This is a genomic window from Streptomyces sp. NPDC007025 (genome assembly GCF_042869455.1).
In the GTDB taxonomy this organism is placed as follows: domain Bacteria; phylum Actinomycetota; class Actinomycetes; order Streptomycetales; family Streptomycetaceae; genus Streptomyces.
In genome coordinates this window covers 1-55,542 of the sequence record NZ_JBIAFT010000023.1, presented here as the reverse complement: position 1 = coordinate 55,542, position 55,542 = coordinate 1, and the positions used below count along the sequence as shown (strand labels likewise).

General features: G+C 69.9%; 47 protein-coding genes and 1 pseudogene. 18 read left to right on the top strand and 30 right to left on the bottom strand.

The features are described from left to right. Positions 1–439: 439 nt before the first annotated feature. Positions 440–1,456: a helicase HerA domain-containing protein gene (locus ACFYMO_RS31520; protein ID WP_388550881.1), complete on the bottom strand. Its 1,017-nt coding sequence runs from the start codon at positions 1,454–1,456 to the stop codon at positions 440–442. Between the two features lie 608 nt (positions 1,457–2,064). Between ACFYMO_RS31520 and ACFYMO_RS31515 the strand changes: the two genes are divergently transcribed. Continuing rightward, positions 2,065–2,241 carry a hypothetical protein gene (locus ACFYMO_RS31515; protein ID WP_388550878.1) on the top strand — a complete coding sequence of 59 codons (177 nt, stop codon included), beginning with the start codon at positions 2,065–2,067 and terminating at the stop codon, positions 2,239–2,241. Between the two features lie 637 nt (positions 2,242–2,878). Here the strand turns inward: ACFYMO_RS31515 and ACFYMO_RS31510 are convergent. The 4 genes from ACFYMO_RS31510 to ACFYMO_RS31495 form a co-directional block, all read right to left on the bottom strand. Further along, positions 2,879–3,958 (bottom strand): AAA family ATPase, encoded by a 1,080-nt coding sequence (locus tag ACFYMO_RS31510; RefSeq protein ID WP_388550875.1) that lies wholly within the window; start codon positions 3,956–3,958, stop codon positions 2,879–2,881. Then, the gene (locus ACFYMO_RS31505; protein WP_388550872.1) at positions 3,955–4,254 is read right to left on the bottom strand and encodes a hypothetical protein; all 300 of its coding nucleotides are present in this window, start codon (positions 4,252–4,254) and stop codon (positions 3,955–3,957) included. Before ACFYMO_RS31505 ends, ACFYMO_RS31510 begins: the two co-directional genes overlap by 4 nt. A gap of 250 nt (positions 4,255–4,504) precedes the next feature. Next, on the bottom strand, positions 4,505–5,125 hold the full coding sequence (locus tag ACFYMO_RS31500; RefSeq protein WP_388550869.1) for a hypothetical protein: 621 nt from the start codon (positions 5,123–5,125) through the stop codon (positions 4,505–4,507). Next, entirely contained in the window at positions 5,122–6,147 is a 1,026-nt protein-coding gene (locus ACFYMO_RS31495) for a peptidoglycan DD-metalloendopeptidase family protein (protein WP_388550867.1), read from the bottom strand. Before ACFYMO_RS31495 ends, ACFYMO_RS31500 begins: the two co-directional genes overlap by 4 nt. A 380-nt stretch (positions 6,148–6,527) precedes the next feature. Between ACFYMO_RS31495 and ACFYMO_RS31490 the strand changes: the two genes are divergently transcribed. The 9 genes from ACFYMO_RS31490 (at position 6,528) to ACFYMO_RS31450 (ending at position 17,236) form a co-directional block, all read left to right on the top strand. Next, positions 6,528–7,412 carry a hypothetical protein gene (locus tag ACFYMO_RS31490; RefSeq protein ID WP_388550865.1) on the top strand — a complete coding sequence of 295 codons (885 nt, stop codon included), beginning with the start codon at positions 6,528–6,530 and terminating at the stop codon, positions 7,410–7,412. Beyond that, positions 7,409–7,717, top strand: a complete 309-nt coding sequence (locus tag ACFYMO_RS31485) for a hypothetical protein (RefSeq protein WP_051272056.1) — start codon at positions 7,409–7,411, stop codon at positions 7,715–7,717. Before ACFYMO_RS31490 ends, ACFYMO_RS31485 begins: the two co-directional genes overlap by 4 nt. Positions 7,718–7,723: 6 nt before the next feature. After that, positions 7,724–8,482 carry a hypothetical protein gene (locus ACFYMO_RS31480; protein ID WP_388550862.1) on the top strand — a complete coding sequence of 253 codons (759 nt, stop codon included), beginning with the start codon at positions 7,724–7,726 and terminating at the stop codon, positions 8,480–8,482. Then, a complete protein-coding gene (locus ACFYMO_RS31475; protein WP_388550859.1) occupies positions 8,475–10,367 on the top strand; it encodes a hypothetical protein in 1,893 nt (630 codons plus the stop codon). The genes ACFYMO_RS31480 and ACFYMO_RS31475 overlap by 8 nt, the downstream gene beginning before the upstream one ends. A gap of 3 nt (positions 10,368–10,370) precedes the next feature. After that, positions 10,371–11,900 (top strand): SCO6880 family protein, encoded by a 1,530-nt coding sequence (locus ACFYMO_RS31470; protein ID WP_388550856.1) that lies wholly within the window; start codon positions 10,371–10,373, stop codon positions 11,898–11,900. Between the two features lie 161 nt (positions 11,901–12,061). Continuing rightward, on the top strand, positions 12,062–13,450 hold the full coding sequence (locus ACFYMO_RS31465) for a type VI secretion protein (RefSeq protein WP_388550887.1): 1,389 nt from the start codon (positions 12,062–12,064) through the stop codon (positions 13,448–13,450). Further along, the gene (locus ACFYMO_RS31460) at positions 13,450–15,186 is read left to right on the top strand and encodes a type IV secretory system conjugative DNA transfer family protein (protein WP_388550853.1); all 1,737 of its coding nucleotides are present in this window, start codon (positions 13,450–13,452) and stop codon (positions 15,184–15,186) included. The genes ACFYMO_RS31465 and ACFYMO_RS31460 overlap by 1 nt, the downstream gene beginning before the upstream one ends. Continuing rightward, positions 15,179–15,706 (top strand): hypothetical protein, encoded by a 528-nt coding sequence (locus ACFYMO_RS31455; RefSeq protein WP_388550850.1) that lies wholly within the window; start codon positions 15,179–15,181, stop codon positions 15,704–15,706. Before ACFYMO_RS31460 ends, ACFYMO_RS31455 begins: the two co-directional genes overlap by 8 nt. A gap of 33 nt (positions 15,707–15,739) precedes the next feature. Then, positions 15,740–17,236: a hypothetical protein gene (locus ACFYMO_RS31450; RefSeq protein WP_388550847.1), complete on the top strand. Its 1,497-nt coding sequence runs from the start codon at positions 15,740–15,742 to the stop codon at positions 17,234–17,236. Between the two features lie 69 nt (positions 17,237–17,305). On the opposite strand, the gene ACFYMO_RS31445 is transcribed toward ACFYMO_RS31450, so the two are convergent. From ACFYMO_RS31445 to mobF, 3 genes are all read right to left on the bottom strand, one after another. Further along, on the bottom strand, positions 17,306–18,682 hold the full coding sequence (locus ACFYMO_RS31445) for a zeta toxin family protein (RefSeq protein ID WP_388550844.1): 1,377 nt from the start codon (positions 18,680–18,682) through the stop codon (positions 17,306–17,308). Between the two features lie 267 nt (positions 18,683–18,949). Further along, on the bottom strand, positions 18,950–19,501 hold the full coding sequence (locus tag ACFYMO_RS31440; RefSeq protein WP_388550841.1) for a hypothetical protein: 552 nt from the start codon (positions 19,499–19,501) through the stop codon (positions 18,950–18,952). Positions 19,502–20,127: 626 nt separating this feature from the next. Then, positions 20,128–25,191 (bottom strand): MobF family relaxase, encoded by a 5,064-nt coding sequence (gene mobF / locus ACFYMO_RS31435; RefSeq protein WP_388550838.1) that lies wholly within the window; start codon positions 25,189–25,191, stop codon positions 20,128–20,130. A gap of 246 nt (positions 25,192–25,437) precedes the next feature. Here mobF and ACFYMO_RS31430 point away from each other — a divergent pair, with 246 nt between their 5' ends. Next, positions 25,438–25,932 carry a hypothetical protein gene (locus ACFYMO_RS31430; RefSeq protein ID WP_388550835.1) on the top strand — a complete coding sequence of 165 codons (495 nt, stop codon included), beginning with the start codon at positions 25,438–25,440 and terminating at the stop codon, positions 25,930–25,932. Between the two features lie 106 nt (positions 25,933–26,038). On the opposite strand, the gene ACFYMO_RS31425 is transcribed toward ACFYMO_RS31430, so the two are convergent. The 14 genes from ACFYMO_RS31425 to ACFYMO_RS31360 form a co-directional block, all read right to left on the bottom strand. Further along, on the bottom strand, positions 26,039–26,176 hold the full coding sequence (locus tag ACFYMO_RS31425; protein WP_158687932.1) for a hypothetical protein: 138 nt from the start codon (positions 26,174–26,176) through the stop codon (positions 26,039–26,041). Between the two features lie 605 nt (positions 26,177–26,781). Continuing rightward, entirely contained in the window at positions 26,782–26,913 is a 132-nt protein-coding gene (locus tag ACFYMO_RS31420) for a hypothetical protein (RefSeq protein ID WP_388550832.1), read from the bottom strand. Positions 26,914–27,960: 1,047 nt separating this feature from the next. Continuing rightward, positions 27,961–29,265 (bottom strand): MFS transporter, encoded by a 1,305-nt coding sequence (locus tag ACFYMO_RS31415; RefSeq protein WP_388550829.1) that lies wholly within the window; start codon positions 29,263–29,265, stop codon positions 27,961–27,963. A 1,006-nt stretch (positions 29,266–30,271) separates the two neighbouring features. Beyond that, positions 30,272–30,658, bottom strand: coding sequence for a hypothetical protein (locus ACFYMO_RS31410; RefSeq protein ID WP_027761610.1), 387 nt, complete (start codon positions 30,656–30,658; stop codon positions 30,272–30,274). A gap of 559 nt (positions 30,659–31,217) precedes the next feature. Next, entirely contained in the window at positions 31,218–31,481 is a 264-nt protein-coding gene (locus tag ACFYMO_RS31405) for a hypothetical protein (RefSeq protein WP_388550826.1), read from the bottom strand. Between the two features lie 423 nt (positions 31,482–31,904). Then, positions 31,905–32,033 (bottom strand): hypothetical protein, encoded by a 129-nt coding sequence (locus ACFYMO_RS31400; protein WP_388550824.1) that lies wholly within the window; start codon positions 32,031–32,033, stop codon positions 31,905–31,907. Positions 32,034–33,244: 1,211 nt separating this feature from the next. Further along, positions 33,245–33,469 carry a hypothetical protein gene (locus ACFYMO_RS31395; protein WP_388550821.1) on the bottom strand — a complete coding sequence of 75 codons (225 nt, stop codon included), beginning with the start codon at positions 33,467–33,469 and terminating at the stop codon, positions 33,245–33,247. A gap of 91 nt (positions 33,470–33,560) precedes the next feature. Next, positions 33,561–33,953, bottom strand: coding sequence for a hypothetical protein (locus ACFYMO_RS31390; protein WP_388550818.1), 393 nt, complete (start codon positions 33,951–33,953; stop codon positions 33,561–33,563). A gap of 288 nt (positions 33,954–34,241) precedes the next feature. Beyond that, on the bottom strand, positions 34,242–35,114 hold the full coding sequence (locus tag ACFYMO_RS31385; RefSeq protein WP_388550815.1) for a GNAT family N-acetyltransferase: 873 nt from the start codon (positions 35,112–35,114) through the stop codon (positions 34,242–34,244). Between the two features lie 121 nt (positions 35,115–35,235). Then, the gene (locus ACFYMO_RS31380; protein ID WP_388550812.1) at positions 35,236–36,564 is read right to left on the bottom strand and encodes an asparagine synthase-related protein; all 1,329 of its coding nucleotides are present in this window, start codon (positions 36,562–36,564) and stop codon (positions 35,236–35,238) included. Next, a complete protein-coding gene (locus ACFYMO_RS31375) occupies positions 36,561–36,701 on the bottom strand; it encodes a hypothetical protein (RefSeq protein WP_388550810.1) in 141 nt (46 codons plus the stop codon). The genes ACFYMO_RS31380 and ACFYMO_RS31375 overlap by 4 nt, the downstream gene beginning before the upstream one ends. A 1,221-nt stretch (positions 36,702–37,922) precedes the next feature. Continuing rightward, on the bottom strand, positions 37,923–38,744 hold the full coding sequence (locus ACFYMO_RS31370) for a hypothetical protein (protein WP_388550808.1): 822 nt from the start codon (positions 38,742–38,744) through the stop codon (positions 37,923–37,925). A 111-nt stretch (positions 38,745–38,855) separates the two neighbouring features. After that, positions 38,856–39,674, bottom strand: coding sequence for a relaxase/mobilization nuclease domain-containing protein (locus tag ACFYMO_RS31365; protein ID WP_388550805.1), 819 nt, complete (start codon positions 39,672–39,674; stop codon positions 38,856–38,858). Continuing rightward, positions 39,671–40,057, bottom strand: a complete 387-nt coding sequence (locus tag ACFYMO_RS31360; RefSeq protein WP_388550802.1) for a hypothetical protein — start codon at positions 40,055–40,057, stop codon at positions 39,671–39,673. Before ACFYMO_RS31360 ends, ACFYMO_RS31365 begins: the two co-directional genes overlap by 4 nt. 2,445 nt (positions 40,058–42,502) lie before the next feature. Between ACFYMO_RS31360 and ACFYMO_RS31355 the strand changes: the two genes are divergently transcribed. Beyond that, positions 42,503–43,048 carry a winged helix-turn-helix domain-containing protein gene (locus ACFYMO_RS31355; protein ID WP_027761617.1) on the top strand — a complete coding sequence of 182 codons (546 nt, stop codon included), beginning with the start codon at positions 42,503–42,505 and terminating at the stop codon, positions 43,046–43,048. Next, positions 43,045–43,434: a winged helix-turn-helix domain-containing protein gene (locus tag ACFYMO_RS31350; protein ID WP_027761618.1), complete on the top strand. Its 390-nt coding sequence runs from the start codon at positions 43,045–43,047 to the stop codon at positions 43,432–43,434. The genes ACFYMO_RS31355 and ACFYMO_RS31350 overlap by 4 nt, the downstream gene beginning before the upstream one ends. A 114-nt stretch (positions 43,435–43,548) precedes the next feature. Here the strand turns inward: ACFYMO_RS31350 and ACFYMO_RS31345 are convergent, their stop codons facing one another. Beyond that, a complete protein-coding gene (locus ACFYMO_RS31345) occupies positions 43,549–45,093 on the bottom strand; it encodes a DUF2637 domain-containing protein (protein ID WP_388550798.1) in 1,545 nt (514 codons plus the stop codon). A 357-nt stretch (positions 45,094–45,450) separates the two neighbouring features. Here ACFYMO_RS31345 and ACFYMO_RS31340 point away from each other — a divergent pair, with 357 nt between their 5' ends. Further along, positions 45,451–46,695 (top strand): ParA family protein, encoded by a 1,245-nt coding sequence (locus ACFYMO_RS31340; RefSeq protein ID WP_388550795.1) that lies wholly within the window; start codon positions 45,451–45,453, stop codon positions 46,693–46,695. Then, positions 46,692–47,789, top strand: coding sequence for a ParB/RepB/Spo0J family partition protein (locus ACFYMO_RS31335; RefSeq protein ID WP_388550792.1), 1,098 nt, complete (start codon positions 46,692–46,694; stop codon positions 47,787–47,789). Before ACFYMO_RS31340 ends, ACFYMO_RS31335 begins: the two co-directional genes overlap by 4 nt. A gap of 118 nt (positions 47,790–47,907) precedes the next feature. Here ACFYMO_RS31335 and ACFYMO_RS31330 read toward each other — a convergent pair whose 3' ends face one another. From ACFYMO_RS31330 to ACFYMO_RS31315, 4 genes are all read right to left on the bottom strand, one after another. Next, complete coding sequence (locus ACFYMO_RS31330) at positions 47,908–48,066, bottom strand: hypothetical protein (protein ID WP_388550789.1); 159 nt, start codon at positions 48,064–48,066, stop codon at positions 47,908–47,910. A 484-nt stretch (positions 48,067–48,550) separates the two neighbouring features. Further along, complete coding sequence (locus tag ACFYMO_RS31325; RefSeq protein ID WP_027761621.1) at positions 48,551–48,751, bottom strand: hypothetical protein; 201 nt, start codon at positions 48,749–48,751, stop codon at positions 48,551–48,553. Beyond that, positions 48,748–49,482 carry a Pycsar system effector family protein gene (locus tag ACFYMO_RS31320; protein ID WP_388550884.1) on the bottom strand — a complete coding sequence of 245 codons (735 nt, stop codon included), beginning with the start codon at positions 49,480–49,482 and terminating at the stop codon, positions 48,748–48,750. The genes ACFYMO_RS31325 and ACFYMO_RS31320 overlap by 4 nt, the downstream gene beginning before the upstream one ends. Before the next feature lie 9 nt (positions 49,483–49,491). Then, positions 49,492–50,175, bottom strand: coding sequence for an NADPH-dependent F420 reductase (locus ACFYMO_RS31315; protein ID WP_388550786.1), 684 nt, complete (start codon positions 50,173–50,175; stop codon positions 49,492–49,494). Positions 50,176–50,248: 73 nt separating this feature from the next. Here ACFYMO_RS31315 and ACFYMO_RS31310 point away from each other — a divergent pair, with 73 nt between their 5' ends. Beyond that, positions 50,249–50,629 (top strand): winged helix-turn-helix transcriptional regulator, encoded by a 381-nt coding sequence (locus tag ACFYMO_RS31310; RefSeq protein ID WP_388550783.1) that lies wholly within the window; start codon positions 50,249–50,251, stop codon positions 50,627–50,629. Between the two features lie 64 nt (positions 50,630–50,693). Then, positions 50,694–51,017 (top strand): annotated as a pseudogene (locus ACFYMO_RS31305) (ISAzo13 family transposase); the annotation flags it as partial. A gap of 72 nt (positions 51,018–51,089) precedes the next feature. On the opposite strand, the gene ACFYMO_RS31300 reads toward ACFYMO_RS31305, so the two are convergent. From ACFYMO_RS31300 to ACFYMO_RS31290, 3 genes are all read right to left on the bottom strand, one after another. Beyond that, the gene (locus ACFYMO_RS31300) at positions 51,090–51,731 is read right to left on the bottom strand and encodes a nitroreductase family protein (RefSeq protein WP_388550780.1); all 642 of its coding nucleotides are present in this window, start codon (positions 51,729–51,731) and stop codon (positions 51,090–51,092) included. Between the two features lie 443 nt (positions 51,732–52,174). Beyond that, positions 52,175–53,098, bottom strand: coding sequence for a ParB/RepB/Spo0J family partition protein (locus ACFYMO_RS31295; RefSeq protein WP_388550777.1), 924 nt, complete (start codon positions 53,096–53,098; stop codon positions 52,175–52,177). Further along, positions 53,095–54,288, bottom strand: a complete 1,194-nt coding sequence (locus ACFYMO_RS31290) for a ParA family protein (protein ID WP_388550774.1) — start codon at positions 54,286–54,288, stop codon at positions 53,095–53,097. Before ACFYMO_RS31290 ends, ACFYMO_RS31295 begins: the two co-directional genes overlap by 4 nt. 673 nt (positions 54,289–54,961) lie before the next feature. Here ACFYMO_RS31290 and ACFYMO_RS31285 point away from each other — a divergent pair. Then, the gene (locus tag ACFYMO_RS31285; RefSeq protein WP_388550772.1) at positions 54,962–55,444 is read left to right on the top strand and encodes a hypothetical protein; all 483 of its coding nucleotides are present in this window, start codon (positions 54,962–54,964) and stop codon (positions 55,442–55,444) included. Positions 55,445–55,542: the final 98 nt, after the last annotated feature.

Genomic DNA, 55,542 nt, shown 5'->3' with positions numbered 1-55,542 from the left:
AGGGTCCCCAGGGGGCACGTAGAGGCGTTGCCGGACGGCACCGAGGTCAAGCTCGGAGTGTTCCTGTCCAACACCAAGACCCGCCGGGCCAAACTGACCACCGACAAACTCACCACACTCGCCGAACTGGGATTGGAATGGGCCAAGGCGTAACGGCTACCACCCAGCGAGGCGGACAGGCGTCCGTCGGCTTCGCGGAGGACGACCTCGGCGGCGTTAGGGACACCTCCACTGCCGGGCATTCGATGCCCGGCAGTGGGCCGGGGACGGCCTCTGGTCCGTCCGGATGAGCACGGGGACGCGACGGCGGACTCCGGGCACGCGGGCCTCTAGGGTCTGTCCGGCAGAGCACTGAGAGAGCTCTTGCCGACGGCGCGGGCTGACTATCCTCGCGTGGTGAACAGTCATGTGTTCGAGTTGATGTGGGGTGGCGTCGCTCTCATGGGCGGGGGGCTCTTGGCCGCCAATATTCGAGGGGCCGCCGACCGGTTCCAGGCCCGCCGGCCAGCCCGGACGCCCACGGGTGGGAGATCCGCTTGGTGTCCAGGACGAACACGAGGCTGCCGTGGTGGAGCATCTGGCAGGCGATGCAGCGCAGCGTCACCGACTTGCCGCCGCCCGTGCTGGCGTTGACGAGGATGTGCGGGGATTCGGCGTCCAGGTCGACCGAGACCTCGCGGCCGCCGGCGCCGACGCCGATGACGGGGGCGGACTCCGGGGCCTTGTCGACCAGGGCGTGCACGGTGGGGTCGGTGACGACGGCCCTGCTCGGCGGGCGGCGGGTCTTCTTCACCGTCACGTACGTCTTCGAGCCGGACAGGTGCCAGGAGAAGGTGACGCCCTCCAGGGCGAGCTTGGTGGCGATGATGTCGGCGACCAGGTCCTTGGAGAAGTTCAGCCGCCGGGGCACATCCACGCGTATCCGGGCGTCGTCGTCGTTGAAGTTGCGGGGGATGTGGAGGTAGCGGCGCGGGTCGGTCTGCTCGGGCAGCTGCAGCGGCAGAGCGAGCGCGTCGTGCAGGGGCAGTATCCACTCACGCTGGAACGCGCGGCGCTTGCGGGTGACCGCGAGGTAGGCGGCAGTGCCGGCGGCCGCGGTGGAGGCGGCGGCGATCCCCATCTGCTCCAGCAAGGCGAGCGCCGGATCCGGGTCGGCCCGTATCTGCTGGGCGGTGGCGAGGGTGGCGTCCTGGTGGACCCACCCGGCCTGGTAGCCGCCCGTCCCGGCGGCGGCCAGCGCGCTGATACGGAAGGTCAGGCGCTTCCACCCGGCGCGGTAGGAGGACCGGGAGACGCGGCCTTCGACCTTCGGCAGGACCCTGGTGCCGGTGCGCCAGAACGTCGCGTCGGTCCGCTTGACCCCGTCCAGCGGACGGCCGGCCAGGAACCGGCCGATCCCGAACGCCACCGTCTCCGCGGTCTCTTCCACCTGCTTGTCGAACCTCGTCTGCACCATCGGCCGTGCCCTTTCGGTATGCGTCCAGGCACCTCACACCCGGAAGCGGACACGAACCGTTCTAAGCCGGATCACCTGTGGACAAGCTCCGGCCGCCCCGTCCCCTGTAGCCAGGGCTGCTCGACGTCGTGGGCACGGTCCTACCCCGCGCTATTCGGGTGAGCCGGCGCGCCGTCTGCCGCCTTATCGCGTCCGCTCATCCCCGGCGGCGGCCCCGCGGGGTGCGCCACGGGTTGGGCCGGCCGCCGGGGTGCTGCCGTGAACGGGAACGGTGCCGGGCGGGTGGCGGCTTCGGCACCGGGTACAGCACCGCGCGCAGCCGGGACGCGTCCGCGAGCCGCTCCAGGCGCTCGCGCGAGCCACAACGAACGCCCCTCCATTCGAAGCATGGAACGGGTGCCGGGAGGCGGTCCGTCGCAGAATCGTCGCCTATCTGGCTCGTTGTATGTCTGGCACTGCCCGACGGCCGGGAGGACGCTGTGAGCAACGTCGAGCAGGGTGGGGGCGCGGCATGAACTGCACGCACTGCGGGGCGCCAGTGATCCAGGGGTCGGACGGCGGCTGGAGCTGCAACAACTGCGGAACAACGGGATGAGCCGGGATGAGCGATGAGTGACAGCGAAATGGTCGAGAACTACTACACGACACACGTGTGCACCTCGTGCAAGAGCGACGTCCACGGACTCCACGGACGGTGGACGTGCAAGGCGTGCGGGGCCTGCTCCCCCTACTCCCCGCCGCCGGAGGGCTGGCAGGCCGACGAGAACTACGAGAACTGGCGCTGAGAAGCCCGCCCGCGGCTCCCAGGACCGGCCTGGCGACATGCCGCCCGCCTGCACGTCATCTACGCGGTACAGCCCGTCACAGGCGCTGGTCTGCGCGGCACTGGCTGACGCGTAGCCCAGACGCGGTGTGCGCTGGACTGACGCGCAGGACGTGCATATCTCGACCCCGGGGAGGGGGCGCTCACCCGCCGTTCCCGACCCCGGAGGCAGCGCGGCCGGGAGCCGTCGCCCCCAGCTCGACAACGCGTATCCGCCCCCATAGACCCTGATAGGAGAGATGTCGGGCTCACCGCCAGCGCTTACCAAGCGGAGTGGCCTGGGGCGATGCTGGTTTCTGACGGACAGTGACGCGACCTGTCCCACGCCCTGCTGTGTGCCCTGTCCCGTGACCTGTCCGGGGTCCAAGGGATGAATCCAGGGGCAAGCCAGCAGGACAGGGCGCAGGCCAAGATCTCAGCTCCTCCGGCTCGCAGCGCCAGCCGCCGGCCCCGGACGGGCCATCAGCCTCCCCCTCGCACAGGAGGCAGGGGGGAGGTGGTGGACGGCGGGACGCGTGAGCCACCGGATGGGGACCACACATGGAGAGGCGGACCGCAGAGATGTCAGCAGTATCGACGGGATCGGGATTCAGGACCCCTCATGGGTAGGTACTCAGGCGTGCACATGCCTGTTTGATCACGGGACGGTCTATGTGGGTTCGCGGGTTGCGTTGGACGAGGGCATAGAGGTGTGAGGTGATCTTCGCCCAGGTGCGGAAGTTCCCTCGGGCCACCGTGGAGTCGGCCCAGGCGATGTCCGAGGGTTCCGCGTCCGCCCAGATGTCGTGGAACTCGGTCAGGGTCTCGGCGAGCTGTTCCGGTTCCAGTCCTGCGGTCTGGTGCCAGGTCAGCACTCTGGAACGCACGGCTGGGACGTTGTCGATCGCCTGCTCTGCTGTCGCTCCGCAGAGCACCAGCGCGGCGGCGGTGCCTGGTTCGTCCCACAGCAGTCGTAGATAGTCCAGCAGCGAGGGTGAGAGGCGTTGTGCGTCGTCGAGGAAGAGTACGCCTGGTTGTTGCAGCGTCTCCTTGAGAGCGCCGTCGGCCGCCTGTGCGGAGTGCGCCAGTGTCGCCGTGGGCAGGCCGCATGCCTCGAGCAGGCACTCTCGCAGCTGGGGTAGATCCGGTCGTACGGCGACGACTGCTCGCCAGGCCGGCGTTCGCGATGGCAGGAGATCCAGTGCGTGATGTGCCGCCACTGTTTTGCCCACCCCCGGCTGGCCGAACACACATCCGATCCCACGGGCTGCAACCGTGTGCCCGATGGCCTCCACCATCGCTGTGACCGATCCGGTCGGGACGAGGCGCGCTCCAGGCACGGACAGCCGCACCCCACCGCGTAGGGGCTGGACGGCGTTCTGGTCCGGCACAGCCGGGGACGGTGAGTCCGTGCGAGCGTCGGCTGTGGGCGCGACGTCACCCGGACGCAGCATCCCGAGTTCGGCCAGGGCTCCTGCGAGTCGGTCGGTTTCCTGCGGGCCCAATGATCCGCTGCCCACCGCGAGTGCGGTGTTGAACTGCCTGCGTACGTTTCGCCGGGCTTGTCCTTGCGCGACCAGCGCATCCCATTCCGTCTTGAACGAGTCCAGCGCCAGTTCCAGCCCGTCCGTCCCTTGCGTGAACGACCACGGTACGGGGGGCTCTTCCAAGTACTCGGTGTGGGCTTCGCCGTCTGTCATCGTGGTGCCTGGCAAGCCGAGCCGGGCACTTGGTCCAGGTAGTCGTCGTCCTGTCCGTCAATGACGTTGCCGAGGTGGTCGGCCAGGCCCCGGGGGTCGTGGAGTGTCAGTGCTATCTGCAGGAACTCCTGGTACGCCTTCACGTCCTGCTCAGTCATCTCTTTTGCTGTGAGTCTCTTCCAGAAGGCGCTTTCTTCAGCGAGCCGTGAGAACAGTTCGGCACGTGTGAGCTGATCCAGATCTGCCCGTGTCAGGTGCCGAAAGGGCGTCATTGTCGGTCCTCCTGTGCTGCGCATGGTGACGGAGAGTCCTCGCTGTGCGAGCGCGCTGGTCCGGCATCCGCCTTTTGGGGGACCTGCCCGGGAGCGATGTTGCTCGCTGCTCGCCACACCGGCTCTCGTTGCCCTGATCGCCTCAACTTCAGTGACAGCGGGGCTGGTTGGGGTGGGTGTGACGGGTGTGCAGAGTGTTTCAGGGGGTGGCCCTGAGGGCCAGTGGAGCATGACACAGGTAGGTAACAGACGATGCCGATTGCGGCCGGGAGGTTTAGCGAGCGGCAGCGCTATGGGCTCTTCGCACCAGTTTTTGCACATGCCGGCTGAGACTGCTGTTCTCTCCGCTGACTGCGATGAGCATGCCGAGGAGCTGCTTGCTCAGGGCTACCCGGGTGGCGGCGTCGGGGATCTCGGTCCAGTGCCGTACGGCACGTTGGGCGCTGGCGCGGGTGATCGTGTGGTGCATGCCCCATGTGGTGCCCTGGAGTCGGATCACATGCAGGTCCCAGTGGGTGGCAGCTTCCGGGTCGTCCTGGAGGCGGGCGATCCAGCCGCGCAGTTCCCGGATGCTGATGGTGTGGGTGTGGGCGGGGCCGTAGGTCGCGGTGGCCTCTTGGTCGAGGCGTTCGGCCTGGATGGCTGCCCATGCCAGGCGCTGGGGATCGTGCGGCGGTGTGAAGGTCGAGGTGATGGCCGCGACCCGTTCGCGGTACTCCTCCGGGGGCGGCGGGGGCTGCCGGGTTTCCGTGCTCTCGTGTGCTGCTGCGGGGGTGAGAAGGGGGTAGGCGTCGGCTTGTCCGGCCGGCCCCGGGGCTGCGGGCGGCTGTGTGCCGTGCGTCCAGAACCCTGCGGAGACGACTCCCCAGGGGGCGAACTGCGGTTCTTCCGTCACAGCTTCACTCCTCGTTTGCGCAGGAAGGCACCGGGGTCGATGTCCGATCCGTACCCCGGGCCGGTGCGGATCTCGAAGTGGAGATGGGGGCCGGAGACGTTTCCGGTGGCTCCGGAGAGGCCGATCTTCTGGCCCGCCTTGAGGCGCTTCCCGGTGGAGACCGAGATCTTCGAGAGGTGACCGTACTGGCTGTAGGTACCATCCGCGTGTCTGATCACGACCTGGTTTCCGTACGCTCCGCCGTCACCCGCCGTCACCACCTTTCCGGGGCCCGCGGCCTTGACGGTTGTGCCCGTGGGGACTGTGAAGTCGATTCCGGTGTGCATGCCGCTGGACCACGCGCCGCCCCGCTGGTGGTACGGGGTACCCAGGGGGCCGTCGACGGGCCGGGTCCATCCGGTAGACAGGCCGCCGTCGGGGCCGGTCAGGGAGGCGACGTTGGACATGATGATCTTCACGTAGTGGTAGGTCTGGCCTTTCGCGAACTCCTCGGGGGGAACTCCGCGGTACTGCTCGACCCTGCCCCAGCCTGCGTTGTAGCCCGCCAGCGCCAGTTCGACGGGGCTTCCGTCGTACTCCGGGTGCTTCTTGGCGGTGCGCAGCAGCTTGCACATCATCTTGCCCTGCGCCGGTATCGCGTCCTCCGGGTCGAGGGGATCCTTCCTGCCGTCGTTATTGCCGTCCACCCCTGCTGTCTTCCACGTGCCCGGCATGAACTGGGCTATCCCCAGCGCGCCCGCGCTGCTCTTGCCCGGATCGGCCTGGAAGCCCGACTCCTGCTTGAGCTGGGCGGCCAGGACGCTCGCCGGCAGCCCGGCGTTGCAGTCATCGGCGGCCTGCTGGATGAGCCCCGCGTAGGCGGCGGGTACGCCGTTCTTGCCGACCTTCAAAGAGCCTGCCATCAACTGCGCATTGCCCTCGCCGCCTCCACCGCTGCCGCCGGACATCGCCAGGAGGAGGATCAAACCGATCACGAGGGCGAGGACGAGCGCCACTATGGCGCCGCCAACGATTTGCAACATGCGAATGATGCTCAATTGGCCTGTCCCCCTAGGCGGTGAGCTCTTTCCTGGTGCCGCGTATACGCCCCCTTCGCGGGGAAGGCGTCGAGGTAGCGGTCCGGCTCAAGCTGCCATTGTCACACCAGTCCCACGCGCCTCTCAGACTGTTTCTGTCACAGGAGGGTGACTGGCGTGCGCCCGGAATGCCACTTCTATCAGCTTTTGACACACCTCTTCTTCCCGGGTGCGACACAGAGGCGGGGGCGGGGCACAGGCCACCGGAAGCGACCATAGAATGCCGTCAACAGGCTTCCGGACCACGGGCGTTGAGTGCCGACGAGGTCCGACCTCGTAGTGGTTGCATCTGCAATTCCGGGGGAAAGTTGTCCAAGAAATCACCGATGCTGGAGGCGCTTCCGGCGCAGGCTCGCCTCGTGATACCCGTACTGGGCCCGGTAGGTGGCAGTGGCCGGTCCACAACAGCGGGTCTTCTGGCGGCGGCCCTTTCCTCCACCGGGCCTTCCGTCGTCCTGGACACCGCGCCGCGGCTGGCCTCTCCCTGGCCGCTTTGGTGCACGGAACCCGGGAACGGGCTGCTGTCCATACCGCCCGACCGGCCCGCCACCCGCCGGCACATCCAGCAGGCGGCCGCCGACTGCCGGACCCCCGAGGGCCACACCTGGCAGGTACTGACGGACCACCAGGGCTGGAGCAGCGCGCCGCTTTCTCTGCCCGCAGATCCTGCCGCCTGGCACCAGCTCGCGGCCGCCGGCGGCTGGCAGGCCGTCATCGCCGACACTCCTCATGCCATGGCCCAGGACATCATCGCCGCGCGGTGCGCCGGGAGGAGTGGCCAGACCGCTTCCTGGTGCGGACTCCCTTTCGCCGTTCCCGTCCTGAGTGCGGCTGCGACCGGTCCGGGCGTGCAGGCTCTCCAGGTCGCCGTCAAAGCAGCGGTCGCTGAAGGGCTGCCGCTGGGACGTGCCGTCGTCGCTCTCATCTCGACCGGGGAGGGTCGTCCTCCGGCACCGGTTCGGGCCGCCGCCACGATGCTCCGGTCACATGCCTTCGCCGTGGTCTCCGTGCCCTATGACTCGCACATCCGCGCCCACGGAATGAGCGACTCACACCGGATCAGGCCGAAAACCCTCACGGCGGGACACGAGCTGGCACGAGCCGTACTCGCATCTGCCCGTGCGGCGTGGGGGGACCCCCTTCCCTCGGCCCGTACGCCCGCACCCCTGTCCTTCGACGCCGTCGTCGCTCCCGAAAAGGTGCCCGCATGAGCTCCACGCTCGAAACCTTCCGTCTCCTTGCCGACAGTCCGATTCCGGGCTACACGCCGACCGTCCCCGGCGCCCTGAAGACGCCGACCGGAAAGATACTCGGCTGGACAGCCGGTATCGGCCTGGCGCTGGCTGTCCTGGGAGGGCTCTCCGGCTGGGCGTGCGTGGCGATCGGCCACAACAGTGAACGCGGCGGACTGGCCGCTCGCGGCAAGCAGGCGATCGTCTGGAGCCTGATCGCCGGTATGGGCATCGGGGTGACCTCAGGGCTCGTTATGGCCTTCTACAACATGACGCAGGGCTGAGACCGCATGGACTTCCGGAGAAAGGCGCGGCGCGCCCGGCTGCGCCTGATCGCCCTGAGCGCGGCTGTGGTGACGCTCTTGGCCACGGGCGGCTTCCTGGCCGTGGGAAGCGTGGGGGAGGGCCGCGCCAACCACTCGCAGGCCAAGCCCTCCCCAGAGCCAGGCAGTTCAGCCTCCGCGGCTGCGGGCAGGAAGAAGCACACGCCCGCCACGGCTCACCGTGCACCGGTGCTCAAACCAAAGTCATCGAAGAACGGCATCGGTACGGGCTTCCCGCACACCGCAGTGGGCGCCAGGTCGGCTGCCGTCTCCTACTGGCAGGACCTGAGCTTCATCGACGACCAGTCCGCTGAGCGGCAGTTGCGGACCATCGCCGCCAGCCCTTCGGACCCGATCGTACGCAGCAAGGTCTCTGAGGTGCGCAAACTGCGCGAAGGGGTGGGGCTGCCTCCCTCCGGGGGGCCTCCGAACGGGGTGACCTTCACCACCAGCGTCAAGGCCGTGCTGGCGCAGAGCCTCGATCGCACGGGGGATGTCGTGCAGGTGTGGATGGTCTACGACCGCTACGCCACCAGCACCGAGAAGAGCACCGATGAGAACCCTCTCAAGGACGAGACGGACAACCTGATCGTGACCTGGACGAAGGGCGACTGGAAAGTGACGGCACAGCCGCGCTGGGTGCGCCGGTCGGTGGGACCGAGCGCCTATGACCCGCACAGCCCCTATGCCTTCCAGGACGGCTGGCGGCAGGTGACCGATGGTTAGGTTCCTCGCCCGGTGCGGCGTGCTGCTGGCCGCCGCCGTATTCGGTCTGGCGGCGCTGAGCCAGCCAGCCCTCGCCGGGCCCAAGCCGCCGGATCCCATCCCCGAGGAGTGGCAGAAGACCGGGGAGACCATCGGCATCAACACGAAGACCAACGAGTACTGCCGTGTGGACACGGACATCAACTGCCGCTATCCCGAGGCCGGTGAGCTTCCCGGCACGGTCCACATCGGGGAGGGGTCGCACGATCCCGAGGAAAGACACAAGTTCGAACTGGGCGAGTTGAAAAGGTGGCAGGAGAAGGCCGACCCCAATCAGTCCCATTATGCGGACATCAAGAAGTACCTCACGAAGTGCGTGAAGAAGGACAAGAAGCCCTTCCAGCAGTGCAATGCGGAAGCCTCCGGGAAGTGGCCGGGTGACGCGTACACACCTCTCGACTGGGCGGGTGACAAGCTCAAAGAGTGGGCCGGCGGCGCCCTGGAGGACGCGGCGGGCGCACTGGGGACCTCCGTCGTATGGCTGATGGAACAGTTCGCCGAGGCTTTCAACAGCATCTCCACCATCAAGCTGGCGGACACCGGGATCGGCCCCGTCATGGGTGTCATGACCGGGATATCCATCCTGGTGGCCACCTTCCTGCTGCTGATCCAGTTCGCGAAGCTGGGGATCTCGCAGAAGGGCGCGCCGCTGGTGACGGCGATCACCGGTCTGGCCAAGTGGGGAGTGATCCTGGCTGTCTACGTCACCGCGACGCAGACGGCGCTGGACTGGTCGGACACGTTCAGCACCGCGATGATCAACTACACCCTGACCGGTGAGGGCGGTGAGTCGGTCAGCGGGGCCGACCTGGCCGACACGGGCACCGCCACCGAGGCCATGAAGCAGCAGTTGGGCACGATGTTCGCCGGCCTGGTCAGCGGAAGCGGGGCGACTACCGCGGGGGCCGCGCTGATCACGGGCAGTGGTATCGCTCCCGCGTCCACCGGTTTCGTGATCGTCATCAGCATCTTGGCCATCGTGGCCGTGGGCGCGCTGTGGCTGGAGATGTTGGTGAGGCAGGCGGCCATCATGATCCTGGTCACTGTGATGCCCATCGCGCTGGCCGGGCAGATGAGCGACGCGACGACCGAGTGGTGGCCCAAGGCCCGCAATGCCCTGATCTCGCTGATTCTCGCGAAGCCGGTGATCGTGCTGTGCTTCAGCATCGGTGCCTCCGCGATGGGCAACGCGAAGGGGGTCCGCAACGTTTTCGTCGGGCTGATCGTGTTCATCCTGGCCTGCTTCGCCTGGCCGATGCTGGCCAAGTTCATGACCTTCACCAGCGCGGGGGCCGGGTCGAGCACGGCCTCCGGGATGCTGAGCTCCATCGGTTCGTCGGTATCGAGCGCGTTCGGCGGCCACAACCCGGCGCTGAGCGGCGCGGGCATGGTCGGCGGCGGGAGCGGGTTCACCCGGGCGCTGGAGGCCGACAACGCCGGGGGCTCGGGCGGCGGAGGGGCCTCCGGCGGCTCCGGATCCGGCGGGGGCGGGGGCGGGGGCTTCTGGTCCAAGGCGATGATGGGCCGCAAGTCCGGCAGCTTCATGTCGAAGGTCGGCGGGACGGTCGGTATGGGCCTCCAGATGGCTGCGGCAGGCAAGGACATGCTGGAGAGCACGGCGGGGAACATGGCCGCGCACGCCGGTCTCGATCATGCCCACCAGGGCGGACGGAATGTCGTGATCCCGCGACGCGGAGGCGGCGGCGAAGGCGAAGGCGGAGGCGGAGGGGACCGGGAGTCGGCCCCCGCACCGGCGTCGCCCGCGCAGTCCGGCGTCCCCGAGAGCGAGCCTCCGCCCAAGCAGTCCGGGCCTCCCCCAGCCGCACAACCTCCGGAAGGGAGCTGACCCGTGTCGAGTGCTGAGCCGGCCACCTACAGCGGATGGCAGTCCGAGCGCAGCGGGTTCATCGGGAACCTCAGCGGTCCGGGGTTCGCTCTGGTGGCTGCCGCCTCCGTCATCGCCCTGATCCCGCTGTATGCCCGGTCGCTGTCGGCGGCCTTCGTCGCTCTGCCCGTATCCGCCGTGCTGCTGCTGCTCGCATACGGGCGGGTGCTGGGGCTGACAGCGGACCAGTGGATCACCCTCGCAGTAAGGCACCAGATCGCCGTGGCCACCAACAGAAACCTGTTCTTCTCCGGCTTCTTCGCCCCCCGCGGCAAGGACGGGCACCAGCCCATGGACCTGCCCGGCTCCCTCGCCCGCCTGCACCTTCTGGAGGCGCCCGACGGCCTGGGCGGCCACCTGGGACTCATGCACAACCCCATCGACGGCACCTACACCGCCGTGTGCCGCATCTCCCATCCGGGACTGGCCCTGGTGGACACCGACAGGCAGAACTCGCGGGTACAGGCGTGGGCGGCGGTGCTGCGGGGCCTTTGCAAGGAGGACGGCGCGATCACCCGTATCGCCGTGCACCAGCGCTCCCTCCCGGACGACGGGGCCGCGTTGCGCGCCTGGACGGAGCGGCACGTCTCACAGGACGCCCCCGCCGTCGCGGTCGAAGCCCTCGACCAGCTCATGGCAGGCGCCGGACCGGCGGCCACCATCCGCGAGACGTACCTGGCCGTCACTCTGTCCACCTCCCGCGCCCGCCTGGCCGTCAAAGGTGCCGGCGGGGGGCAGCGGGGAGCCGCCGCCGTCCTGGTACGGGAGCTCAACGCCATGCAGCCCGCACTGGCCAGCGCCGGGCTGCAGGTCGTCGAGTGGCTCTCACCGCGCGGCGTCGCCCAGGCCATCCGCACCGCCTACGACCCCGAAGCGCACGTCACGCTCGCCGAGCGCACCAACGCCGCGTCGAGCACCCCCGACTGGCAGGGGCTCGATGCCGGCGTCGACCCCGCTCTGGCCGGCCCCGCGGCGGCCGACACCCAGTGGAGCGTCTACCGGCACGACGGCGCATGGACCGTCAGCTACCAGGTCCGCAGCTTCCCGCAGAGCGAGGTCTACGCGACGTTCCTCCAGCCGCTCCTCAAACCCCGGTCCAACGCACGGCGCTCGCTCTCCCTCGTATACGAGCCGATCGGCCCAGCCAAGGCCCGTAAGGAACTGGCCAGGGAGAAGACCAAGCGGGAGGCGGCCCGCGGGCTGCGGGCCAAGACCGGCCGGGCCGAGAGCGAGGACGAGCGGCGGGAGGCGATCACCGCACGGGCGCAGGACATGGCCCGTGCGGCCGGCCATGGCGTGGTGCGCCTCACCGCGCTGGTCGCCGTCACGGTCACCGACCTGGAGCAACTGGAGATCGCATGCGCCGATCTGCAGGCGGACGCCTCGGCGGCGGGGCTGGAACTGCGGCGCGTGTGGGGCGCGCAGGACGACGCCTTCGCGGCCTCCGCGCTGCCGCTCGCCCAGGGGCTTCCCGACAGGCGGGTGGGTATCTGATGCGGCTTCCCTTCTCCCGCCGCCCGGACGACGACAGCCGGCTGAAGTCCGCGGCCCTGACCGATCTGTTCAGCTCCAGTGAGGCGGCCGGTGACCTCCGGCAGCAGCCGAGTGCGCGCGACCAGCGCCGGGCACGACTGCTGGAGGATGCCAGTACGGCGATGCGGGTGGCTCCTCGCAAAGGGTGGAACCAGCCCTTCGCGGGGCGGGCCGCCTCACTCAACAAGGCGGACGTCTTCCGTTCCGACACCGCGCGGGCCAGCGGGATCTACCCGTTCCTGCACGGTGCCTCCCTGCCGTCCATCGGGGTGTACATCGGCTGGAACACCCTCACCCAGCAGGCGTTCAGCGCCCATCCGACCGCTTGGGTCAGTGAGGGACTGTGCACCAACCCCAATGTGATGATCACCGGGATCCCGGGGTCGGGGAAGAGCGCGCACATCAAGGCGCTGGCCTTCCGCATGATGGCGCTGGGACACCGCACGCTGATCGCAGGTGACGTCAAGGGCGAGTACGCTGCGCTGTGCAGACATCTGGGAGTCGAGCCCGTGCGGCTGGGGCCCGGTATGCCCGGCCGACTCAATCCGCTGGATGCGGGCCCGCTGGGATACGAACTGGACAAGAGCGCGAGCCGCGAAGAGCTCACCGCGCGCCTCCAGGAGATCCACCGGCGGCGCCTGACGCTGCTGCAGGCGCTGCTGGAGCTCCAGCTGAGACGGAATCTTGCCCCTCAGGAAGAGGAGTGCCTGGATGTCGCCGTCCGGGAGGTGACGGGCGAACTGTACGGGCAGGAACGCCTGCGCATACCGACCCTTCCGCTGGTCTACGAGAAGCTCAGGGACCCCACCGCGGAGATGGCCCGCGAGATGAGGGTCCGGGGCCAGGATGTCCAGTTGGCGCGCGAACAGATGGCCTCGCTGCGCGCCGCTCTCGGCGGAATGATCACAGGTCATCTGGCGGGGCTGTTCGACAAGGAGACCTCGATCGGTCTGGACTGGGACGCTCCGATCCAGTCCGTCGACGTCTCGGCTCTGGAGTCGTACGGGGACGACACGATCGCCATGGTGCTCACCTGCGTCTCCTCCTGGGCGCAGAGCGCGATCGACCGCCCCGGCAACCGGCCGTGGCTGGTAGTCCGCGACGAGCTGTGGCGGCAGCTGCGCAGCGGCGGCGCGGCAATGGTCCGCAAGATCGACGCCGACCTGCGGCTGAGCCGGGCGAGCGGCACCGTGCAGGTGCTGGCGACACACCGGCTCTCCGACTTCGAGGCGGTGGGCTCCGCCGGCTCGGAGGCGGTCGCCATCGCCAAGGACCTGATCGCCAGCTGTGAGACGCGCATCCAGCTCGCGCAGGACACCGCTCCCCTCAATCTGACCCGGGAGGCGATCGGTCTGACGGATGCAGAGTGCGATCTGATCGCCTCCTGGGGGGCGGGGCAGCGGGGCCGGGCGCTGTGGAAGGTGGGCCGCGGCGGCGGGCACGCCGTGCAGCTGATGCTCTCCCACATCGAGCAGAAGCTCTTCGAGACGGACGAGCGGATGGTGATGTGATGTCCCGGCGCGGTGGCTCGGGGTCGGCGGGCGGGGTGTCCGACGGGACGGTCGTGGCGGCATATGCGGCCGGGGTCGCCGCCGTGGTGGGTGGTGCGGTGCTGCTGGCCGGGCCGCTGGCTTCGCTGCTGTCGGGAAAGGGATGGGCGAGGAGTACCTCGGCTGTTCCCGCCACGGTGGTGGACGCTCTGGTCCACGGTCCCGGGTCCGTCTTCCGTCCGACGCCTCCGGCCTGGCTCTTCTATTCTCTGGTCGTGCTGCTGGTGGCCGTGCTGGTGGCCGCGGTGGTGAAGATCGCTTCCGTGGCGCGGTTCGGCGGCCGCACCGGCGGCGCCCAGTGGGGCGGGTCGAAGACGGAGCGCAGGCTGGCAGCTCCGGCGGCTCCGCCGCAGCGGGCGGGCCGACTGAGCGCGGGCCGGGGCGTACAGACGAAGAAGATCCTGGCCACGCAGCCGAACATCTCCGCCACGGTGTTCGGCGTGCCCGGCAGCAGCAAGACGACCGGGCTGGTGCTGCCGAACGCGGCCGAGTGGCAGGGGCCGCTGGTGGTCACCACCACCAAGGCAGCCGACCTGGACGTCATCTATGCCCGGCGCCGGGCGCTGGGCCCGGTGTGGGTGATCGCTCCGGCCGGTATTCCGGGCCGCGAGACGCACCACTGGTCGCCGGTCGACTACTGCACCGACGCCAAGTCCGCCGAGCGCATGGCCGCCTGGATGGCCGAGGCCTCCGCCTCCGGCGACGACAAGCGGGCCGCCCCCTGGGTGGATCAGGCCCGCAACGTCCTCAAGGGCGTGCTGCTCGCGGCTCAGCTCAACGGGGGCGGTGTCAACGACATGCGCCGCTGGCTGTCACTGGGCAAGGACGCGGTCGACCACGTGCGCGCCGTCCTGCTGGCGCACGACTACCAGGAGACGGCCGACGACTACGCCTCCCCGTGGCTGCGGCTGCACGAGGACGGCATCGGCTCCATCCAGTTCACCCTGAACGTCCTGGCCCGGGTCTACGCCGACGAAGAAGTGCGCGAGACCAGCTCTCAAACCGACTTCACCGTCGAGGAGCTGCTGGACCGCAACGGCACCGTCTGCCTGATCGCCTCCGAGGCCGACGCGGAGCGCTTCGCCCCGCTGCTGACCTCGCTTGTCGCCTCGGTCATCCACGGCGCCGAGACCCGCTACAACAGCACCGGCGTCCCGCTGGATCCGGCACTGGGGGTGATGGTCGACGAGGCGGGCAACATGCTGCGCTACCCGCGGCTGCCGAACATCCTCACCACGGGGCGCGGCATGGGCATCAGCTTGCTGACCGTGTGGCACGACCTGTCCCAGCTGCGGGACCGGCTCGGGCAGCAGAAGGCCAACACGGTGCTGTCGGCCTCGGGGATGCGCATGCTGCTGCCCGGCTGCGGCGACCTGGAGACCCTGCGGTACTTCTCGGGGCTGTACGGGCGCACCGAGGTGCGGCGGGAGTCGACCACCCGGGGCCGCGGCGGGGACCACTCGACCCAGGTGTCGGTGGTGGAGACCGACCTAGCCCCCGTCCACGCGCTGCAGCAGCTCCCGGAGTTCACCGCGATCGCGCAGTACACCAACCTGCCGCCGGTCAAGGTACGGATGCGGCTGACCTTCCGCGACAAGGACCTGAAGAAACTCCTGGCCGCCCCCGGGCCGGCCGGGATCTCCCTGGAGAAGAACCCACCGATCGGCACGACCCCGTTGGAGGCCGCTGATGTCTGAATACACGCTGGAAGGTATGGGAGGCGGCCTGGAGGATCCGGCCTCGCTGTGGCCGGAGCTGCCGGAACTGGAGGAGGAGTCCGCCTCCTACGGCTGGGTGTGGGCGGCGATGACGCCCGCCGAGCGGCGCGCCAAGATGCGAGAGCTGGCCGAGTGGGTTCAGTGGCTGCGCACCACCTTCGAGCTGCACAACCAGATCCCCGCATGCTGGTACCGGCATCCCCCGGTGCGTGAACACCTGACAGCGCTGTACGCGGGCTGGGTGCGCACCTACTGCCAGCCGGCACCGGGCCGGGACCTGGCCGAGGCCGAATGGCTGTCCACCCTGCACGGCTTCCTGCCGCGCCTCCAGGTGGCCAGCTGCGCCAACGGCACCCACCACGAAGCGCCACCACGCCCGGCCGTCCGGCCCGAGGCGCAGGAGGAGTTCGAGGACTTCCTGACCGTGTCCGAGTTCGGGACTGCCGAGTCCGCGCATCCCGCCGAGGCGGAAGCGCTGCGGCAAGCCACCGAGCTGTAGCCGTCGTCACCGGACCCAGCAAGGAGAACGTGAATGACGGAGCAGTCAGTGGCAGCCGTCCCGGAGCGCAACGACACCCTGCGCCTGGCGCTGAACAGCCTCCCGCACCCGATGCGCCGGCACAACGAGGAACTGCGCAGGACCTACCAGGAGCTGCGCAGCACATGGCTGCGCGCCGGTGCGGTGCCCGCGCCGCCCGCCCCCGCGGGGACCGGGGCGTCCGACGGGCACGATGTGGCGGGTGCCCTGCGCGCCCTGGAGGGGCACTCCGCGGTCCTGGGCGCGACCGGGAACCCGCTGTGGGAACAGTTGCAGGACACACGCAGGGCCACCGCCAGGATGCGGCGTTCGGTCTGGGCCTTCACCGGTGACCGGGTCTGGCGCAAGCATGTCGTACCGAACGCGCACTGGAAGCGACTGTGGACGGACATCGCGCAGCAGTCCACCGATGCATACGCCCGGCTCGCCGGTGAGCTGGCCGGCCAGTTGGAGCGTGAGGGGCGCAGGGAGACGGCCCCGGCCGTGGCCGCGTTGCGGGAACTGAGCCGGACCGCTGCCGAGCGCAACGCAGAGCTGGGGAAGCTGTCCCGCAAGAACCTGCCCACCCCCGAGGCCCCGGCGGTGGACCGGGAGGCTCGTGGGATGCGCCGCCCGGATCTTGGATACGGACTGGGTGAGGCGGGGCGCGCGCAGGCCGCCCAGGCCTCCCGCGACATCCGCCAGGGGCTGAAGATGTGGGCCGACCAGTCCACGCTGGGCCAGCGTCTCGGAAAGATGAAAACGCCGGCGCTCGTCCGCATGAGGAAGGCGTGGGCGAACCTGCCCTCCGACGACTTGCGGGAGAGTCCCCGGGACGCGGCGATACGCTTCGGCGAGCTCGTACGGAGCGCTCACGCGGTCAGGGAGGAGATCGGCAAGGGCAGGATGGGCCGTTTCTCGGCGAAGGACGTCGCCACGCTGGACTCGGTGATCGACGCCGGGTTCCGCCACATGAAGCGGCTCGCGGGCACCTCGCCGGCGGGGGTCGACACCAACGCGCGCGCCTATGTCTCCGTCGCAGAGGCACAGGACGGAAACCTGAGGCTGGCGGGTCAGCTTCTCGCCTGGCAGAAGAGCGCAATGGGCCAGGAGCTGCTCTCAAGCCGGAATGAGCACGTCAAGGCTCTGCGCGACGCCTGGCAGAACCTTCCGAACCCTCCCACCGAGAAGGACAGGAAACTGGGGACCTACGACCGGTGGGGGGCGGCCGCGAAGACGGCGGCATTCGGCAGGGCCGCGCAGGCACTCTTGAAGGCCCAGCCCGAGGGCTCCTGTTCGGCGGCCGACCGGGCCAAGCTCCAGGCCGTGGCCGAGGGAGCAATGAGCCACGCCGCGCGGATGGCCAAGATTCCCGACTCCCTCCTTCCGAAGGACCCGGCGAAGAACCGGGCCGCCGTGACCGAGCAGACCGCCCAGCGGGCCCAGGCGCAGACCCAGCAGGCGCAGGTCAGGCTGACACAGCAGCGCAGCCCGGCGTCAGCCAGAAGATGAGAGAGCGGGTGCCGGATACAGGCATGCGCCCATATCCGGCACCCGCGCCCCGCCGGTGTCCGGCACCGCTCACCCGCGTACGGCAGCCCGGGTCCGCGGCGGCGGGGCGACGCCGATGGCGGTACGCGCGGCCGGCGGCGGCTGCACCCGGGCCATGCTCCGACCCGTCACCTGCAGCTCCGCCTGCCGCTGGCGCGGGGTGAGGGTCGCCCGGCGGCGTTCCTCGGACAGGACGTCGGTCACCAGGCCCTTATAGGTACGGGCCGACTCCTGGGCGAACTCCGAATTGTCGTAGAAGGCCCGTGCTTCCTCCGGCTTGTTCTGCTTACTGAGCTCATCGCCGCGCTCCTCCGCGCTGAAGGCGTCCTGCTGGGCCTTCTGGTAGCGCTGCATGCCGCTCTCCAGCATGTTCTCCAGTTCGAGATCGGTGCGTGCGGCCAGTGGGCCGGCGGCCCGCGCCCGGCGGCCCGCGCCCCACCGCGGCCCCTTGGAATTCTCGGGGAGTCGGACAGCCGTCTCCATCGTCCACTGCCAGTCCCCCGCATGCTGCCGTCCGGCTTCCAGGGCAGCCTCCTGGACCGCCATCTGAACCTGCGGGTTCGTGGTCCTGGCAGCGAGCCGCGCCGCCTTCGCAGCGGCGCGCAGCCCCATCCGGCTGTCCCATTCACGCCCGGCCACACTCTCCACGACCTGCGAGGGGCTGCGCTCGCCGGACCGCAGCGCGGGCGAGGCCACAGCGGTTCCGTCCGGCCGGAAGACCCGCACGTTGGCGCCCATCGCCGCAGCGCGGTCGGCGCACTCCCCCAGCCGGTTCGGCGCCGGCTCGGCGACCTGCCGCACGAAGCGGCGTCCTATGAGCTGGGTCTCGAGGGAGTTGAGCTTGCGCATCGCCTCCGGTGTCGCCACCGCAGCGAATTCCACGCGGTAGCCAGCCTGCTGGAAACGCTCCAGGTCGGCGGCGAGGGCCTGCGGGTCGCGGGCGTCGGTGTGCAGGACGGCGTTCGTGCCGCGCTCGATGGTGTGCTGAGCGGCCACCAGGTGGCGTTCCTCAGAGCCGCGTGCCCCGGACTCCTGGATGATGGTCTGGTAAGCGGGGTGGCTGGCGTCGTACTCGTGACCGAGCTGGACGACCGGACCGCGGCGGGCCAGTTGCTCGTGTGCGAGGTAGGAGACCGCTCCGGTACCGCTGCCCTCGGCCCCGGCGACGACGACCACGGTCGGCTCCTCCGGTGGGTCGGCGGGCGGTGGCGGGTAGGAGTGCTGTGCCGGCAGCGCCGCATCCACCGCGTCGCCCGCCTTGTCCAGGGAGGTGCCGGGCTGAACGGGCGGGGTGTACGCCTGGGCGACGTCGTGCACCTCCTTCTGCAGGATGAGCGCCTGGACACAGGTGTCGAGCGGGATCCATTCGGAGAAGTTCACTGCCTCTTCGAAGACAGGCAGCGGCATGCCGGCTTCCTCCAGGTACGTCCCCACTATGTCTGCACGCCGGCTCCACATGAACGGGTCGTCGCCAGGCTCAATGGCGGCCCTGTGAGCTTCCGCCAAGGCCCGGAACATGTCCGTATAGTGCCCGGTGAAATGGTCGGGTGTGAGGACCTCCATGACCTCGGACACTCTCGCGATCTCCCATTCGGAGTACAGGTGTCTCAGCAGCGCCGCCTGGTAGTCCGGGCCGGGGAGACCGCCAACCGGCTCCTTCGCTTCTTCGGCCACTTACCGCTCCCCGTTCTCGCTACGGTCCCGTCGCACTGACCCGACCGCTTCTGGCTCTGCCTGCGCCAGCCGGCCCAGCTCGGCGGCCTGACGCTCGAACGCGGTGATGAGAGCGGCCTGGTCGGCGTCGTCCGGGTCGAGTGGGGCGTAGCGGTCGCCCCTGGCGATCCACCAGCGCCCCTCGATCAGGATCGCCGCGCCCTCCGGGGTCAGTGAGAGCGCCCTGCCGTCGACCACGGCTTCGTGCAGGGGACGCACCGTGGCGTAGTCGTCGACAATCTGGACGCAGTAGGCACGCGCCGCCTCGACCGCCTCGTGGTTGTCCGGCCGGATCGCCGTGCGCCATTCGCTGATGCGACGGCTGACGCTCAGCCAGCGTCGGCGCTGGTTCTCGTCCGGGACGAAGGGAGAGCCCGCATGCTCGATGCGGGCGGTACACACTTCCTGGGCCTGGTCCATAGCGGCCAGGAGGGTGTCGTAGACGCCCGCTGTCAGCTCGTCCCAAGCGCCGGGCCGAATCTCGTCGAGCAGTGATTCAGATATTGCGGTCACACCATTCCTCCGCGCAAAGCCGGTGTTGCTGCCGAACGGCATCACACTAGTGATCTTCGCAGTCCCGTGTGGCCGAACACCCCTGCGTAGTAGGACAGTTGGGCTCCGACTTCGTCACAGAACCGCGTTCGCCGTGCTGCCCTGCCACCGACTCCCTGCGGACCGCCGTCGGCGCACAGGAGACGGACGGGCCGCCTCCGCCGCGGACGAACGGGTACGGAGGCGTGGAGCCGGTTGCTCCCTGCTGGTCCGGGCCGTGGACAGGCCGGATCCGCACGGGATCGAGCCGTGGGCGCTAGCAGTGCGCACCTGCGTCCACGAGGACGACTTCGGGGTGACGATGGACCTGGCCGGGTGGCTTCTGCGCTACGCGACCACGCGGGGGATCGGGTTCGTCCGTGAATCGGGGCGGTGCCGCGTCCGGCGGTCTCATCCGTGACGAGAACGGATCCGAACTCGCCGATGTGCGTCCGGACGAGCAGCGGGAACCCATGTCCGGACTGTCGCGGTAGCGGCGCCGAGGACCCGTTCCCGGTCCGGGTACCGGACCCGACCCGGTCGACAGCTTCCTTCGCGGCCGCGGTCCGTGCGGGACGTTCAGCCCGCCCGGGCCTTTCGGGCGAAGGTCACCTCGCTTGACGCGGCCCGTCGCGCCGCGGGGATTCCGGGCGCTGCTGGGGTGTCGCGGCGGGTGCGGGACGCTGCTGGGGCCGGATGGCCTGCTGCTCCCGGGCAGCCTGTTCTGCCGTCCTCCTGCTCTGGGGAAGAGTGGCGCGCACGCTTGCCTCGTGCCGGAGCGCGGTGGCCGTCTCACGGAACTGCCGGGAGCGGTCGCGCATGCGCCCGGCCTCCGCACCGGCGGCCCGCGCGTCCTCGTCCGCGGTCGTCCGCGCCCGGGCGAGAGCAGCGTCGAAGGTTCCTCCGGCTTCCTGCCAGTCGTTGAGGAGCTGTTCGTGGCGGGCGGGTTCCCCGGCGGTGACTGCGGCCTCGTCGCGGTGCCGTTCGGTCTGGGCGAGCTCCTCGGCGAGGCGGGCCGCCTGCTCCTCCAGGCGACGCAGGTGCTCCTCGAGGGCGCGTCGTTCCGCTCCGCGCACTGCGGGCAGCCCCATGCGCTGAGTCGCCGCCAGTCGTGCGGCGGTCTCCTGCCGGCGGGCGGTGTTCTCCGCGGTCTGTGTGCGGGTGGCTGCGGCCTGCCGGCGGGCGTCGCGCCATCGGGTGATGGCCTCGACGCGGGCCGCCTGGGCTGATACGCGCTGCTCGATCCGACCGCCGGGTACCGCCTCGGCGGCCAGTCGCCCGGCCTGTGTCTGCTGCTCGTCGGCGCTGCTGTCGGCGGCCTTGGCGGCATCGAGCGCCCGCCGGTGCGCCTCGCGCAGCTGGGTGTCGGTGAGCCTTCCGTGGGGCCGCTCGTGCCACGGGGGCACGGGGGAATCCGCTGCGGCGGCCTGGTCGGTCTCGGGGATGCCTCGCAGGGTGCGGCGGGCCAGCTCCCGGCGGGCGTCGGAGCCTCGGCGGGCGTGCGCACGGTCCTCGAGCAGGCCGGGAGCCAGCTCGGTGAGGGTCTCCCGTGCCTCGGCGATTAGCCGCTCCTGGGCGGAGGCATTCTCCTGTGCCCGGGATGCCCGTTCGGCCAGCTGACGGGCACGCTCCTGGCGTGCGGGGGTGTCCGCGTCGGGCAGCGCCTGGGCGCGGTTGCCGGCGTCGAGTGCGTCCTGCCGGGCGGCGTCCCGCGCCGTCTCCGCACGGTGGAGCTGTGCGAGGGCCTCTTCCACGCGCTGCACCCGGTCGGCACCGTGCCGTCCGCGGTGGTCTGTGCGGCGCAGTGCGTCCTCGTTCATTGCGCCCGGCTGCTGCGACGGGGACGGAGGGGCTGAAGCGGCCCGGCAGGCGGCGATCGCGGCAGTCGCGGCATCGTAGTCTGCGGCGGCCACCGGGTCGCCGGGACGCTGTCCCAGGGCCACGTTCTCGGCGCCGAACTCCCACAGTTCGCGGTAGGCCAGAGCTGCGGAAGCGGCCCGGTCCCACAGGCTGCGGGCCTCCTCACCGGCGCTCGGGCGCGGGCCGATCGCCTCGAGCCAGGCCGGGGGCCGGGCGGCCAGTTCCTCGACCCCGGGAGCGGTGGCGAGCGGCGGCTGCGCGGCGCGCCACACACCGCGCAGGGCGGCGTCCATACCCTCGGCGGAGGGGGCGGGTCCGGTGGGTGCGGGGCCGTCGTGTCCGGCCAGGTCACGGTAGACAGCCGCTGCGGTGAGACGCTCCTGCCACGCCTGCGCCTCCCGCGCGTCCGCGGGGCGGGGGCCGTATGCGGCGGCCCATCCCCGCTCGGCTTCGGCATCCGTCTGGGCGGCTTCGCCGAGCTGGACGGCACGCTCTCGTGCGGCCGCGGCCAGGTCCCGGGCGGCCTGCACGGTCTGCGCATCGTCGCCCGGCACCGCCTCGGGCAGCAGCAGTCCGAGCGCCGGGAGCGGGTCCCCGCTGACCGACGGAACGGGGGCGAGCAGTTGCGGGGCCGTGGCCGGTCGGGGCGCGTCCTGCGCGCGCCGGAAGGCGTGCGGGGTCCCCTCGTCCGGGTCGACGGCGCGGGCGTTGCGGGCGTGCACGACGGCGGCGATGTCCCGTACCGGTCTGCCGTCGCCGTCGAGGAAGCCCCGCTGGTGCCACGTCGTCTCCAGCAGCCGGTCGGTGTCGATCCCGTCCTCGGCGAACCGTCCCAGTTGGGCGCGCAGCGCGGGCCAGGCGGGAGCGGAGAGCAGTTGCTCCGCGGCGGGTTCTCCGAGCAGTTCGGTGACGGCGCTGCGGGCCCGGTCGTCGGCGATCCGGTCGAGCACGAAGGCCAGCCTGGCTGTGTGCGTACGCACCGAACGGGCTGCTTCCTGGCTGCGGCGGGCGGTCATGGTGGCGGACTGCTGGGTGCCGTCGCGGCGCAGCGTGGACTGCCACACCTGGCGGGCCGTGAGGCGCGGCCCGGGCCGGCCGGTCTCCGGGTCGGCGGGCTCGGAGGTGATCAGATAGGCGTGGTTGGCCAGGCGTCCCCGGGTGAGTGCGGGGTAGGCGCCGTTGCGGTCCATGGAGCTGTCGAACAGGGCGTGTCCCGTGTCGACCGTGAGCCCTTGTGCGCGGTCCTTGGTGACCGCGTAGCCGAGCTCCACCGCTTCGGACACATAGCTGCCGGGCAGGGTGACGCGGCGGCCGGTGCGGTCGTGGACGGCGGTGAGACCTCCACCGTCCTCGACGGCTTCCACCGTCCAGGTGTCACCGTTGCGCACCCACTGGCGGCCGTCGTGAGTGCGCAACCGGCGGTCGTTGGCGCGGGTGACGACCCGGTCCCCGGCGCCCGCCCGGTTGCCGTCGCTCAGGGCGGTCTCGGCAGCGGTGTCGACCTCGCCACGGGCCGCCAGGTCGCTGCGCGCACGCTCGTTCAGCTGCGCAACGAGTGCGTTGCTGGAGGCGATCATGACGGACTTCAGTCCGTCGCCGGCGTCCTGCCGCCAAGCGGTGTAGACGGCGTCGAGCATGGTTTCGGCACCGCCGTGCGCGATGCGGCCGCGCTGCGCATAGGCGTCGAAGGAGGCGTCCGCGTCACCGCGCGAGAGCGCCGTCGCGGCGTCGACTTCCCAGCGGCGGATGGTCTTGTCGGCGTCGCGGAAGCGGCGCACCTCCGACAGGTACTGCGCACCCGCGTCGGCCTCGACGAGGGCGAGCGCGCCGCCCACGCCGGGGGAACCGAGCTGCCGGGGGTCCCCCACCAACAGCAGCCGTCCGCCCGCCGTTTCGACCTGTTCGGCCAGCGCGTGCAGGTCGGGTGTGGAGGCCTGGCCGGCCTCGTCGACGATGACGATCTGCCCGGGCTGCAGCGACCACTGGGCTCCGCCGTGCCGCTCGCTCATGTAGCGCCAGCGGGCGATGTTCTCCGCCCGGATGCCGGCTTCCTCGCCCAGGTTGTCGGCCTGCACCTGGCCGCCCGCCAGTCCCAGTACGGGAAGATCGTGGGCGTCCGCGGCTTCGCGCACCAGCCGCATGATGGTGGTCTTCCCGGTGCCCGCGGGGCCGATGACCGCGCTCACGCGCACGTCGGAACCCAGCAGGTTCCGTACGACCTGCCGCTGTTCCGCGCTGGGCCGGAATCCGCGCTCCTCGTCTCCGGCTGCGAGGGCGTCGTCGACCTTTCCGGGGGTCAGAGTGCGCACCGGGGCAGGTCGGGTCGCGGCCTCCACCAGGTCCTGTTCCGCGGCCAGGAGACCGTGCGAGGTGAAGACCTGACCGGTGGCGACCGGCTCGAAGACGGAGCCGCCGTCCGCCCGGCGGAAGCGCTCCGGAAGCGCCACCGCGTCGGGGGCGTCCAGGCGCGCACACAGGTCCGGGTCGAGCAGTGCGTCGGTGGCTCGTTCCACTGTCCGCGTGAACGCTTCGTCGTCCAGCCGCACGTGCCAGCCCGTCTCCACGAGCTGCCGGCAGATCTCGGCTGCCGCGTTGGATCGGGTCCACTGGGCGCGCTGTCCTTCCAGGATGCGCAGCGCTCTTCCGGGTATCCCGGTCAGCGGAACGTCGGGCTCGGGAGCGGTCTCGGTCTGTTCCCGGGAGACCTCGGCCGCACGCCGCAGGAGATCCTCGGGGTGCGGGATTCCCAGCTCCCGGGCCTGCGCGATCCACCTGCCGCGCTCCTCCTCGACGGTGCTGGGCTGCTTGTCCGGACGGGCGCTGAGCGTGGCAGCCTGAGCCAGCTTGTACTCCTCCGCGCGGGTGGGCTCACGCCCCTCCCGGGCCACGAATTCTCGGGTCATCGAGGCCAACTCGGTCTCGGTGCTGCGACGTCGCTGCGAGAAGTCTCGGACGGCCTTCTCGCCCACTCCGAGGAACTCCCGCACCGGGCGCCGCGCGGGCCGTAGCGAACTCTGCCGGACGTCGGCGAGAACCTCGAACTCCGCCGCCATTCCTCGCTCCACCTCGGCGGTGTACAGCTCGGAGAACTCCACCAGTCGGGCGTGCAGCGGCCGTGCGTCCAGGGCCAGCCAGCGGCCGTCCTCGGTGCGTACCTTTGAGCTGATCTCCAGGTGCCGGTGGAAGTCCGGGTCGCCGGTGCGGGAGCTTCGGTGGGTGAAGACGGCACCGATGAAGCCCCGTCCGGGGACCTGGATCTGGGATGCCGCCGTCGGTCCCACCCGGGTCCAGCACACCTCGTCCTCGATGCGTGCGAAGACTTTCTCGAATGCCGAGCGCTCCACGGCCTGGAGCCGTGCGCGCTGCTCGTCGTCGGCTGTGGCCCACAGCAGCGAGAAGCTCTTGACGGGTGAGAGGACCATCTCCCAGCCCGCTCGCGCGGTGCGGTTTCCTTCCTTGTCGGCCTTGGCCTGGAGCTGCTGACGGCGTGCCTCGCTCGCCTTCGGTTCGGCGGCCAGGTACTTGGCGAACAGTTCGTCGGCGGGTGTGTAGCGCGGCCATGCACGACCCATCGGCTTACCGCCGACCGGGTCGACGGCGTCCTTGAAGATCGCGTCGGCGTCCTCCTGGGTGACCGTCCCCGACAGTCCGATCGCTGCGGCCTCGGCTCCGATCCACTCGCCGGGAGTGTCTCCGCCCTCAGCCCACTGGGCGGTCAGCTGCTTGTTCCCGGCCTCCACATCGTCGCCGGAGACGGTGCGCATCAGGTAGTCGATTCCGGAGCCCGCCGATATCGGATGCAGCGTGATCACCGACGCCCCCCGAAGCCTGCCGCGTGCGCGTTCCGCGGCGACTCAGAGGGGACAACCAGGCTGGGCATGAATGCAGTTCACAGTACTCGACGACGAATAGCAAGAGGTGTGACTGATTACCAAGTGTCGGTCTGTGAGCCCTCACGGAGCTGAGGGCTCACAGACCGACACTTTCCTCTTCTGTGACAGTGATGGGACATCAGAGGCTCTTGTGACGGACGAGGTGGTCCGGAAGCATCTGCGGACATGACGTCACGACACAACGAACGCCTCCAGGAACGACGCCAAGCCCTTCGCGAGCAGCACAAGCGCGAACTGGAAGAGGCCAAGCGGCGCCAGGCCGCCCAGCTCACCTCGATCACCGCCTACGACCAGCGCATGGCCAAGCTGGAGGACGCCCGCCGCGAGGTGGCCACCGCCGTCGCCGAAGCCGTCACCGCATTCGGCGGCCGGCGCGACGCCGCCGCCGCCCTCGGGCTGACTGCGGCCGAGATACGGGAGTACCTGGCGACGCATGAGGAGCACGCCGCCCCTTTCCGGGCGGCCGACCGGACGGCTGACGGGCGTGCGTCGACAGCCGAAGAGCCCGCGGTGGCGGAGCAGCCAGTGGTTGAGCGGCCGTCGTCGGCAGAGCAGTCTGCCGACCAGCACGCGCCGCGTGCGGCGAAAGAGCCGGGTGGGCCGGCCGGCCCGGCTGCCGGAGTGCCCGCGCCGGACGCGCCGATGGCGAACCCTGTCTGACCGCGTCCGGTTCGCGACGGCGACCCTCACACGCGAAAGGCCCTGGGGCCGCCGGTGTTCTGGCGGCCCCAGGGCCGGTTGTTCCGCGGTGACTCGGCGGAGTGCTTCAGCTCTTGTCCCTCTTGCCGAAAAGGGGGCGCTTCCCCTTCAGCGCGGCGTCCCCGATCCGGTCGACGCGCTTCTCGATGACCTTCGCCCTCCGCTCGGCCTTGTCAGCGGCGGTGGGCTTCTTCTTGCCAGCCATGACCTGCTCCTTCGACGGTGCCGGGCGGTGCCTCCGTCGTGAGGGAGGGGGTCCGTGGTGGGCCCTGCCCGACGCAGCCGATCAGCCCCGGGGGCGGGGTGGGGGCAAACGCGTCTTTGGTTTGCGGCCACCCCGCCCCCGGGGCAGGCTGCAAGCGGCGGACAGGGACCTCCACGGACCCCCCTCACGACGGAGGCACCGCCCGGCTGTCGAAGACAGCTGAGGCCTGCACAAGCCGAGCTCGGGAAAGACGGCAGGCGATTCAGCAAGCGAATGCGGAAAAGGACCGCCGGGACCGCAGCGGCTGAGCACGAGTCGGAGAACGGGGGAAGCACCGCGGCGGGATCGGCACGGTGAACGGTTCACCTGCACGAGCCCAGTCGTGAAGCCGACACGTTCCCGGGGAGGACAGGACCGCGGTCACGGGGGGGGCAAAAGCCTGGCGGGTCCAACACTTCGACGCTGTACCGGCGGACATCGCGGACGGCGCTTGTGAGAGATCGCCGACCAGCCAGAGACCGCGGCTCTCCGAACACGAAAAAGGCCCCGGCACCGCCGCGATGGCGGTCCCGGGGCCGACTCGTCAGAGGCGAGTCACAGTCGCCTCACCCTCCGGAGGAGTCGTCGCTGTCCGATCCGGAGAGAGGAACGTCCTCAGCCGTGAAGTTCCCGGCGTCGGGGGCGTCCTCGGAGGCAGTCGTCTTGCCGCTCCAGATGTCCTCGGTGGGGTGCTGCACAGTGTGCTCCTTCGACGGTGCCGGGCGGTGCCTCCGTCGTGAGGGAGGGGGTCCGTGGTGGGCCCTGCCCGACGCAGCCGATCAGCCCCGGGGGCGGGGTGGAGGCAAACGCGTCTTTGGTTTGCGGCCACCCCGCCCCCGGGGCAGGCTGCAAGCGGCGGACAGGGACCTCCACGGACCCCCCTCACTGATGCCGGAACCAGCTTCCGTTGACGAGCAGCCGAGCGTGCGGGACCTGCCGCATCCGAGCGGTCGTACACGGTGAACCCCGGTACCGGCGGTACCGGGGACCACCAGCTCTGCCGGGTCAGTCGTCCCCATCCGAACCGGTCTCGTCCTGAGGCTGGGGAGGCTCGGGCTGAGGGGGCGCGGGCCGGGGCTCGTGACCGCCGGCGTCCGTCCAGATGCCGCCCTGTTTCGTCATGGTGCGCTCCTTCTCGACAAGGCCGGGCGGTAGCTCCGCGTTGAGGGAGGGACCCGTGGTGGGCCCTGCCCGGCGTGGCCGATCAGCCCCGGGCGCGGGGCGGGAGCAAACACGCTTCTGGTTTGCGACCGCCCCCGCCCCGGGGCAGGCTGCGCACGGCGGGCAGGACCCACCACGGACTCACCAAGTGGGCCCGTGCGCACGGAGGTGCGGGAGGCCGGAAACAGCGGGAGCCGGTGTGGCGGGGTCAGCCCGCGGCCGGCTGTGAAGACGCCGCGCCGCAAGCGGCGGATCGGAACAATGCACGCACGCACGCGGGCAACAGCAGGACGGCGCGGATGTGCTCTGTCGATACGTCGCCGGGTGTGTGCCCGGTCGGCGACGGGGCGGGACATCGCGCCGAGCGGGCGGCGGTATCTGTCCGACTCTGCGCAGAGGAAGAGTTCGTGGGCCCAGGAGTTGAGTCACGGCTCGCAGAGATCCCGCGCAGAAGTGCTGCGCGGCCGTTCCGGGGAACGCCGCCCACCGGAAGGCGGCCCGGTGCCCCATGGCACCCGGGCCGAACAGACCGATCCGGTCAGCCGGTCGGCCACTGCCCACCGGAGTGAGCAGCGGCCGACCGGTCACCCGGTGGGCTCCTTCGCCAGGAGCTCTGTCTGCGGACGGTCCTCCCGGATCCTCGGGGTGAGCGATCGGACCTCCTTGCGGAGCACCGTGCTCTGGGTCACCAGGAGGTACAGGACCGCGGCCACGATCAGCGGCACGGTCAGTCCGAAGCGGTCCACGATCAGCCCCGCGGCGAGCCCGCCGAGAGCGCCGCCCGTCTTGGACGCCGCACCGCCGACGGACCTGACCCGGCTCCGGAACTTCTCCGGGGGCCACTGGTAGAGGATCCGCCCCACCACCGAGTAGGGGAACGCACCGGCGAAACCGGCGGCGATCCAGGACACCATCACCAGCCACGTCGGTGCCCCCAGGGCCAGCACCAGCGGCTGAGGCACGATCAGCAGGTAGCCGACGGCCATGATCGCCGAAGGCCGCACCCGCTCGATGACCGGCACGGCAACCAGACTTCCCGCGAAGCCCGCGAGCGCCGCCGCGCTGACGAGTGCCCCGATCGCTCCCGGTCCTGCGTGAGTCTCCCTGGCCCACAGGGGCAGGAACACACCGCTCATCGGCGCGACGAGGAACTCCATGGAGCCCAGCATCACGTGCAGCCTGACCAACAGGCCGTCCCTGCGGAAGTAGCTGACTCCTTCACGGAGGCTCCGCCAGTACCCGAGCTTGCTCTCACCCGGTCCCGCCTGGGCGTGGTCCGGCTCCATGCCGTGCGGCAACGCCACACCGACGATCAACGCGTTCGCCGCGAACAACGCGGTCACCACCGACAGGCCGATCACCGGCACCGGCGCCAGCAGCGCACCGAGGGAAGGTCCGAACACCTGGCCCGCCGTCGACATCGCCGTCCCCAGGCTGATACCGCGGCCCTCGGCGACGCCGACGTACCGCGCCGCTGCGGGAGCCAGTCCGGCCATCGCCACCAGGGCCGCTCCGCTCGCAGCGCCCGACGACGCCAGGAGCGCCAGCAGCACCGGGAAGGAAAGCGAGTCCATGCTCACGAGCACGGCGATCGTCGCGATACAGCCCGTCTGTACCGCGGCACCGATCCACGTCGACCTGCGCAGTCCCACCCGGTCCACCACCGGACCGGCCAGGAACCGTGCCACGACGGCCGGTGCGACCTCGGCGAAGACGACCAGCCCCGCGTGGCTCGTGCTGCCGGTCGTGGAGAACACGAACCACGGCATCGTCAGAGTCAGGACCCAGTAGCCCATGACCCCGGTGAACGTCGAGGTCAGCACCCACGTCAGCGGGCCGAAGTGCCTCGACAGCGACCATCTCAGGGCCAGACTGTCGTAACTTGCCATGCCCATGACACCTCCAATTCCAGAGGAGGCTCGGACCCGACAGCGGGCTCCGATGCCTCGCCGGGAACGTCCCGGCAGGGGTGCCAGGGACAGGTGGTGGAGGTACCGGGGCGCAGCGCAGCAAGGCGCGGTACCTCCACCACCTGTCAAGCTCCGATGCCGGGTCGTTCTCGGCGGGGCATCGGAGCCCGCCTCGCCCCGGGACGGGGGAACAGGCGGGCGTGGCTCCACAGGAACCGGACTGACGACGGGGCATCAGAAGCCCCTCGGTGGCCGCCGACCGCGGAAGAGACGATCGGACTGCTGGCCTCGGCAGGACTGTCGGCCTCCGCTCACACGCGACGCTCACGGACAGCCGTCTGCACAGCTCACGGCCGAAGAGGACACTCCTCTGCCCGGCCGGATGACCTCACACCCGAGCACGCCCGCACGCGCACCATCCCGCCGTCCCCGGCCCACACCGTCACCGCCGCCACGACACACCGCGCAGGAACAGCACCTTCGTCCCGCACCCAACCGTCCCCGCCCGACAACACCCCCGAGCCGTCACCGGCACCACGCCCGACAGACGCCAGACGACACCCCCGAACAACCGCGCCGCCGGGCACGACACATGCCGCCGCGCTCCTCGAACGTGACCCCCGCCCCGCACACACTCCACGGAATCCACCGCCGGAACAGTCGGCCCACACGACGAGCCCCGGCCTCGCGCCCCTCCGCGGCCGGCGCACCGATCCGGCACGAGACCCACGGCACCCCGAACAACGACACACATCGACCGCCGGACAGCACTCGCCATGCCCCGACCGCTGCTTCCAGCACTCACCTGAGCCGTCTGCGACATGCCGTAGGAAGCCACCGATCCCGCACCACGCATTCGCACGGTCCCAGGCCGGCTCCCGATCGAACAGCCGGCCCGGAACAACACACGAGAAGGCCCCGGTCTCCCACCGGAGTGGGAGACCGGGGCCTTCCGACACCGTGACGCGCGCGGCGCCCCGGGGCCCTAGACGGCCTCGTCCTCGTACAGGTCGGCGAACTCCACCCGCCTCACGTCAGCGATCTCCAGCGGCTGCCGCAGGAGGCGGCGCAGCCAGGCGAACGGCCTCGACTTCTTGAGGTGCCCCGCGCCGATCTCGACCGAGACCCACCGGTACTCCACGTCCCGCATGGCCTTGCCCTCCGGGGCGTAGAGGGCCTGGGCGGCCTCCAGCTGCCCGGCGGGGACCTCGACGATCCACGAGTCCGAGCGCTGCTCCCACGGCCGCCGCCCCTGCCGGGGGACCTCCACCTGCAGGACGACCGTTCCCTTGCCCTCGTCCGGAACTCCCGCGGACGCGACCCTGACCACCAGACCCTCGATTGCGAGGGAGTAGCACTCCGAGAACAACATGACAGCTCCTCTGCTGTAGACAGCCGGGGAGCGCCCGTGCGGGCCGCCCTGGGCGCTCTGCCCTTCCCGGCACGATGCCGTCCGCGCCGCGACGGGATCGGGGGGCAACCGCTGCGGAGCGGTGGTTGCCCCCCGGTTCTGGCGTGGCGCAGGCTCGCGGGGCGGGAAGGGCGGACCGCCCAGGGCGGCCCGGGCAGGTACCTGCGAAGGCCGCGCAGGAGAAGGGCGTACCGGCGGCGAGGAGCGGTTCCCGCGGTCTGGTCGCGACCTGGATGCTGGGCGCCTGGGACGGGCTTGGACGGGGCGGAAAGGCCGGACCTGCGACGGCGCGGTGGCGCCGCCATGGGCCGAGGGGTGGCTACGCCGCGTGCCGGGCACGCGCCGAGCCCCGCGATGCGACGATTCGGGAAGCACGAGAGGGGGTGTCCGCCGGCTCCCCGGCGGACACACCCCCCTTCTCCTCCACGGATTCCGAACCCGCCGAAGCGTCGGGCGGGCGTCGGGTCCCGGCTGCTCAGCCGCACCTGGTCGTGCGGCTGAGCAGCGACCGGGACAGGTCTCAGTCGCAGTCGTGGTGGAAGATGAAGATGCCGCCAGAACCACTGCTGTGCTTCCCGGGCTTCGGCTTCCCACCCCGCTTGAAGATGGACTTCCCGCCGTGCTTGGACGGGGAGAATGCCGCGGTCTGCACCGTCGTGGTCCCGAGGCTGTTGTCGCTGCAGCTGTCGTTGTCGGCCTGGCATCGTGCGACCAGGAAGACGACGGCGAGTACCAGCACGAGGGTCACGGCCACCGTCACGATCAGACTTCGGCTCCTGCCCATGTTGCCTCCTTCGTGGAAAGGGACCCCGCCGGTGTCCGCGGCGTGTGGTGATCCCCTGTCCGACGCGTGCCGACCGCGCTGCGCCAGGGTGGGAAGCAACCGGTGGAGGAACGAGACCGGTTGCTTCCCACCCTGGCGCAGCGCAGGCTCAAAGCGGCGGACAGGGGCCACCACCAGGCGCGTCAGCGGTGAAGGAACGGTGAGCAGCAGGTGGCACGGACGACGGCCCCGCGCACCGGGCAACGGGTCGCAGCCAAGGAGGCCCCGGCATCCACCGCGCTGGCAGCGCCGGGGCCTGCTCTCAGCGGGCGGCCCGGCGAGTTTCGGCAGGGTCGCGGTACCCGTGGGCCCCGCGCCATGGACACCGGACGAGGCTCGGTGCCCGCCGCTCTGCGGCGGGCACCGAGCCTCACAGCGGACGGCTCAGCTCTCGCTCCCGCCGCACTTGAGGCACTTCCCCAGAACGTACACGCAGCTGCCGCCCTCCTTGCTCGGGCAGGCGTTGCTCAGGGTCGCCAGTGCCTGCACGCTCTTCCGGGTGAGGTTCTTCATGTCCTCGGTCCTCTCCGCCGGAGAGGGGAGGCCGCTTGTTGCGGTCCGTGGTGGCCCCTGCCCGACGCAGCCGATCAGCGCTGGGGGCGGGGTGGGGGCAAACGCGCTCTTCGTTTGCGGCCGCCCCGCCCCCAGCGCAGGCTGCAAGCGGCGGGCAGGGGCCACCACGGACCGCACGGCGGCCGATGGTCGCCGGCCCGAGCGGGGCGGGCGCGAGCCGGAAGAGACTCGCAAACACGCGGGGCGGCGCGGCGAAGCCCCGGTGCCGCCGCGATCGGCGGCACCGGGACCGACTGCCCGGCCGGGCCGGGGTTCAGCGCTCGCCCTGCCCGGATCCGCCGCCGGGCCGCGGGGGCCGGGTCAGACGGGGAAGGTCGTCCGACTGGCCGCCAGTGTCCTTGGCGTCCTGCTCCTTCATGGGTTTTCCTCCTCCGGTCGTGCCGGACGGTGGCCTCCGTCCAGGAGGCGGGCCGTGTTCGGTCCTGCCCGGCGCAGCCGACCAGCGGCGGGAGCGGGGTGGGGGCAAACACGCTGTCCGTTTGCGGCCACCCCACTCCTGCCGCAGGCTGCACGCGGCGGGCAGGACCGAACACGACCCCTGCGGATAGCTGCCAGCCGGCGCCGGGGATGAGGGCGAGCCGGAGGAGTTCCCCGGGGAGCCGACGGCCGACGCGTGGAGCAGTGGCTTGCCCGGTGCGGACAGCCGGGGAGCGCAGCCCCGCAGGCGGCGGCCCACCCCGCCGAATTCGCCCCGCCGGCACAGCGGGCTGCGGTGCCGCCGTGGTCCGACGGCGCCGGAGCCCGCCACCCCACCGGGACGTGATCTTCCAGTGGATCAGCAACTCGGGCAGGGCTCGGTCCTGTTCCCCTTACCAGTGATGACGATGATGACGCCCCGGCCCATGCAGGTGCGGCAGGTTTCGGCCATGACGTGCTCCTTCTCGACAGTGCCGGGCGGTGCCTCCGTCGTGAGGGAGGGGGTCCGTGGTGGGCCCTGCCCGACGCAGCCGATCGGCCCGTGGGTGGAGTGGCCGCAGACATGCTCTTCGTCGGCCGCCACTCCCCCACGGGCACGCTGCGTGCGGCGGGCAGGAACCGCCACGGGCCCCCCTATGACGGCGGTATCGCCCGCCGGTCGCCGAGAAGGAACCGGCTCGCCGGGTGCTTCCGGCTCCCTGTAAGGAGCCGGAAGCACCCGGGTCAGTCACCCGTCACCGCGCGCCGGCCCACCCGGCTTCGTCAGGAGCGTCGAAGTGGCGCTCCTGACGCTCCAGATTCGCCACGAAGGCGGCGGTCCGTGCCGCGTCCTGCGCCACCAGGTTCCCCGTGCGGTGATACCCGCGACGGTAGAGCCCGGTCTCCGGCACCGGAGCGACGAACGCGCCGCAGGACAGTGCTTTCACCACGAACGTGCCGTCCTCCGGCCCGTAGGCCACAGGCCGGACACGACGAAGGGCGGCCCCTCAGCCGAGGGACCGCCCTTGCGGAGCGGGAGGGAGCGGCGGGCGGCCGCCCCTCCCGGGCCGACTACTTCACCAGGCCCTGCAGAAACTTCGGCGTGGCCACCGGCTTCTCAGCCTTCCGGCGGACGACGACCTCGCTGAGCACCAGCTGGTCGCTGCCGTAGGTCCCGTTGGGCCTCTTGGCCCCGTGCTTGTACTCGAGGCTGAGAGCGCTCACGAAGTCGCCCTTCCCCAGCGACGTGATGACGTCGATCCACCCGCGGTTCGTGGTGACGAAGGAGACGTAGTCGTCCTCACGCCGGGTGTTCTCGTTCTGGTTCGTCACGCGGACGGTGAGTGTCGCCCAGTCGCCCTTCTGGTTCACGAAGGTCCTCGCCACGTGTCCGGTCGCCGTGGCGAAGTAGGGAAGCTTCTTGGCCAGGACCTGCAGTGCCTGCTCGACGGTGATCTCTTCCACGGTTCCTCCTGTGCGGTGGCCGGGAGGAATGGCCGCTGCTGCGACCCGGGGCTCTGTGGTCCCCTTCCCGGTGATCGGCCGACAGCGCCGCGTCGGGGCGGGGGGTCAACCGAGCGCGCTTTTTGCTCGGTTGACCCCCCGCCCTGGCGTGGTGCAGGCTCAGGCACCGGGAAGGGGGCGCAGAGGCCCGCACCACAGCAGTGGTCGCCCCTCACCGCCGGAGGCCTGGAGAACACCCCGGCCGGCAAGCCCCCGGCCCTGGCCGCAGCCCTCCTCTGCCGCACCGGCTCAGGGCCGCGGACCCCGCGTGTAGAACCACAGGCGGTCGACCTCGACGAACCCGACCGACTCGTACAGCGCGTTGGCAGCGCTCCGGTCGTCCTCCGCGCGAGGCCCGTCGTCCACGTACAGGATCACCTCACGGGCACCCTGCTCCAGCAGCAGGTCCAGGGCCGAACCCACCAGCGCACGCCCCAGGCCACGGCCCCGCGCCCGCTCCTCGACGGAGATCCACCACAGCACGCCGGTTCCCGCCACGGGGGGACCGACGACGACCTCACCGGTCTTCCGCCCCCAACGGTCACGAACCCGCACCTCGAAGTTGCCGTCCTCGCACTGCCGCGCCCTCACCCCGGTACTGCGGGGCAGAAGTTCCCGCGACTCCAGAGGCATCCGCATGTAGCGCCACAGGTTCTCCCCCGTGAACCCCGCCTTCTGCAAGGCCCGGTGGGTGGCCTGACGGCGCCGAACGGGCAGCGCCTCCAGCCCCCGGGTCAGTGCCGATGCGAAGTCGAAGGCACGCACGGAATCCGTGCCCAGCTCCACGCACGCGTGGTCCACCAGCGCCGTCGCCAGGGACTCGTCCTCCCGGCAGTGCAGCCACAGGAGGAACCCGACCGGCTCCGCGGCATGCACCGCGTACGACACCACTCCGACCACCTGGCCCGAGCCGTCCACCGCCACATCCGTACGCACCAGCGCCAGCAGCGCCCACCACCCCGCGTCGATCTCCGACCGCCCCGCAAGCGCCTCCGCCAGCATCTCGGCGGAGACCCGAGGCTGACCGGGGAGCCGGTCCTCGTTCACGATCTCCAGGACCATGCCCTCGTCCGCGCTCTCGTACGGCCGCATCGTCACGACCGCCTTCGGACTCGCACTCATCTCGACCTCCTTCTCCGACGTGCCGACCGACTCGCCGGTCACTGTTTCTGCCGTGAAAGGGCCGGGACGGGATCGGCATCCCGCCCCGGCCAGCAACCCACCTGGACCGGCAGCTCTCCGGTCAGCCGAACGTGGCGCCGTGCCGCTGCGCCCCCTTCAGCCAGCGCTCGATGCCGGCCAGGTAGATCAGGGTCCCCGTGTCCCGCTCCTGGGCGAGCCGTTCCCGATCGACCAGTCCCACCTCGCTGAGCAGCAGCGGCTGGTCCTTGTCCAGCAGTGCGGCCTGACCTGCAAGCGCACCGCTGTAGTACTGCTTGCGCGGCGACAGCTTCGCCGTCGCGCCCGGCGGCAGCAGGTCCAGAACCAGCGCCTTGCCCCGCCAGTACTTCGAGGGGAGGCCCGGCCCGTACCGGTCGGCCAGCGGCACCGCCAGCGCCGCCTCCAGGAAGGAGCGGTGCAGGAACGGCGACTCCTCGGGAACCCGCCCCACCGGCGGCGGCAGGGTGTAAGGGAACAGCGCGTCGTACGCGTCGGCCTCCGCCCAGGACCAGCCCTTCGCGGCGTGCGCGGACACCTCGTCGGCCACCCACTGGCGCGACCACTCCGTCGCCTGCGCCCGGTAGGGCTCCGCCAGGATCGACGGCGCCACCGGATCGCACCACTCGGGCCAGTTCTCGGCCCAGTACCCCAGAGCACGCAACCGGCGGGACACGAGACGCGAACCGACAGCAGCGGTCTCCCCGAACAGGCCCGGACCGGTACCCGCCACGTCCCTGAGGTATTGACGGGCTCCCTGCAGGCCGTGCCGTCGGGCGATCGCCGTCGTGGCGTAACGGGGGGTGCCGAGAAGTTCATCCGAACCGTCGCCGGAAAGGATGATGTCGAGCCCCAGGTGCTCCGCCCGCACTGCGGCGGCCGCGTGGACCTCGGGCAAACCGTCGAGCCGGGGCCCCACCGGCGACCACTCCGGCTCGCGCCGGTCACGCCGCGGGTCGAGAACGACCAGCTCCACATCCAGGTCGAAGGCGTCGAGCAACCGCTTGACCTCTGCGACCGCGCCTCCGCCGACGTCGTCGGAAATGTCGATGGTGAAGGCCACCACACGCCTGCCCTCGGCGACCGCGCACGCATGAAGCAGCACGGCCAGCGAGTCGAGCCCGCCGGAGACCATCACCCCGATGCCCCGCGCCTGGGCGGTCATCTCCCGGACAGCGGCCGAGAACGCCGCGTGCAGACCCAGCGGTGACGACTTCGGAGTGACGGGCTGGGGGCTCAGACGCTCGACGCCTTCCCAGAAGCTGACGGGCACGAACTCGCCCGACAGCACGGGCGGGGCCAGCAACAGCCCCACCGAACTCAGATCGACCCCCGGAACGGGGCCGGCGATCACCAGCGGGTTCGCCGCGGTGTCACCAGCCCCGTTCCGAAAGCCTGCGGACCAGTCGATCACTTGGTGACCGAGAGACCCGTCAGCTGGCGGAGCCGGGCCAGGAAGCCCTTGCCGCCGCGGGGCGCCTCACCGAAGGTGAAGCCCTTCGAGCCGAGACCGTGACCGCCACCGTCACCCGGGGTCGACTTCTTCGACATGCTCATCAGCTCCTCGTGAACTGCGTGGACGTCCCGCCGCTGCGGCGGTGGCGCCCGCCGGGTCCTTCCCGGCACGAGCCGTCCGGCGGGCCCCCTGGGTGGCCGCAAGTGCTCTTCTTGCGGCCACCCAGGGGGTCTGCCAGGCTCAAGTGCCGGGAAGGACCCGGCCGGTGCCACCGCCGCGGACCGCCCACCCGGTTCACAGGGAGCACCAACGGCGTAAGCGGGTGACTCGGGATGTCGCCTCGCGGTTCGTGGCCCCCGGGTGAAGGTCCTACGGCCCGCTGATACGGGCACGGACGAGCACGGCCCCTCGGCACGGGCAACGACATACACCGTGTGGTCGCATGGCCGCCTACGTCTTCGACCTCACAGGCCGTCGGCCGCTGGCCGACGGCGTACTGCGTCTCCTCACTGCAGAGCAGAGAACTTCCCGCTGTCCGTGGGCCGTACTGCGACACCAAGTGGCCATCTCGGAAACGGGGATGAGGTGGCTGGCAAGAAGCCTCCCGTCCACCCCATGCTCCCGACCACCCGCATCGGCGCCGCCATGAAATCGCCGAACGGGTCTACCCACACCCTCCTGGAAGCAAGCCGGCCGACAGCGGCCCTCCACGACGAGACGGGACCTGCCCCGCGCGCATCGCCACGATGCCGCCATGGCCCTCGCCACCACCGGCAGCAGCAGGTCGCCGCTGCTCGCCGCCTCCGCCCTCCTCAGGGTCATCGTCATGGCTGCTGGCAGTCGGCGCGCACAGACTCCTCGGCCACTACCGACACAGCGCAGGCATGTTCGAACTTCCGCCACGGGCGTGCGTCACCGAAGCCCCCGTCGGTGACGTGGTAACGGCAGCGAACCGAGTTGGCATGCGCCGCCCCGGTCGGTTCGACCACAGCCTGCGGGCAGCGATTCTCCGGCGGGGTACGTAGCCACCACCTCCACGGACTGACCCCACTCGACGCTTGCCACCACACCTCCCAGCGCCTCCACAACGAATGCCGCAGAGCCTGCAGCGAGCCGGCGGAGCCTTGGACTGACCGGCATCGGACACCGCCGTTCCGCATAAGCGAAGCCCTATTGCATAGCTCGCTCTCTTCCTTTCACTACCTCTCTGCGCCGGGGGCTGCGAGAGGTAGTGAGTCGCTGTCACGCCGAAGGGGCGAGGGAGCATCTGGCTCCCTCGCCCCTTCGGCGTTGCGCGTCTCTTCCGGCCGGCTGCGCTACCGCGCCGACAGGCGTTCCACTCCCCCACGGGGGTAGCGGCCGAAGCGCCCCGGCGTCAGCCCGTTGCGCTCGGCCGTGACCTCGAACTTTCCGACCGGCCAGCCCAGCAGCTGTGCGGCTTCCTCGCTGCTCAGGCTCGCCTCGACCCAGGCGTGCCGGTCGGATATGGCCGCGGTGATATCCGCCGGGTCGATGCCGTCCAGGTCCTCGATGGCGTACAGCGGCCAGCCGCGGAAGTCACCGACGGGCCGCAGGATGCCCTGCTCGGCCAGCAACTGGATGTCGGCCCGCTCCACCTCCAGGCCGGTCCGCTGTGCCAGATGCTCCGCAGCCTTCTCGGAGCCGAGGCCGGGGTGGTCGCCGACGGCGGCGAGGATCTCCTCGACCCTGTCCGGCAGGGCTGCGACCGACTCCTTCGACCAGCGCTTCTGCTCGGTGTCGGGCTCCGGGATCAGCCCCCTCTCCCGAGCACGCTGCAACTGCCATTTCTTCAGGCCCAGATGGCGGCTGAGCTGCACCGGACCGAACGTCTCCGTCCGGTGCGCGCCACGCGCCCGGGAAACGGCCGGACCACTGTCCGCTGCGGCAGCTGCGGGAGGTGCAGGAACCGCAGGCTCCTCCCGCCGCGGCTCTAGGGCGGCAACGATCTCGTCGACGTGGTCCGGAAGAGTCCTGGCGAGGGCGTAGGACCAGCGTCTGTCGTCGATATCAGGCGGCGGGATCAGCCCCCGGTTCTGCGCACGACGCAGTTGTGACTCCTCGATGCCCAACCAGCGGGCGAGCTGCACGGGGCCGAAGTCGGCACGGTTCTGACTCACAGCGCTTCCCCTCCGCATGACACGTTCGCGGGCGGTATGACGGCAGGCCGGCCGGTGTCCGGGCCTGCCTCCAGTGTCCCGTGGCGCTCTGACAGTGGGCTGAGCCCGTCCTCAGGTGCAGCCGCCGGGGGCCGGATCCGGGGCGGAGCCGGGGGCGAGGTCGGCATGCAGTTGTGGCCAGCACAGGTCTTTGGCGACCTTGGAGGCGGCTATCCAGATCTGTCCGCCCTCGCGGTCCTGCCAGGTCGGCAGACTGAAGGAGTAGCCTCGCATGCCTCCGGAGGCGGTGGCGTGGCTGCGCCATTCCACTCCGGCCTCGGTGAGGGCTCCTTCGAAGGCGCTCCTCCCCCGGGCGCGGGTCGCGTCGCGGGCGGCGCGTATACGGACGCGGAGTTCTTCGCGCTCGGGGCGGGGCGCTCCCCTGCTCCTGCTCGCGGCGCGCTCGGGGCGTGTGACCTGGGGAGCGATACGGTTGCTGCGTTCCTCGGCGTTGACCAGCTTCCAGATCCGTTCGATGTCGCGGACGACGGGCCAGGAGCGCTGGTAGTCGAATGCATCCCGCACCAGCAGGCCGGTCCAGTTCACTCGGCTGATGGTGAGGTGGATGTGGTCGTCTCCGTGCCGTACGGCCACCCAGGGGCAGTTGCCGTATCCCATCCGGCCGACGTAGCGCTCGGCGATCCGGGCCCAGGTCGTGTCCGGGAGGAGAGGGTCGTCGGGAGCGGCGCGCAGAGCGCAGCGCCAGATCGGGCGGCATATGTCGCTGCGGCGGGCGGTATGGGTGTCGATGAGATGTCCCAGTTGCTCGACGGTGCCGGGGACGTTGCCTGTCACCAGTCGGGGGTTGACGTGTTCCTCGTCGCGGCCGGGGCCGAAGTCGTAGCGCAGGGCGCGGTCCGCACGGCGCCCCTTGGTGATCTTGGCGATCACCGTGACGGCCGGGTGGAGCTCTCGGGGGCCGCGGGCAGGCCGCGCACCTGGAGGGCCGCGTTGCCGAGCCGGGCGAGCGTGGCGTCGGTGTCTGCGGGGAGTGCGGCTCCCTGCTCGCCGGCGAGGGCGATCAGGCTTCGCAGGTCCTGTGCTGCCTGGACGAGGTGTGTGTAGGCGTTCTCGTTGATCTCGGGCACGCGGGGGACGTCGCCGGGGACTCCGGGATGTCCGTTGAGGGATTCCTCGACGATGGCGCGGACCCAGGCGCCGAGTTCCTTGCGCTCGGTCTGCCGGCGGGCTTCTTGCCAGCGTGCCAGTTCTTCGGCGTTCAGCCGCACGCTGACGCAGTGCGTGCGCTTGCTGTCCGCTTTCCCTCGCACCATGTCCTGTCCCCCTCGGCTCTGTGGTCACTGAGGTGACGCGGCACCACCGTGCTGCGGTTGCGCGGCGGGCACGTGAGCAGTGGGCTGCGGTCCTGAGCGGTCCTGAGTTCGGGACGGTTGCCGTTGCTCGGGGCATGGGAGCCCATGCCGTGGCGGGACGGCCAGGCGTTCTGGCACTCGTTCGGGTTCTTGCCCGCTCTCCGTTGTCACGCTTGGGACTTGGGTTGGTGTCTGTGATCAGATGCGCCGTCAAATGTGTTGTGTGAACGGTGGGGTGTGAGCTCCACTGTGCTGGGCTCGGAGGCAGGCGCGAGGATCCGCGCTCCTTCTGATGCCCGCCTGACAGCGGGGCCGTCGTGGTAGCGGGTCGGCCTGCCCTGCTCACGAACTGTCGGCGCTGGTCCGTTCCCCCGGTAGCGGTGCCGAGGTCCCTACCGGGGCGAGGCTCCGCGTTTCTCGAGCTTCCGCACTGCGGTTCGGCACAGAGGAGAGTGCTATGGCTGCCGCTTCCCCTGTCAGCCGGGGATCCGACTCAATGCACCGTGTCACGGCGGCTGGACAGCTGGATACGGACGCCCTCATGCGCCTGTGTGCCCTTGTCTTTGGGGACAAGAGGCTGAGCTTCAGAGCAAAGGGGCTGTTCGGGGTGATCTCCACGCACGGATGCGGCTTCGGTGGAGCCGTGGGGCCAGAACTCGCCGCGGAGTACGCCACGGACGGCGTTGCGGCGGTCAGGGCCGCTCTCGGGGAGTTGGAGGAGTTCGGCTACCTGGTGCGTGTTCGGCTGGAGGAGTCGGATGTGAGTGAGGCTTCGTGGGTGTACGTGCTTGCGGGGTCGGGCAGCACCGCGCTGCGCGGTGCTGCCCGACCCCCGGACGACGCGTCGGTGTCCGGCGTGGCATCTGAACGCCGGGAGGCTCCTGCGGGCGGCGGGACAGGGAGTGGGGAGCGCGCGGGCGAGCGGGGGCGGGCTCCCGGTGAACCGTTTCTCGTGAGCGGCCAGGTGCAAGAGGTGTTGCTGGCCCTTCCCGGTGATCTCAGAAAGGCACTGCGGGCCACCGCGCGTACGGACCGCCCGCGCGCGCTCGTCACTGCCATCGACCGGGAGTTGCAGGTGGTGAGTTCGGGTCGGCTGGTGGAACGGGTCCGGCGCCGGTGGGTCTCCCACGGGTACGGGCGGCTGCTGGCTGTCGGAGCGCTCAGAAGGCCGGTGGGGGCGGCGGTTGCCCTGGTCCGGGCAGGGCCGTGTCCCCATCCTCAGTGTGAGGAGGGCCGCCTGGAGGACGGATCGGCCTGCCGTGCCTGTGCGGAGCGTGAGAAGGACAGGCGGGCCGAGTGGACTCACCGTGGCGGGCAAGCGCAGCAAAGCCTCCAGGCCTCGGCGCCGTGTGAGTTGTGCGGCGCTGCGCGGGACGCGGAGGGTGAGCCCTGCGCTGCATGTGCACGGCAGTCGAAGGCAGTCGCCGAGGAGGTCTCCGAGCTGGTCGAGATGGCTGTACGGGGCTGGGCTGCGGTGCCCGGCGTCCCGGTGACGGTGGCGCGCGAGGCCGTCGTTCGGGCAGTGTCGCGGGCCCGTACTGATGCCGCCGAGGCAGGCGCTTCGGCGGCCGGCCAGGCGCTGGCCGCCCGCTTGGCCGCCCTGGAGGAGGCCGAAAGCGCGCGACGGCGGGGCCGTGAGCCGGAGGGCGGCCATCAAGCCGGTCTGCCTGCAGTTGCCGATCGCTTGGGCCAACATGCCAGCACCCCTGTCGGAGCACGGCAAGGGTCGAGAGCGGATTCCTGCCCTGGTGTGGAAGGTTCAGGTTGTCCGGAGGGGCGGCCCGCTGTCGGAGGGGACGGGCTGTGTGTGCGCTGCCGTGTCGTGGCCTTGGGTGGAGAAGCTCGTGTTCGAGGCACCGGTAGTCACCAAAGCGCCTAGGCCGACTCCCCCTTATGAGAGACAGTGACGGGGTCCGGGACGGCCCGGCTGTCATTGCTGCGCTCGGGGCGGTGTGCAGGACCTCGGCTTGGACAGTGCGGGTGAAGATTTTGCTGTCGCGGCGGAGCCGCCTTCATACGTGGTGGACCACTGACCGTGGGATGTGCGCGATGATGACGCGGAGTTCGCGGCGGAGCCGCCTGCTCCGTGCAGTGTGCGAGTGCTGCAGTGAAGCGGCGTGGGTCAGTGGATGTGGTTGTCGGTAGCTGCAGGTCGCCTGGTGGCGCGCGTCTGTGCTTTTAGAGAGGAACAGCGTTCTTGCAGGTCAAGGCGTTGTGAAATAGCTCCGTTCCGTGTTTCGAGTTGCGTTTTCGGAAGTTGCAGTTGCCTATAGGCAATCAATGTTCGATTTCAGTTCGCCGCCGTGAGAAGCTGTGACTCGGCAGTGACGTGCCTATAGGCAACTGCTGAGTAGGGTCCTCGTATTCGTGTTGCCTATGGGCAACATTGCAGGTGAGAGGAGGGGTATGGGGCAGACGAGCGCAGCCCGGCGGCTATCTGCGGTCAACCGTGGGACGGGCGAGATCGTGCAGCTCGAGCTGCTGGGTCGCGAATCGTTCCAGCAGGAAGAGGTGCGGGAGAGGCCGGTACTGCCAGGAGTCCGCTACGACTGGCAGCCCTATGCGGGACGCCATGTGAACGTCGCCAAGTCCTTGATGAGAAAGGTCTGGCACAAGGACAGCGGTTACCGCCAGAACGACCGGGACATCTTCGGCTTCTACGTGGCGCACTCGCCTGAGCGCGCCGAGCCCCTGCGCATGACCTTCAAGGAGATCGCGCAGACCCTCGGCATCCGGCCCGATACGGTGGCCCGGTCGGTGGGCAGGCTCCATGCCGGCGGGTTGTTGTTGGAGGCCGAGAAGGTGGGCCGGATGAAGTTCTACCGAATCAACCCCCGGGCTGCCTACGACGGTTCGGCATCCGACCAGACGCGAGCCGTCCGGGACGCCCGGTACCCGGTGGTTCCCGCGCCGAAGGCCCCACCGGGACCCCGGAAGAAGGAGGCCGTGTGACCTTTCCCGCGACACCGCAGTCCGAACTGCCCTTCACTCCTGAGCTGATGCACACTCTGCTGCTGGGAACCGCCGAGGCTCCCGGAGCCGACTTTCGCGTGCTGAGCTACTACGCGACGGCGGTGCCGCTCGGCGAGACCGTGCGCAAGACGGCCAAGGAGATCTCGCAGGCCGTTCAACTCAGTCCGCCCAATACCGGCAAGAGCATCCGCCGGCTGGTGGAGGACGGCTGGCTGGAGGTGTCCTACCGCATGGGCCGGGTGACCTTCTACCGCGTCGGCCCGCGGGTCATCGCCTCGGCGGCCCGGGATGCCGAACGGGGCAGCTCCTCTGCCGTGGCGAGCGTCAGCTACCTGCCGAGCGCCTACGACGCCGAGGGCAGCTGAACAGACGCTGCTTCTGAGCGCCACCGGTTCACGCGGCCGGAGGTGACAGCAGCCATATGCGTCCGCAGTCCGGCAGGTGAGGGCCGCTACGGCTCCACGCACCTGCCGGACTGCTCACCGGCCGGTGAGGGCCGCGTAGCGGCGTCGGAAGTCGGGGAGGTGCCCCTCCAGATCCGGCTGCGCCAGTCGCTCCCCTCGCCCGCCCTTGGACCGGATGGCGTGCTCCGCGCACAGCTCTTCCAGCTCGCCGAGAGACGGTTCCGCACCGCCGTGGTCCTCGAGGTACTGCGCCCACACCCGGTAGATCCGCCAGCCCATGCGGTATCGGCGCAGCGTGCTCGGACTGATCCGGCCGCCGCCCCGGCCCGACATGCCCCTCACCCAGAGGTGATCGGACAGGTCCTGCACATCGGGCTCGGCCCCCAGCTTGTCGGTGAGTTCGGCCCACGCCTCGTAGTAGCGGTCGACGATAGTCGGGCCCCGCTCCCCCGCCGGCTGCAGCAACTGGTCGGCCGCGCGCGGCTCTTGTTCCGGGCTGAAGGCGCTCTCGGGCTGCTCCTGCGGGGGAACGGCTGTGTGCTGTCGGTCTTCCGCCGGGGCCGTCGTGTCGCCGTGTCGGCTGTCCCTGCTCTCTCCCGGTGTCCGCGCACGTACCGCGGTGCTGTTGGGGGTGCCCGGCTCGGCTTCGCGCCCAGGCCCCCCGGGTAGACGGTCCCCCGAACCGGTGCTCGTAGCCCGGGAAGCGGCATCCTCGCCCGCCACCCGTGCTTCGTCCACCGGACGGGAGGTACGGCTCTCCCCCGGCGCAACGGCCCGGCCCGCATCCGGGGCCGGCAGGAGCTTTCTGCGCAGACGGCTCCCTGCAGCAGCTCCAGGCTGCGGAGGGAGCGCCTCGGCGCTCCTCGGTCCCCGAGGCTGGGGGTTGTCCGGCGGGGAGTGCTCCGCGGAGAAGTCTTCACCGAGCATCGAGGGGGCGTCGGCGCGCAGTTCCTCCGAGGGCACGGTCCTCGCGAGGGGGATGCCGTAGCGGGTGAGTTTGAGGGGCATGAGTGCTTCGACGGGTGCTTTGCGGCGCCAGGAGCGGCCGTAGCGGGCTCGCAGCCGGGTCTCGTAGATGAGCCGGTCCTGTTCCATGCGGATGACTTCGTCGTAGTGGCGCAGTTCCCACAGCTTCATCCGGCGCCAGAGGAGGAAGGTGGAGGGGAAGGCGAGCAGCCAGCGGGAGAGGCGGACGCCTTCCATGTGTTTGTCGGCGGTGAGGGCGGCGACGCGGCCGGCGGCGTGCCGGGCGGCTTCGACGGTGACCACGAAGAGGACGGGGATGACGGCGTGCATGCCGACGCCGAGCGGGTCGGGCCAGGCGGCGGCGCCGTTGAAGGCGATGGTGGCGGCCGTCAGCAGCCAGGCGGTCTGGCGCAGCAGCGGGAAGGGGATGCGGATCCAGGTCAGCAGCAGGTCCAGCGCGAGCAGGACGACGATGCCCGCGTCCACCCCGATGGGGAAGAACGGTGCGAACGCGCCGAAACCTTTCCGCTCGGCCAGCTCGCGGACCGCCGCGTAGGAGCCGGCGAAGCCGATCGCCGCGATCACCACGGCCCCCGCGACCACGACAGCGACAAGAGTGCGCTGCAGCTTCGCCGCGCCCGCTGCGCTTTGCATTCGGTCCCCCTGTCCGCCTTGCGGGAAGTCTCTCACCGGCGCTCCCGCCATCCCTCTTGTGGTGGCATGACGGGCCTTCAGCGTCCGCAGTTGCGCGTCGGGGACAGCACGCGTGAGCGCGCTTGGCGAGGCTGGGTCGGGGGCTCTGGGACGAGGGCTGCGGTTGCCCCGATGCTGTGTCCCACAGCGTGCGGATCGCGGCTGCCGCCGGGTGACGCGTGAGTCCTCACCGGTTCGAGTCCTGGGGGCTGGTTCCAGGGGCTTTACCGCGGTAAAGCTCACTCCGCACGCCCATCCGGGGTATTTCCTAACGCGCCAGTGCTCACTTCGGCATCAGGCGTTAGTAAGGTACCTCGCATGAGTTCTCCAGCCTCCGGCGACCGCGAGAAGGTCGTCTCCAAGCTGCCGGGATGGCTCCGGCAGAACCTCAAAGTCAGAGCGGCTCAGCATGGAGTCGAGATCCAGAGCGCCGTCGAGCAGGGCATCGAGGCATGGCTCGCGTTGGCCGCCACGCCCAGCACGGTCGAGACGGTCGGTGCCGACTCCTTCTCCACCTTCCTCCCTGCCGGCCAGTGGGACCGCTTCCGTCAGACGGCAGGGGATCGGAAGGTCTCTCTCATCCAGGGCCTGGCCCAGTCCGTCGAGCTGTGGCTCGAGAAAAACCCCGCACCCACCGTGCCGTCGGCGAAGTACCCCCGGCGCCGCATCGTCTGCAACCAGAAGGGCGGTGTGGGCAAGACCGCGGTGACTGCCGGTCTCGGAGCAGCGCTGGCCGAAGAAAGCGAAGTACTGCACCCCGTGCGGATCTCCCGGCACTTCGCCGCGCAGTTGGAAGTGAGTTCCCGGGACGATCCACTGGAGGTGGAGGATCTCCCAGGCTTGGGCCGGCGCACGCTGCTGGTCGACTTCGACCCCCAGCGGCACCTGACCACTCAGCTGGGCCAGGACGAGATTCCGATGGACTCGTCCGTCGACAGCCTCAGCAAGCACATGACCGGTGAGGCGAAGGGCGACATCCAGGACCTTGTGGTGCCGATCGGTGGCGACCGCTACGGCGGCCGCCTGGACCTCCTGCCGGGCTGCCAGGACGGCTTCCTCCTTGATGTGGCCCTCTCCAAGGTCCGATTCCGTGAAGCAGCGCTCGAGCGTGCCCTGGCCCCGTTGGAGGCCTCCTACGACGAGATCATCGTCGACTGCCCGCCCAGCCTGGGCTTGAGCATGGACACCGCCATCTACTACGGACGGCGCCGCGAGGACGAGCCCGCGGGCAGCTCCGGCCCCCTGATCGTGGTCCAGGCCGAGGACAGCAGCGCCGACGCCTACGACCTCCTCGTCACCCAGATCGAGGACCTGCGCAACGACATGGGCGTGGAGATCGACTACCTCGGCATCGTGGTGAACCTCTACGACCCGCGCCGCGGATTCATCGCCACCTCGTCCCTGGAAGCGTGGATAGAGATCAAGGACCCGAAAGTGGTCGCTGTCATCGGCGACCTGACAGACCAACGCAAGGCAGTACGGGTCAAGCAGCCGCTGCTGTCGTTCGCCCCACGCGGCGAGCAGTCCGCCACCATGCGCGCACTGGCCAGGGAGATCTCATGAGCAGCCGCGTCGCTGACCAACTCGGAACGGGAGCCTCCTTCGGCCGGACCCGGGGCGGTGTCAGCGCCCGCCGCCAGGCCGTCGCCGCCACGACCGGCGCTCCCACCACCGGGGCACCCGACAGCCGGCTGCGGACTCTCCCTCTCACGCAGCTGGTGCCCACCCGCTTCAATCCGCGCCGGGACTTCGGCTCGGAGGAGAACCTGCTCGAGTTCGGAAAGCGGCTCAAGGCCAAGCAGCTGCAGCCGGCCGTTGCCGTCACCCGCGAGGCATACCTCGCGCTGTGGCCGGACGAGGCCGACGAGGTGGGCGAGGCCGCTTACGTCATCGCCAACGGGGAGCGGCGCTACCGGGCGAGCCTGGCGATCGGGCTGCCCACCCTGGAAGTGGTCATCGATGACGAGGTGGCCCGCTCCCGCGGGGACTTCCTCAACGCCATCCTCTCGGAGAACAACGACCGCGAGGACCTCGATCCCATCGAGCGGGCGCTGGGTCTTCAGACGATGGTCGACGAACTCGGCGGGAAGACCAAGGTCGCCGAGTACTACGAGAAGTCCGCGGGCTGGGTGACGCAGCAGCTGTACTTGCTGGACCTGGCGCCCGAACTGCAGGAACTGGTGAGCTTGGGAGAGCTGCCGGTCCGCGAGACCCGGGCCCTGGTGAAGCTGCCCGAAGCCGAGCAGGCGACGGCCTGGAAGACGCGCTCGGCGAAGCGCGAGGAGGAGAAGGCTCAACCGAAGCCACGGCGCGAGAAGCGCTCGGCCGAGGAGGGCAGCGGTCCGAGCCGCGGGCAAGAGGCGAAGGGCTTTACCGCGGTAAAGGAGCAGCCGGCTGACAGCGGGCCGGCGGAGACCCGTGCAGAGACCTCTGAGTCCTTTACCGCGGTAAAGGACGATCACGAGACGGGGGACAGTGTCCGGGGCTCGGTGACTCCGCTTCCCGACCAGCGGCCAGCGCCTACGGCTGCGACGGGGGAGCTTCCCTGGGCCGATCCGGAGGCCATGTGCGGGCTGCTGGTTCAGCAGATGACCCGTGCGGACCGTGTCGCACTGACCAGGATGCTGATCGATGTGAACACCGCAGGAAAGTCGTAGCGCACCTCGCCTACGGCCTGCCGAGCCGCTGTCCTCAAGCAAGAGGGGGTGTGTTGTCCGCGGACAACACACCCCCTCTTGCTTGTCATCGATACGCCCTGACCTGCTCCCTTACCGCTCACGCGGGCTCCTTGCGATCGGCCGGGGTCGGCCCGGTGATGGAGGGGAGTTCGTTCCAGGTGCGGCAGTCCAGTTCGCGCCCGGCAGTTGTCTTGCCGACGCGGCGCATCTGCCAGCGGCGGCCGAGGGCGTCGCCCTGCCGACGAGGGCACGGCACTTGTCGGCAGGGCGGCCGAAAGCCTTCTCGCCGGTTGGCAGGTAGGCGCCCCACTGTTTGAACACAACGGCACGCCTGCCTGCTGGCACTGGTCGCGGAGGGCAGCCCCAGTCGGGCCCCACACGGGCTATGTACTCGTCTGGTACGTCCTGGCGGAACAGGGTCCGACATGGGGTTCACGAAGATCCGCCGCGGCCTGCGCGAGCACAGCGGCATCTTCAACGTGCCCGGCCACAGCGTCACTCGAAGCCGGTCTCGAAGTGCTGGCCGGGGACGCCGCGCCATCGCTCGGCGAACGTCTCCGCATAGCAGCGATCGCAGCCGGGCGACCTCTAGGTGCGGCCCGCCTTCCCCGGGATTTCACGTCGCGTCGATCAACTCGATGCTGGACTGCGCGGACGTCAGACGGTCCCTCCTTCCGGGAGTTGAAGCTCGGCTGTGGTCGGGCAGCGCCCGAGGTGGCTGACGTTGGCTCGGCCGGCCATTAGCTGTTGGGGTCATCGAGGGGGCAGGGGACGAGAGGGGCGAGGGCGGAGCGGATGTCCCACACGTCGTCCCGGCTCTCGGGCCGGTCGACGCCGACGTACTCGGCGGCGGCGTACATGTCGGCTGTCGTGACCGTCTCGTAGTCGATGCCGAACTCGGCGATGTACTCGGCGATGCGCTGGGTGTCGGCCCTGTTCACGAATGGTCTCCGTTCTGGTCGGTGAGCTGAGCGGTGAGGGTGTCGGCGTGGGGCCACCGGTCGGTGCTGGCGGGGATCGTCCGGCTGGGGTCGATGAGCACGGCGCGGATGGCGGCGGCGATGGCGTCGGGGGTGGCGTGCTGGTCGACGGGCAGCGGGGTGAGGTCGGCGAGTTCGGTGTGGTGGCTGTCGAGGTAGGGCGCCCACTGCCACCCGGCGTCGGAGTCCCAGCGGAGGGCGAGGCCGTGCTGGTGGAGGGCGGGGTTGTGGCGGTGCCACACGGTGTCGGTCCACTGGTAGAGGGAGGTCATGGTGGTGCCGTCATCGGTCCAGGTGTCCCAGTCGTCGGGGATCACGGCGTCGGCGACGGCGGCGGCGAGGACCGCTGCCGCCAGGAGGAGAGCGAGGGTGGTCAGGAGCATATCGACCGCGGCGGCCAGGCGCCGGTACTTGGTGACCGCGATGACGGACAGGGCCCGGATCTGCCGCACACGGTGGTCCTCGCGCAGCTTGGTGTGCAGCGCGTCCTCGTCCAGCTCGGCCCAGCAGGGGAAGCCCTCACGCACGGTCCGGCAGCGGCCACCGAGGTTGGGCCGCACGACCAGGAGCAGCAGCACGGCGGCCGCAGCGAGCGCGAGCCCGGCTGCGGCGCCGACGAGTTGGGCCGGGAGTGAGTGGTCGGAGTCGGCGAGGGTGGCGAGTCCGGCGAGGGCTGCTCCGTCGAAGGCCAGTAAGAAGTCCTAACGGACAGCCCCCGTGCCATCTTCCGTTTCCTGATGGCTCGGTCCGGCCGAATAGGCCAGCGGAGGCGCGATTGCTTGCGCATCCGCCCCCTCACCGACCCACAGGGCGATGAGTAGCGCGGCGGTCGCTTCCAGGAGTCCCGCACGCTCGAGACCGCCGCCGGCCACGGGGTCACAGCCCACATCCCGCACCAACTCGCGTACACGCGCGAGGGCCCTCTCGTCGTCCCCGCAGACCGGCACGGCCAGTGGCCGCCCGTCGAAGATGGGCGGCCGCATACGCCACACGTCCTCATGGCAGAGGTTGAAAGCTTTGACCACGTGGGCTTTCGGTGCCACCGCGGCAAGTCGCTGTGCGGCTGAGGGGCCTCCTTCTGTCAGCAGCCGGAAGCCCGGGCCGACCGGATTGGAGCAGTCCAGCAGCACCTTGCCCTCCAGGGCCACGTGCAGGTCCCGTACTACGTCCGCTCCCGCACCGAAGGGCAGCGCGGCCAACACCACCTCACCGAATTCGGCCGCGGCTCGCAGACCGGCGGGCTTCACGCGGCTTCCCATGCCCGTCGCGAGCCGCTCCGCCCTACGTGCGTCCCGGCCCCCGATGGTCACTTGGTGCCCGGCCCGCACCCAGTGGGCGGCGAGCGCGTCCGCCATGTTGCCCGTTCCCAGCACGCCGATTCTCATCACAGGTTTCCTCTCCGTGCCTGCTTCGCCATTCACACCGACGTTAGAAGGCGGTTCGGGCACCATTTGGTACGTGACGACCGACGCCTTCCTCGCCGACTGCCGCGCCCGCCTCGCCTTCGACCTGCTCTCCAACACATGGAACCCCGTCGTGCTCTGGGCACTGCGCGATGGCCCCAGGCGCCCGGTCGACCTACGGGAGCGGATCGGGGGCATCAGCTCCAAGGTCCTCACCGAGACTTTGCGCCGGCTGCAGTTCAACGGACTCGTCGACCGGCTGGCAGGCCCCGACGCGCCATCACGGGTCACGTACCAGCTCACCGCTCTGGGCCGGACCTTGCTGGCGCCCATCGACGCCATCGGCGCCTGGGCCTTCAAGTACGGCGACGAAGTCATGGCCGCCCAGAAAGCAGCATGCACTCCTGAATCGCAGTCGCCTCCTTCAACTTGCTAGACGAGTCAACAGCGTGAGCACAGGCGTCGCCGGCAGATGAGTGCACATCCCAGAGTGAGGAAGCCTTCGTGACCACGACGTCGTCGCGAGCAGCATCGCGGCGACCACTACCCGCACCGGGCTGAAAGTCCACGCCGAACTCGACCCGGGCACCTACGACACCGGCATCAAGGTCACCGACTGCGTCATCGACGCCCTGCCCATGCACCGGCACCGCTTCCGCGGCGACCGGAACTACACCCTCCACCCCCAGCAGGGCCGTTCACCAAGTCCAGCCCCTCCTGGCCGAGCAGGGCTACACCAACCCGCCCTCGACAGCCAGGTTCCGCACGCCCGCCGACGTCACCGCGTTCCTCGCGAACAGCACCTCCAGGCAGGTCAGACCGGCACGTTGATGCTCTGCGAGCCCTCAGAGGAGCTAGGACCAGTACTGTCGATCTCGACCGTCCAACAGTCACACTCAGATGAAGCTCACCGTTTCCGTCATGTCCGCCCGCCCGGTGCGCAGTTGCGGCACGCCCTCCTTCTCGAACCCCACTGAGACGCCGCAGAACAGCACGAGTCCGTCATCGACTCCGACTGCCCTGCTGACAGTCTCCCGGTACACGGTCCACATGACCTGGGGGCAGCTGTGCAGTCCCTCGGCCCTCAACAACAGCATGACCGTCTGCAGGTACATTCCCGCGTCAGCCCACTGTCCGGGCCCCATCGTCCGGTTGAGGTAGCAAAACAGGACTGTCGGCGCCCCGAACGCCTCCGAGTTCAAGGTGGCGATCTTTCTGGGCCGGTCCGGGTCGTCGCGCTCGATCCCCAGCGATTCGTACCGCTGGGCGGCGGCAGCAGCAAAGCGGTCCAGATACGGCGAGGCCAGCCCGTCCGGGTACATCGGGTACTCACGCTCGTCGCCGGGGTCCCCCGCCAGTGCCCTGGCTGTCGCGGCCCGCTTGAGTTCCGCCAAGGGTTCACCGGCCACGACGTACAGATGCCACGGCTGGAGGTTCCCGCTGGACGGAGCCCGCGTCGCTGCGGCCAGCACTCGTTCGAGCACCTCACAAACCACCCTTGCACCCAGCCCGCTGCGGACACGCCACACCCACAACAAGCATTCCTGGATACTCTGCCGCCTCTAGATGTCGGCACCAAGAACTGCGACTCCATCTGCTAGGCAGACGTCCGCGGCTCAATGCCCGACCTCGTCCAGGCCGTCGGCCGCGTCCTGCGGATGCAGCCCGGTGAGGGCAAGGCCACCCCGCTCGTGATGCCGTGCTGCTCGGACCAGGCGATACCGCGGACAGCATGCTCACCTCGTGGGCGTTCGGCGGGCGGCGCGTCGAGGCGCGGAGCCGCAACGACGAGAAGCTGACCTGTGTTCATCCTGCTGCTCGGCCTCATGCTCGCCTCCACCGAGCTGGACCAGGAGATTCTCCGTGTGACCGGCCAGGCGGTCGAGTAGATGGCCCAGGTGCCTGTGAGCCGCGAGCTCTGCGGGTGCTTACGCGGTAAGCGCCCGCAGAGCTCGCGGCTCCACTGTGGATGATCTGCAGGTCAGCCGGTAAGGAGCCCGACCAGATCATCCACCTGGGCCGGGGTCAGCCGCCTCTTCAGGTCTGCGGCCAAGGCGGCCAGGTCTTCGTCATCTGTTTCACCCGAGGGGTCCGCGGGCTTCTTCGAGGCTGCCTTTGGAGTTTGGGCAGGGCGGGTGCTTACCGGGTAAGCACCCGGTTCCTGCTTGGCCTTCTTCCGCTCTGCCCGTTGCGCGAGTGCTTCCTCGGCTGCGCCTTGCTGTTGCTGCTCTGGCAGTTGCCCGACGGTGCGTGCGACGTTGACGGGCAGCGTTCTGTCTTCGAGGGCTTGCTTCAGTTCTGGTGTGAGCTTGAGTAGTGCCAGGCGCTGGGTTACCCAGCCGCTGGATTTGCCCAAGGCGCGTGCGACGGATCTCTGGGATCCGTGGACTTCGACGAGGCGTTCGAGGGCTTTGGCTTCGTCGAGGGGTTCGAGGTCCTCGTGCTGTACGGCTGCGGTGAGGGCTGTCTCCAGCAGGGTGTCGGCGTCCTGGGCGAGGCCATCGTCGATGTGGATGGGTGCGTCGTCCAGACCTGCGAGTCTGGCGCCGCCGAGTCGGCGGTTTCCGTCCACGACGATGTATTCGGCGGCGCCGAGGTCCTCTCCGTGATGGGGGTGAGCGGTCTCGAAGGCGCTGCGGGTCACCACGGTGAGGGGCTGGATGATGCCCTTGCCGGTGAGGCTGTCTGCCATCTCTTCGAGAGCGGACAGGGTCAGGCGGGGGTTGTAGGGGTTGGGTGCGAGCCGGTCCAGGCTGACTGTGGGGGTCTTGGGGGCGTGGTCGGTGGCGGGCTGGGGTTGGTTGCTCTGGCCGGCGAAGGCGGCGAAGCTTGCCGCGCGGCTGCTCATGGGGTGGGTGACGGCGTCGAATGTGGCGGAGCCGCCGAGGGCGTCGCCCTTGCTCATGCCAGCCTCCGGGCGATCTCGCGCATGTGGTGTGCCTGGTCGGATTCGGGTGAGTAGGCCAGCAGTGCTCGTTGGAGTCGTACTGCTTCGCGTTGTTCTTTCAGGTCGCCGATGACAGCGAGGACGGGCGGGGCTCCCAGGCTCTTCCACTTGTCGAGCGAAGAGGTGGCGATGTAGCCGCGGCGGGAATCGAACTTGTTCACTACGAGGCCGAGCTGTTCGACCTCGATCTCGTAGTCGGTGGCGAGCGAACCGACCTGGTTGATGAGCATGCCGTAGGCCTGGGCCGAGGTGTCCTCGGCTTCGACGGGGATGATCAGGCCGGAGGATCCGGGCTTTTCACCATCGCGCAGTCGGCCGTAGTAGATGGCAGCGTCCATGGCCAGACCGAGGCTGGGCGGGGAGTCGACGACGATGACGTCGAAGTGCTCCTCGAGAGGGGCCAGGGCGCGTTCGAGCGCGGCATGCCGGGGTCCGCGGAACATGGTGAGGCCGGAGTCGAGGAGGAAGGCGTCGAAGGCTGCGGGCAGGATGCGCAGCCGGTCCCCGAAGCGCTCATCCTCTATGCCGACAGTCAGGTCGATCAGGGAAGTGCGTGCCTGTTCCCGGTTCAGCATGTGCGTGATGAGGCTTTCCTCGCCGGCCGGGACGGCTTTGAGGCCCAGTTGGTGGGACAGGTGCCCTTGGGGGTCGTAGTCGACCATGAGCACACGGAGTCCGAGGCGGGCCGCAGCCTGGGCAACCGCCTGGGTGCTGGTGCTCTGCTGGGGGTCTTCTGCCAGGGCCTGTGCGAGGCCGGCGGTGACGGCGGTCTTACCGACGCCGCCTTTCTGGTTGCAGACGATCAGGCGGCGCGTGGGAGCGGGTTGGTCGCTTGCCGGGTTTTGCTCGATCCAGAGGGCGACGGCCTGCGCGAGACCCTGGATGTAGGAGACCCCCCGAGCTGCGCAGTCCGTTTTGAAGTCGTCGTAGAGCCCTTCAGGCAGCCAGGTGCCGAAGGACTCCGCGCCGGCTGTGTCGACGTGTGGGAGGGGCTCCTGGTGGTCACGCCATGCTCGGATGCCGGCAGTGACCGCGTTCTGAACGTCGGTGTTGAGTTGAGCAGATCGAACTTTGAGAGCTTGCCGGAGGCTAGCGGGAAGTTTGGAGACCAGCTTCTCCCGCTCGCCTCCTGATGTCGGAGAGGCCATACGCGGCAGCATACTGTCGCGCCACCGTGAAGCCAGCAACCATGAGCCCCCAGTCGCCTAATTTGACGTTAGCTTCTACCCGGTTGGGTGCTTACTGAGTAAGCACCCAACCGGGAGCAGGTCACTCGCGGCCACCGAGAGGCGATAAGCGGGAGCGGTTGCCCACCCCACTGGGGCAGAGAGCGAGTGAGCTAGGACAACTCACCGCTCAGTGGTGATCTCCTGGTGGGCTCAGCGCCGACATCGAGCACGTAGCCGTCCAGGAAGCTGGTGGGCAGCCATACGCGCTGCGCTCACCGCCGCGCAGGGTGGGGAGTGATCGGTCCCGGTGGCAGCCGGTGAGTCGGGCGGCGCCGAGGACGGCGCCAATCTGCAGGTGTCAGCAACGAATCGTGCGGGCGGCCAGGGGCAGGCGCAGAGTGGGCCAGTCGATGGGTTGACTTGTGTGCAGCAGGCTCTTCTGGCTCCGTGACGGACCCAGCTGTGCGGGTGGCGGCTGCGAGTAGTACTCATTCCGCTTATCGGCTCGGGACGAAGCAGGGACTATGAGATGCACGATGTGTGCTTGACTGCTCGCTTTCCGCGATGCCTAGGGTGAGGAGTAAGCACGAACGCCCGTTTGGCGCCGCTCCTTGGCGCCTTCAGGGGCACCAAGGCAATGGGGGGATCGGGCGTGAGCCTCGAGGGCGCGGAGCAAGGCCGGCTGCAGTTGGCTCGAGCGGACCCCGGTGACGCGGAACGGCCAGGCACGCTGGCGAGCTCCCCGGGCGACAAGAAGCGTGCCGCGAAATTCATGCAGGAGCACCTGCTGCCTGACACTCAAGCTGCCGGCCGCATGGGACAGGGCGGAGGCAAGGTGGTTCCACCGCTGCTGGGGCCGGAAGTTCAGGGCAAGGGGGTTTTGAAGCCAGACACCGGGCTCGAGGGTCTCTCGGGTTGGGCGCTGGAGAGTGCGATGTCGGATGCGATGTCTGTCTGGCAGGGCCAGGTAGCCCGACTGATGGGGCGGCTGCAGGAGGAGTTGAAGGCCCTGGGAGGTACGAACAAGCTCTTCAAGGGTCAGGACTTGGCTGAGGGGCGCAGCATCGCTTCTGCGCAGGGTGATTCGACGGGGGAGGGCAAGTACCCGCTTCGTAGCGGTCTCGACCAGTACTAGTCTCCGGGGGGGTGTCCCTATGGGTTTCGTCAACCTGTAGGGGCTGGTTGGGGGTTGTAGAAGGTGCCGTCGCGGAGCATCGCGAAGAGCACGTCGGC

Excerpts from the sequence above, each read along its gene's own strand:
- ACFYMO_RS31520 (WP_388550881.1), bottom strand. The coding sequence starts at position 1,456 with ATGGTGCAGACGAGGTTCGACAAGCAGGTGGAAGAGACCGCGGAGACG.
- ACFYMO_RS31515 (WP_388550878.1), top strand. The coding sequence starts at position 2,065 with ATGAGTGACAGCGAAATGGTCGAGAACTACTACACGACACACGTGTGC.
- ACFYMO_RS31510 (WP_388550875.1), bottom strand. The coding sequence starts at position 3,958 with ATGACAGACGGCGAAGCCCACACCGAGTACTTGGAAGAGCCCCCCGTA.
- ACFYMO_RS31505 (WP_388550872.1), bottom strand. The coding sequence starts at position 4,254 with ATGCGCAGCACAGGAGGACCGACAATGACGCCCTTTCGGCACCTGACA.
- ACFYMO_RS31495 (WP_388550867.1), bottom strand. The coding sequence starts at position 6,147 with ATGTTGCAAATCGTTGGCGGCGCCATAGTGGCGCTCGTCCTCGCCCTC.
- ACFYMO_RS31490 (WP_388550865.1), top strand. The coding sequence starts at position 6,528 with ATGCTGGAGGCGCTTCCGGCGCAGGCTCGCCTCGTGATACCCGTACTG.
- ACFYMO_RS31485 (WP_051272056.1), top strand. The coding sequence starts at position 7,409 with ATGAGCTCCACGCTCGAAACCTTCCGTCTCCTTGCCGACAGTCCGATT.
- ACFYMO_RS31480 (WP_388550862.1), top strand. The coding sequence starts at position 7,724 with ATGGACTTCCGGAGAAAGGCGCGGCGCGCCCGGCTGCGCCTGATCGCC.
- ACFYMO_RS31475 (WP_388550859.1), top strand. The coding sequence starts at position 8,475 with ATGGTTAGGTTCCTCGCCCGGTGCGGCGTGCTGCTGGCCGCCGCCGTA.
- ACFYMO_RS31465 (WP_388550887.1), top strand. The coding sequence starts at position 12,062 with ATGCGGGTGGCTCCTCGCAAAGGGTGGAACCAGCCCTTCGCGGGGCGG.
- ACFYMO_RS31460 (WP_388550853.1), top strand. The coding sequence starts at position 13,450 with ATGTCCCGGCGCGGTGGCTCGGGGTCGGCGGGCGGGGTGTCCGACGGG.
- ACFYMO_RS31455 (WP_388550850.1), top strand. The coding sequence starts at position 15,179 with ATGTCTGAATACACGCTGGAAGGTATGGGAGGCGGCCTGGAGGATCCG.
- ACFYMO_RS31450 (WP_388550847.1), top strand. The coding sequence starts at position 15,740 with ATGACGGAGCAGTCAGTGGCAGCCGTCCCGGAGCGCAACGACACCCTG.
- ACFYMO_RS31445 (WP_388550844.1), bottom strand. The coding sequence starts at position 18,682 with ATGCCGCTGCCTGTCTTCGAAGAGGCAGTGAACTTCTCCGAATGGATC.
- ACFYMO_RS31430 (WP_388550835.1), top strand. The coding sequence starts at position 25,438 with ATGACGTCACGACACAACGAACGCCTCCAGGAACGACGCCAAGCCCTT.
- ACFYMO_RS31425 (WP_158687932.1), bottom strand. The coding sequence starts at position 26,176 with ATGGCTGGCAAGAAGAAGCCCACCGCCGCTGACAAGGCCGAGCGGAGG.
- ACFYMO_RS31415 (WP_388550829.1), bottom strand. The coding sequence starts at position 29,265 with ATGGCAAGTTACGACAGTCTGGCCCTGAGATGGTCGCTGTCGAGGCAC.
- ACFYMO_RS31410 (WP_027761610.1), bottom strand. The coding sequence starts at position 30,658 with ATGTTGTTCTCGGAGTGCTACTCCCTCGCAATCGAGGGTCTGGTGGTC.
- ACFYMO_RS31405 (WP_388550826.1), bottom strand. The coding sequence starts at position 31,481 with ATGGGCAGGAGCCGAAGTCTGATCGTGACGGTGGCCGTGACCCTCGTG.
- ACFYMO_RS31400 (WP_388550824.1), bottom strand. The coding sequence starts at position 32,033 with ATGAAGAACCTCACCCGGAAGAGCGTGCAGGCACTGGCGACCCTGAGC.
- ACFYMO_RS31385 (WP_388550815.1), bottom strand. The coding sequence starts at position 35,114 with ATGAGTGCGAGTCCGAAGGCGGTCGTGACGATGCGGCCGTACGAGAGC.
- ACFYMO_RS31375 (WP_388550810.1), bottom strand. The coding sequence starts at position 36,701 with ATGTCGAAGAAGTCGACCCCGGGTGACGGTGGCGGTCACGGTCTCGGC.
- ACFYMO_RS31360 (WP_388550802.1), bottom strand. The coding sequence starts at position 40,057 with ATGGTGCGAGGGAAAGCGGACAGCAAGCGCACGCACTGCGTCAGCGTG.
- ACFYMO_RS31355 (WP_027761617.1), top strand. The coding sequence starts at position 42,503 with ATGGGGCAGACGAGCGCAGCCCGGCGGCTATCTGCGGTCAACCGTGGG.
- ACFYMO_RS31345 (WP_388550798.1), bottom strand. The coding sequence starts at position 45,093 with ATGCAAAGCGCAGCGGGCGCGGCGAAGCTGCAGCGCACTCTTGTCGCT.
- ACFYMO_RS31340 (WP_388550795.1), top strand. The coding sequence starts at position 45,451 with ATGAGTTCTCCAGCCTCCGGCGACCGCGAGAAGGTCGTCTCCAAGCTG.
- ACFYMO_RS31335 (WP_388550792.1), top strand. The coding sequence starts at position 46,692 with ATGAGCAGCCGCGTCGCTGACCAACTCGGAACGGGAGCCTCCTTCGGC.
- ACFYMO_RS31315 (WP_388550786.1), bottom strand. The coding sequence starts at position 50,175 with ATGAGAATCGGCGTGCTGGGAACGGGCAACATGGCGGACGCGCTCGCC.
- ACFYMO_RS31295 (WP_388550777.1), bottom strand. The coding sequence starts at position 53,098 with ATGAGCAAGGGCGACGCCCTCGGCGGCTCCGCCACATTCGACGCCGTC.
- ACFYMO_RS31290 (WP_388550774.1), bottom strand. The coding sequence starts at position 54,288 with ATGGCCTCTCCGACATCAGGAGGCGAGCGGGAGAAGCTGGTCTCCAAA.